Raw genomic sequence first — 57,671 nt, forward strand, 5'->3', positions numbered from 1 at the left:
CGATAGGTGTTTTATCTCTGAAGTGCTCAATGAAAGTATCGACTCACATATCGTTAGCACCGTTATCGATCTTGCTCACAACTTAGGTCGTACAGTGGTCGCTGAAGGTATAGAGATACAAGAGCAGGGAGATTATTTAGCCTGTTTAGGATGTGAATTAGCTCAGGGATACCTCTATTCTAAACCGTTAGATGAAGAGAAAGTATTCGCGATATTGAGCATGATAGAGGAGGGTAGGATTTGGCCTGTAGAGCAAACTCCCCAATTAGGAAAATTAGGGAGTTAAGTTGCGTTTCACAAATCACTGACAACAAGGGTAAATTCGGCTCACATGGCTTATGTTTGATCCCCTATCGTGCCTGTATTACTGGCTGGAACTTTTAATTCCGATGTTGCAGTGTCGGTTTCTGTTACCACAGATTTAACCTTTTCATTCTTAGGGAGAGGCTTAGCTTCAAGAGACTGGGCCACTGTTGGTGCGAGCGCTTTAGGTTTCTTTGGTAATAGACTCATCAATTTATTAGCAATATCGGTGTTGTTCTGGTAACCATTAAATAGTGTGGATGCGGGGCCTGAAGCAAAGACTTGAACATCAACGCCCGTATGACCAGCGGTTGTCCAGCCAGTATAGGATCTAAGGTCAATGATTTTTTTAATCGCCGTAGTCATAACATCCATACCTTGCATACGAGCCAGAGAAAGTTGAGTGACCTCTTGAGGACTAAGTTCGAAACCAAGTTGAGTGCTAACTTGTGACTGCCAATCCCCATTGGCAAGCGCGAATGAAGCTATGACATCTGGGCTTTTTGATACGCCGTTAATGATATCCGTCTTCCAAATATACTCCCCATTTGCACCTATGCTTAAGCCGCCAGTATTATGATCAGCTGTGACTACCATCAAGGTATCGTTATGTTGACGTACGAACTGCTCAACCACTTCGATCGCATTGGCAAACTCATCCATCTCTGCCATGGCGGTTGCAATGTCGTTATTGTGACCCGCCCAATCGATTAGACTTCCTTCGATGAGAAGCACAAATCCATCCTTATTCTGTGACAGTAACTCTAGGGCTTTAGCTGTCATCTTACTCAGCTTATGAGCATCTGGTTCGTTGATTGCCCAAGGAAGTTGGATATCGGCGAATAGACCAATCACCTTAGGTGCTGTAATGGTATCTAATTGGGAGAAATCTGAGATATGTTGGTAGCCTTTAACCTCAAACTTTTTGAGTAGCTTAGGGGGGAAGTAACGTTGACCACCACCTAACATCACGTCGGTATCAGTATCGAGTAAACTTGTTGCTATCTCATCATAATTACGGCGACTTTCATTATGAGTGAGAAAAGCGGCCGGAGTCGCGTGATTAATCTGAGAGGTGACAGCAATACCGGTGGCGAGCCCTAATTGTTTAGCTTTTTCCATAATGGTGGTGAGGGGCTGTTTTTGCGTATCGACGGATACCGCACCATTGTATGATTTAACTCCAGTGGCTAAGGCTGTTGCTGCGGCAGCTGAGTCAGTCACATAACCACTGACTTTAGCGGGATATGTACTGGCAGTACCCACTAATAACCTGTCGAATACGGTCTGCTCAACCTCTTCAGTGTCCGGGTTATTTTTATAATACCGATAGGCGCTGGTATAGGCAGGGCCCATACCATCACCAATCATAATGACGATATTCTTAGGAACACTAGGTGTCGTCCCCATCATGGTTAGACTGGGACTATCGCTATTAGCATGGGCTAAGCCAAATAGGCTGCCAGATAGAATAAGTAAACCGCTACAGAGGGAACGAGTTAGTGTCATTGAATATGCCTTTACGCTGATTTAATTCGAGATTCGATTGCATCCATTAGCATGCCAGTAATATCGACATCAAATGCGGCTTGTATCTCTTTGATACAAGTTGGGCTGGTGACATTAATCTCGGTGAGCTTGTCACCTATAACATCGAGTCCTACAAAAATCAGTCCACGTTTCTTAAGTTCAGGTCCGATAGCACGTGCTATTTTCCAATCACTTTCAGACAGTGGTTGAGCGACGCCGCGTCCGCCTGCTGCTAAGTTACCTCGCGTTTCTCCTTTTTGAGGAATACGGGCTAACGAATAAGGCACTGGCTCGCCATCGACCACTAAGATACGTTTGTCACCAGAGGTGATATCGGGAATAAAGGCCTGCACCATAGTGTATTGCTGACCATGGTTAGTTAAGGTCTCGATAATCACGCCTAAGTTAGGATCGTTTTCTTTAACCCTAAAGATGGAACTACCACCCATGCCATCTAATGGCTTAATGATGATGTCCCTTTTCTCCTGGTGGAAATGACGGATCCGCAGCTCATCTCGAGTAACGATGGTTTCAGGTGTGAATTCAGAGAACCAAGCGGTAAACAGTTTTTCGTTCGCGTCGCGCAGACTTTGAGGTTTGTTGACGATAAGTACGCCTTCCTCTTCCGCTCTTTCAAGCATATAAGTTGCGTAGATGAATTCAGTGTCAAAAGGAGGATCTTTGCGCATCAAAATAACGTTAAGATCCGCAAGAGGTGTGTCGATAGATTCACCTAAGTCAAACCAATTTGTTTCATCCTGCTGAACACTTAAGGTTCGCATTGTTGCCATTGCTTTGCCATTGACCATAGCCAGATCTTTCATCTCCATATAGAAGAGTTCATAACCGCGGCTTTGAGCGGCGAGTAACATGGCGAAGCTTGAGTCTTTCTTAATATTAATATCAGTGATGGGGTCCATCACTATGCCGAGTTTGATCATGAATTTGTTCCTTGTGCCATCAATATCAATGGTCTTAAATTGGGTTTATTAAATGTGAGGGATTAGGGATTATCCCATATCTCCAAATTTTAATTGCAGGGCGCTAATTGCGGTTAACGCTGCTGTTTCTGTTCTTAATACTCGGGGACCAAGCAGAACATCGGTAAAGTGATGTTGCTCCGTCATCAATATTTCGGTGTCAGAAAGTCCACCTTCAGGGCCAATTAACAGCCTGACTTTAGGTGATGTTAAAGATAGACCGCCTATGCCATGAGCAGCTCTAGGATGTAGGTTTAATTTAACTGAGCCTGTTTGTTGGGCGCTCCACGCTTCAAGCGTCATAGCGGGTCTTATTTCAGGTACCCGACTGCGGCCAGATTGCTCACAAGCCCCAATGACTATCTTTTGCCATTGTTGTATTTTCTTCTCCAATCGCTCACCGGTAAGCTTTACACCACAACGTTCAGAAAACAGTGGGGTAATCGTGTTAACCCCAAGCTCGACAGATTTCTGTATGGTGAAATCCATGCGATCTCCGCGGGAGATCACTTGTCCTAGATGAAGGTGAAGCGGTGATTCACTTTGGTTTAGAGTCGCAGATAAGACCTTGACGGAGACATTTTTCTTACTGGCTGAGATGATCTCTGACAGATACTCCTGACCATCGCCATTAAACAAGCTGATCTGTTCGCCAGTATTCATGCGTAGCACGCGACCGATATGTGATGCGGGCTCGTCATCAAGCTCTATTACATTGCCAACTGATAAGGGCGATGCCTGATATATTCTTGGGATTCTCATCTATTTCCTACTCCGCAAGCGATTGCGTAATTGCCTGTGCGTCACAAAGATTCTTTACAAAGGGATTATGATTCCCTTGAGTGCGGGCGATTTCTCTATCCCTGACACACTCAATAGTATCAACTGGATAAGTTTTATCCCATGCCTTAAATAGTTTTAATTGGCTTTTTGCTATTTTTAAACTGTATGCCTGCTGCATGTAGAGATACGTTCGGGCTATTTGACCTCGTGTATAGCTAGGAGGCTCAGCTTTTCTCGATTTGAAATCGATAACCATATTGCACTGACCATATTGCTCAGGTGTTGCGTTCCATTGGCTGAATCGATAGTTACTTCTATCGCCATTTACTTCGCCTATGGCGGGGACTAAATTGTGTAAATCAGATTCCATCTTTTTGAATAATTGATCTTTTTTGCCACAGTTTTTACGTCCCCCCTCTTGCCAGCATTGACGTTGATGGCCGAACTCCCAGGCCGGTACGATATGTTCCCATTCGATACGAGCAGCGCGCTTCTGCTGTTTTCTGACCAGATAACCACAATTTGAAAAGTCCGTTTGCCATTTCTTGCCGTTAATTTTGATATCACAACCACAATAGAAACTGGTGGCGGGTAGAGAGCGTGAATAGATCTCTTTTGCACGTTTCTTTGCTTGATAAAAGCTAGTTGGATGAGAACCTGAAGCATAAGCCGATGCTGAAAACAGCAGTGATAGCCCTAAACCTATCAATAAGGCAGAGCCGATTTTATTAAGCGGTGACAATCTAAATCCCTAAAGGAGCGACGGGTATAAGCATCGCTCCAAATGCTAATTGGCAAAGCTTATTGTTTGCCTTGTCAGGGATTTTACGGGATGAACAGAGGAAAGCAAAGTAAGGGTTAAAAACAGATGAATTAGAGGTTAAGGGTTAACTCTTTTTTGCAGCGTCGACATCGGTATTGAGTTTCGCCTCTGACGACCTTGTTATGGCGTCTGATGCTTAGACTCACGGGCCCACAATCACATTGATAAGAGAAGTGTTTTCCCGCTACTGACTGAGTATCCATACTATGAGTCGTGCTTGGTGATAACTTAAAGACCCGTATCATCAATGCTTGCCACTCCCTACCGTGGGGTTTGACTCTGCCGTACATCTGGTGTGCCAGCAGGTGGCAAATTTCATGGGGGATCACTTCATTAAAGAAGGTATCTTGGTTTTCAGCGAGCAAGGTGGCATTAAATCTGAGTAGATTCTGATGTAAGTGAGCAGTGCCAGCGCTTTTCCCTCTAAGTTTAAAATTGATCTCAGGTCGTATAAAGCTCTGTTGTAGCTGAGATTCGGCGATAAGATAGCACTGAAGTACTCGCTCAACTGCATGACTGTGTAGTTTAGAGTCAAACTGATATCTTAGGCTCTTAAATTTAGTCTTAGAGACAGAAGGCTTAGGTTTTTGTGTTTTATGGCTTGGGGGAAATAAGTTAAACATTGGGTTGTTTCACAATTAGTATGTTGCGCTGTATTAACACATCGAACATGTTCAGGCCACGGTAGTTTCATCATTACTAATTTGCTTATAAGTGTCCATGATTTATTTACCTAATAGAATATTTTAACTTACCAAAGGTTCTGCACAACAACTCAGAGTGTAGATGGTTGCCTTTATTCTTGATACGACAGCCATAGACGTAATGCAATTAAGATTTTTAGTAATTTGCTGACTATGAACATTGCAGTTGACTATAGGGGGGATGGTTTATATCAGCGAGTAGAGGTATATCTACTCTACTATTCGCTGAGTTTTAAAAAGTATCTAACATATTACATGTAGTGATATTTAATTTAGATTACCTTGCTTTCGTTCTAATTCGGCTGCATAGCTGAAGTAATAGTTACGATTTGGCGCATTGTACTCTTGGGCTGCTAACGCTCTTAAAGCAAAAATCTGTGCTTTAACCACTTGTGTTTTATCAAGATCATCTAAGTAACTTAGATGATCTGTCAATATGAGTGCCCATTGGTGATTTTTTATTTTCATAGCTTTATCTAGTTGTATCATTAACTTATCATGTCCTCCGGCAAGGAGTGCAAGTTGCTCTGCCATTACCTTATTAGATAAAGGATTTAGATGGGTTGGATTACCATCAAACCAACCTAACATGCCAGCATAGATAGCCCGTGAAGCGTGACTTACTGTTCCGTAAAACTCTGTCAGATAGGGCTTGTTCTGGAGATGTGTTGGTAATTTAATTGTCTGGGCAATGGTTACAGGATCCAGACCTTTATTCATTCCCGCTGTGGTTTGTTCATACACTGACGCAATCGCTTCACTGTAATCCAATAGTGCTTGAGTCGCAGCGACTTGTCCCAATATGGGGCTAGTATGTCCGCCGACAAGTACATTAGGTTCAAATGTAGCCATTGTTGCTACAGATTCTGACCAGATTCTTAGATCTCGATACGGCGTACCTCTAATGGCATAAAGATTAAGAAATGCCTGATAAAAATTATCGCCACTAAATAGAACCTGCTCATTGGGCAGCCAAATAAACATAGCGTCACTGGTTTCACCAGCCGCTGGGTAAATTTCAATATCAATGCCTGCTATTGTAGTTTTATAGTTCTGATGAATTTTTAAACTCGGCGGGATAAATCCCTTTCCTCTGTCGTGATCAATAGTAATAGCCTGAGCGACACCTCGGTTGCTTTGATATTCAGGCTCTAGCAACCTGCCAAATTGCCGAGTTTCTCTTTTTGCCATCACAACATCAAGCACCTTGTCCGTACCATGATGATTTCCCATATTGGCATGACCAATCACTTCCACTTGTTGTCCTTGGCTAAACGTCGAAGCTCCCCCCGTATGATCACCATGACTATGTGTATATATGATTGCTTTAACTGGCTTTGTAGAATGTTTACGGAAATCAATTAGCGCATTGTTTGCGCTAGTCGGTCCCATTAACGTATCTATGATAATCACGCCATCTTCACCAACAATCATCGATGAGGTAGCACCATGGTATCCCACTGCGGTGTAGATATTGGGGGCTACCTTAACTATCCGCTGCTCAAAGTGTTGCTCATGTTGTTTAAGCATGGCGGAAGCTACATCTACCGAGACCAAAGTTGATGCCGATAATGGAGCGCATAATGCTGCGCTAAGTGATAAAAAGTACAAAATATGTTTCATTAGAGTGCCATTAACATGGTTTAGATAGCGATATACTAAGACAATAAAATAGTATGTGGCAGGTTAAAGCTGCACTGAAAATGGTAAAACTTGTGCGCCCTTATCACGAAATTTCTTAGGTGTTATTCCTAGATATCGATTGAAAAACTTTATGAAATTGGTTGTTTCATCGAAACCTAAACGTTCAGATAACTGATTGATATTCAAAGGGCTAGTCACCAGTAGTCGCTTTGCTTCAAGCACTATCTGATTATCTATAGTTTTCTTTAAGGTATAACCACTCACTTTAAGACATACACTATTAAGCTTGCTGTAGCTCATAGCCATATATTGTGCATAGTCTTTGGCATGTCTTGTGGTACACATGTGACTTTGAATCAATTCAAGTAATTTTTGATATTTAATCTGCAGTCGTGGCTCACCGCCTGCCAGCTTATGAGCTTGACTGATACTAATTAATAGATTTGATAATATGAGTTGGTTACTAATGGCTGGTAAAGGTAGATTTTGCTGCAGGGCTATAAGTGCTATCGTATTATCTATCACAGTAGAAAGAGTTAAATCTGGTTGCCAAACAGGTCGTTGTTTACACAATTGTAGACAATTATCAGGTATCAGAGCCTTTATCTCTTGATAGTAATCATCAGTAAAAACTAACAATTCACCTTGAAGCTTACTCTTAGAGTCGTATGCATGGATTTGACCGGGTGCAATGTACACCATATCCCCAGGCTTATAGTCATAGCTTTCAAAGTCAATATAATGAGTTCCATAACATTTTGCTCGGTATAGACAATGAAAGCTCACTCGATGTAAGTCTGTTGGAGGTGGTGAATACTGCTGCCCCCGTCTCCACAGCACTTCTAAGCACAGATACTCTATATTATTGTGATGTTGTCTATAGATGACATTGGGGATATTAGGGGGAGTGGTCAAAATTACTTTAGCCTAGAAAAATTTTCAATTTATGGATATGAGCAAGTGTTACATATAAAACGCCTCCATATTCTGATAGCTACTGCAATTAAACTCGATATTTATCGATAAGATTGAATCTCACATCAAAATTTTTTACCGCAATAAAAATACTCAGCGTCTTAATGTTCAAGGTCCCGCTTCGAATCCTGGATAAGCTTCATATTGCTAAATAGCTTAATTACACAAGGAACCTCTGTCCTCCTCTTGGTCATAACACCCATTGTCAATTCTCTTCGCCCTGTAAGAGCGAAGAGAATGTTATTTACTTAGCTGCTTTGAACGAACGCAACCATCCGTATGTCAATGGTGCCAGACATAGCATAAAAAATGCATAGGCAATCATGCAGTAATGGGCCATATTTCCACCAAATAAACTCCAATCATCTTCACCACAGCCACCTGTTGGGGCGAATTCAAAAGGTAGCCACTCATCGAGAGGCAGGTTCAGTGGGAAGCGTGGTTCAGTTGAGCAGGCAGAACCTGCAGCATCACCAGCAGCTGCAAAGAAGTCCATAGAAGCATCAACCACCATATGTGCAGCATCATGGATCTTCATCAATTCAACTGACCACATCCAGCCCTGAATGATTGCGTACCACGCCAATAATAAGCCTAAGAACTTGAGTATGTGATTCTTTGGATCGATCAAGATGATCAGACCCGCGATCACGATACAGCACTGGCTGAAGCGAATGTAAACACATAGCTCACAGGGATCCATCGCCAAGAACAGTTGGAAGTAGAAGATGGCAGACAGAATAAGAAATAGTGCCGCTCCGGCCATGACGAGCCAAATGGGCCTTTGGTCTTGCATGTGCGTTAAGCTGTCGGCTGGGGTGGCCTTAAACTGCCCCCAGAACGCTTTCAATCGTTGCTGCAATGACATATAACCCCTTACTTAGCAGACAGTTCAGCGATAAGCTCTTTGAGCATATCCATAGAGCGAATTGATTTGGTGTTAATCAGATATTTACCGTTAACGGTAATCGCCGGCACCCCCTGGATCTTAGCGACTTCAACACCTTGGTCCCATTTGGTCATTAGTTGCTTTACTTTTGGGTCTTGAGCGTAAGTATCAAACTCAGCGCGGCTCATGCCTAATGTGTCTAAGGTAAACGCAATGGTCGAGTCAGCATCTTTAAATTTGACCTTTTTCACATGGTACTGATCGTAGTAATTGGCTTTTAGCTGCTTAAATATCTCATCACCTTTGATCTCTTTCGCGATGGCTAATGCAGTGGATTTTTCTACGCCAAAGGGTGGCTTGCTAGTGATGTGGTATTGATCCATTGTGCTACCAGCGGGCAGAAGATCTTTATTGGGGATCCCCGCTTTTTCATATTTGTAGCAGAAAGGGCAGTTAATCGAGTAGATCTTCACGACTTGGTTAGGCGCATTGAATTGAGCCACTTCTGGCAATACTTGATATTCCACTCCCTCCGTGATTGCAGCGCTGGCTGACAAAGAAAATAATAATGAAGTTGCAAGTATAGTTAGATATTTCATAATGATCTCGAAGTGATTTGTGGTTTTGTAAATACATACATAAATTATTTAATGTTTGTGCAGGAATAATGTTTAATGACTGCTAAAAGCAGTCATTAAAACAATTAAATTATCATTTCAACATATTAGTTGCATTAATTACTTGTGCTCTGTAGCCAGTAGCGAACAATTTATGACTATCAATATTAATGACGACTGCAGGCTTTGTTTCGCCATAGCGGTGCTCAGTTAGAATTGATTTTACTTTGCCTGTGGTTTCATCCATTCTTACATTGCCATAACCACCACCAATACCAAATAGACCTGCAGAAGCAAAGTAGCTTAAGATTGAATCTTTATCTGCCTGGTATTTAGTAATAGAGGTGACTGGTGAGTATCCTTTATAACCTAATTCTTCTTTACCATATTGCCAAATTTGCTCAACGGTCATATCTTTTTCATTTATTTTATATTCAACTGAACGAGAGTATTTATCAGTTGGAAATGCTGGTTGCTCTAAATGACGGCCATCTCCATTGTCAAATACTGTCCATGTATTCTTTTCATCGACTTTATAGAAAGTATGAGTTGTATACGAATATTCAAAGTTAGTATCTGTACATACACCGGTTTCATCACAATCAAGCTTTTTATTATTATCATCTACAGGTGTTAGTACTTTGCTTGCAAATTCACCAGTCCAACCTTTTTTCGGACCTAAAATCCACTTAACTTGTTTATCACGACCAATTTTAATCATAGCGGCTTGGTGACGAGATGAAATAACAATTGAATCATCAACAGGATCATAATCTACTGAGTTTACGTGAGCCCAATTTCGTCCTGGTCCCACTCCTGGAATGTCGCCATAAGGCGCATTGGCAAGATCATCGGCTGACGTCTGCTGGCCAGCTTTATCAATATCGATATTTAAACATACAGCGCCAGCATCAAGAGATAATAATGCAGCATCACGGTATGGATCTAAGATTTCATTAAGATCCCATGCGTCGACAAGTTGACCATTTTTATCGACTTCAAGAATTTGATCTCGTACTGTATTAACCGAGTCACCCTCATTATTTAGATATTCTTTAGCTGCAGCACGAATTAACACGTTACCATTTTCAATTTCAATGCCTTCATGAGAAGCATCTGAATACATACCGGGTAAAGAATGCTCTGAAAGCATACGACCCATTATTGACATATGTTTCCAGCCTTGTCCTTGAACCCAGATCATATTGCCATCTTTAGTGACGTTCATTCCCATCGCATAACCAGCATTTTCATAATGCTTAGAGTCATGGGTCGTGTACGGGTTCATGTACCAACGAACGTCGCCTGCAGTATCAATAATAAACAAACCAGGTACGCCGTCCCATGCAAAAGCGCCAGGTCCTACTGGGTTATTATGAGCAAGTAATCCTGTTTTTCCATCCATTTCGGTCCAGTTAACGAAATACAATCTATCTTCAAATTCTTTATCTACTTTTTCGACTGATACTTTTGGCATTTTACTCCATTGGCGTCCAGCAAATCCCATATCTACGTCAGGAGTGTGTAGTTTGTATTCCTGCGTTTTATGTTTACCATTTTCTTTATAACTAATAGTGAAAGTATTGTAGAAATCGGGGTAAAGACCAAATACAGGGACACCGCCTTCATCTAAAATTCGCTTATTCGAAACTTTATATGTTAGTTCTGCTCCACCTTTTTTGGGATGGATTCTAACTGAAACATCAGTAAGTTTTTGATTAGCATTTTTAAGAGTGACTAAGGCAGTAAGAGGTGCGTTTTCATGTGGATTATGAATTAGATAACCTAATGGAGCATCGGCTGCAGGAATATTCTTCATCCCTGTAGCTGGAGCCGCTACCGCGACAGATGAAATAGAAATTGTCGTACCCATAAGTGCGATTACTACAGCAGTTGCAATAGATAATTTTTTAAACATATTATGATCTCGTTTTATTTTAGAAGTTAAAGTTATAATTAAGATTTAGGCGAGTAATATCGCCAGAATATAGAGTGTAGAGTTCTGAATGTTTATTATCTCGGAAGCCATCATCAATACCATCGGCTCTAATCCAAACTTGATACCATTGCAGTGTCAATCCTTCAAATAATGGGTCGATAGCACCAAAATCTTGGGTGATTTTAAAATTATTTTCGTGACGCTTATAACCAATTACATGGTCAGCTTCAAAACCATGCATCACAGTGTATTCAGCTTTAATTCCACCCCATAATACATCATCGAGCGGGCGTTCAAATTTCATTAATGCTATTTGTTCTCCCTCAATTCCAGGCATTTCCCACTCAAACATAATTGAGTTAGTCGCAGATTGATAACTATTCGCGGCATTTTGATTATAAAGGTCACCATCAAAAACCTGTTGATAGGCTAAGGTTAACTTTACTTTTTCAATGTTTTTTCTGTAAATAAAATTAAAGAATGATGACTTGTGATCTTCAAATTCAAATTTATCACCATTCTCTTTTTCAGTGCGATATCTTAATTCGAAGTCTGAGTCTAATAAATGTGAGTAATAAGAGACTTTTGCAAATGTTCGTGACAAGAACTCATCACTTTTATTCGTTTCCAATGCATAACTTATATTATCGAACTTACCAATAATGCCAATAATGCCAATGTAATCGATTACATCACCCTGGTAGTTAAGAAGATCTTCAATATAGTCAGTACTATTTACTTTTGAAATGCCATTTATGTAGCTAAAATAAGCGCGATGATCTTGCCACTCTAAGGCTATATCGGCACCTCTTGAAGCATTAGGCGCAATCCGGTTAAATTGACCTTGGTAAGTAAATGTGTGACGTTGTTTTTTACCATATCCCCCTTTTAGAATAAGATCATTGCCAAAATCATATTTAAGTTTTAAATATGCAGTGTCGACATTTGAACGCTCTTTTGAACCATCGATAGCACGGTTACCCGCAGGACGGTAATTATCATCAAAGTCTTTTGATACGCCACCAACATCATAGACGGCATGAGCTCCAAAATCTAACCCGATAAATTCATTGATATAACCTGAACGATAAGATAATGCGAGAGCTTGAGTCCACTCTAAAACATCCCTACCAGAATAATTCTCATTTTCTTGATAGCTTTCATTCCAATAGTAGTTTTTATAGTTAAGTAATAAGTTGGAATCATCATCCAATGCTTGTCTTATACTATTGTCTGCGGCAAAAACATTACCTGAAATTAATATGATTATTAATACATATAATTTATTTCGTTTCATTGTGTTTAAATTCATTCTCATTGTGTTTTTAAGACAATATCTTATAGTTGTGTATAAAAAATATATTAAAATCAATGATTCCAAAACATGTGTTCAAGATAGAGTGAAGTATGTCACGTATTAGTGTTGAAATTTATCGAGGGTCAAATTTTTAGGGGGATGTCGTAAGCTAATAACTACCTCAATAGGAGAATAGTTCACGTTAAGTAAAAAGAAGTATTCGATTTGCGAAACAATGCTTTTCACATCATGGGAGGGTGGAACGCATTTTTTTAGTTTAAATTAAGCATATGAACACTTGTGATCTAATAACTTTTGACGGAAAAGTACTTCAAGGTTCATATTGAAATCTTATGCTGTGTCATTTTTTTTGTGGAAAAACATAAAAGGTTACATCACCACGGTCGTCGTGGTCGCGCTTCTGTGGCACATGTTGTCATTGATTCTACAGGCCTCAAAGTTTACGGAAAAGGTGAATGGAAAACCTGTAAGCATGGCAAAGAAAAGCGCCGTACTTGGGTAAGCTCCACCTCGCAGTTGATAGTAATATGCATGAAATTGTGTCAAATGAAGTTAACGTTGCCGATAATGAAGTGGTGCCCACACTGCTCAATCTGTTGAGAAGACGTATAACTCAGGTTTTAGCTGATGGAGCATACGATACCAAGGCATGCCACAAACTGCTTCAACGCAAAGGTTGCAAACAATTAGGAAACAAGCTGCTTAATTCGAAAAAACACTTGGGGTAGTAGCATCTTGAACTGGGATTTGATCAACAACGCCTCCCAGCATACTTAAACAATGCCAATACGGCGCACCGAGTCAACGAAGCAAGCTCAATAAAGCGGGCAGGAATAATGAATATCGTGCTCAGTTATTCTTTGGTTGAAAATCAGTCAAAGTATGTTCTTGTCCTGTGTTGAGTAAGGCATTGTTGAACTAATAAACTGAAGATTCAGGCTATGTGTCGCTTACTCTTGAGTTCTAAGTATTACAATTTCATACAGGTTTAATATTATAAATTTGATATTCAATACAAAATAAATACTTTATTAAGAATAGTATGTATAGATTACACTTTACTTAAAATATTAGATATGAATGTCAAGACTGAAAGCATTTTATGCTATTCACGTGAAGAAATAGATAATTGCGGGGTGGCTAATTTTTCAATTGGTAAAGTAGCAAAGCAGCTTTGTATACCAAAAGGTTCTATATACAAAAAGTTTAAAAGTAAACATGAAATATTTGCTGCTATTATAATCGAGGGACTTCGAATTAGAAATAACTCTAGTATTAGTATATTATGTGACGACAAATTAAGTTGTCATGAGAAAGTACTTTGTCATCACTTATTAGGTGTATATAAAACAGTTATAAACAAACATGATATTGGAACTATTTTCCTTGTTCCTAATGGGATGTTGTGGCATGGCATTTCAGCTCAAACATTAGCTGAAATGCAAAAAGAATTTTTAATATATTACAACTTCCTTGATAAACCTCACCTAATGGAGATTACCTCTGGTTTGAATGGTAATGACCTCTATAATATAAAACAAACGCTTTTTGAAAATGAACGTGGAATTTTATTAGGTTGTTTGAATATATTAATCCCTCATGGTTGTAATAGTTTTGAGCGCATAGACCAAAGATTACAAAGTGTTGTAGCCGACTGTTTTGGCATCAAAACTGATACTATTGACTTGGATAAAGCCAAAGGATGGGTTGAATCTTTTTTAAATTGCCCACCGCATTGGGCAAAAATGTATGAGTTCTAGTATGGTTAGATGCTTATCAATTTCCTCATAAAAAATCATTAAAGAGTTCTGTCTGGCTGGTTGTAAAACTTAAATTAGACAGAACTTTTGCTAGGATCTTTCCTTATAATCATTGATATCTACTTGGGTTGTCAAAAAAGAAAATTTGCCAAATTTATATACATCTCAATTTTTCTGCCTAATAGTTGTTGAGAGCCTTTGTATACTGTAAAAAGACCCATAAACTGGTTAATAATGCTGGATGAGTGACAAGTTTTTTTCTTATCAATAAAAAGGCTGTCATAACTTGATGGGGAAGTCGAGAATACATAATAGTATCAAATGGTAAGGTTTAAAAGGTAAAGGTTGTAGTCACTATTAACTGTGGCCACAACAATTAGTGGCCACAGTGGTTTTATTACACAAGCAATGTTATCGCTTAAACTTCAGCTTCAGTGAGCGAAGCCATCCAAAGGTCAGTGGCGCCAAGCAGAGCATAAATGTGGCATAAGCAATCATGCAGTAATGCGCCATATTCATGCCTAGCAGAGTCCAATCATCTTCACCACACCCACCCGTTGGAGCAAACTCAAATGGTAGCCACTCATCGAGAGGCAGGTTGAGTGGGAAGCGGGGTTCAGTTGAACACGCTGAGCCCGCAGCATCGCCTGCTGCCGCAAAGAAGTCCATCGTCTCATCGACTACCATGTGCGCCGCATCATGGATCTTCATCAATTCAACTGACCACATCCAGCCCTGAATGATTGCGTACCACGCCAATAATAAGCCTAAGAACTTGAGTATGTGATTCTTTGGATCGATCAAGATGATCAGACCCGCGATCACGATACAGCACTGGCTGAAGCGAATGTAAACACATAGCTCACAGGGATCCATCGCCAAGAAAAGTTGGAAGTAGAAGATGGCCGACAGAATAAGAAATAGTGCGCCTCCAACCATCACTAACCAGATTGGGCGATGGTCTTGCATATGCGTTAAGCTGTTGGCAGGGGTGGCTTTAAACTGCCCCCAGAACGCTTTCAATCGTTGCTTCAATAACATAATAACCTCTTACTTAGCAGACAGTTCAGCGATAAGCTCTTTGAGCATATCCATACTGGTAATCGATTTAGTATTGATTAAATACTTACCGTTAACGGTAATTGCAGGAATACCCTGAATTTTAGCTACTTCACTACCTTGATCCCATTTGGTTATAAGTTGTTTTACTTTTGGATCTTGAGCGTAAGTATCAAACTCAGCGCGGCTCATGGCTAATGTGTCTAAGGTAAACGCAATGGTTGAGTCAGCATCTTTAAATTTGACCTTTTTCACATGGTACTGATCGTAGTAATTGGCTTTTAGCTGCTTAAATATCTCATCACCTTTTATCTCTTTCGCGATGGCTAATGCAGTGGATTTTTCTACGCCAAAGGGTGGCTTGCTAGTGATGTGGTATTGATCCATTGTGCTACCAGCGGGCAGAAGATCTTTATTGGGAATCCCAGCTTTTTCATATTTGTAGCAGAAAGGGCAGTTAATCGAGTAGATCTTCACGACTTGATTAGGCGCATTAAACTGAGCTACTTCTGGTAATATTTGATATTCCACTCCCTCCGTGGCTGCATGAGCCCCAAATGATAGGAATAGAGTTGCTGCGATGGCGGTAAGTGTTTTTTTCATGTTATCTCCAAAGATATATTAAATTTATTAGATTTCGAGAACTTATATTATTAATCGTTATTGTTTTATTTTTCGGTGACATAAAAATGAAATATTTATCGGCATTAAATTTTAAGGAATTAATTTAATGCATGTTGAGTGATGGCTGGATTCATTATTATCTTATTTTTAAATGCTGCAGCTTGGTTGTGATGGTGCTCACGTTTTATTTGCAGTCTAATTTATAAATGTTATTAATATTAAGTTGTCTGTGGTTTGGTATTCAATTTTTAGTTTTTGAATTGTGTTTATGAAAAAATTCAATATCATCAGGTTTATCTTTCCTGTGTCGTGTAATTTGGGGGGGCTTAATGTATTGTTTTATAGGTGTTTTATTGTGACTTTTTCACTGTTTTTTTATGGTTTTTCATTTGCTGTAATTTTTTATGTTTATTTTTCATATGGTTAGTTGTTGCTTGTGTTTGTCTGTATTCGGGTGTGGTTATTGTAATTTATAAACTTTCAGGAGTGTAATGTTTATTGTTTGCTGTTATTTATATAATCGATATGCAGATTCGTATTTTTTTAAGTCACAGCTTTTTATTTGTTGCTTGTTATATTGTTGTAATGAAAAACGTTAGCGCTTTAATTATTGTGATTTCATTCTCAAATAAAATTGTTGTAGTTAATTATTGTTTTTAGGGTTGATTACAGTTTTATAAAATAATTATTATCTGGAGAAGTCATGAAACATAATATCTTAGCTGCCGCTGTTGTGGCCGCACTATTCCAACCCGCTATTTCTTTTGAATCAAATGCTGCTGGTTTTAAACCTGCTCCTGCTGCAGGCCAATTGGGTGCGGTTCTTGTTAATCCATATGGTAACTCGCCGTTAACTGCAGTATTAGATTTGGGGAGTAAGCGCCCAACCGATGTGACGGTAACTGTTCACGGTAAGGGTAAGAAAGGAGTCGATATTAGCTACCCAGTGGGTCAGCAAACGATCAATACCCATGATGGTATTCCTTTGTTTGGTTTGTATGCGGATCACAGCAACCAAGTCTCAGTAAAATTCAAGTTAGATGGCAAGACGATTAAAGAAGATTATAAAGTGCTGACAGGGCCTATCACTAATGAATATATGGATAACAGAAATATTACTGTTATGCAGGAAGTTCAGGTAAAGAAGGTCGCCAAAGGTTTTGAGAATCGTCTGTATATGGTCAACAGCCATACCTACAACCAGCAAGGCTCAGATTTACATTGGTCAGGCCAAAAAAGTAAAGATGCAGGTATATTCGAGTCGACGCCAGCTCTGGGATCTATGACGTTTGATAATGCACCTATGACTTACGTTATTGATACAAACGGTGATATTCGTTGGTGGCTAGATCAAGACGCTGTTTATGACGGTGTTGGTATCGATGCTAACAAGCGCGGCTATTTAATGGGACTGCATGATAATGGTGAAGGGCGTATTACCTTTGTTCAAGGGCAGCAATATGGCACCTTCGACTTGTTAGGTAATTTTGACTCTCGTCGCCTGCCGCGTGGTTATATCGATGCCTCGCATGAACACAATCTTATGCCAAATGGCCACTCTTTAGTTCGTGCGGCTAAAGCTAACTATAAAAACCCTCAGGGCGATATCGTTCATACGGTACGTGATCATATTCTACAAATTGACCAACAGGGTAACTTAGTCGATGTGTGGAACCTGAACGAAATTATGGACCCATACCGCGATGCATTGTTGGAAGCGTTAGATATGGGCGCGGTATGTCTAAACGTCGATATTGACCAGATGGGTCAAACAGCTGAGATGGAAATTGATGCCCCTTATGGTGATATTCCTGGTATTGCTGCAGGACGTAACTGGGCTCACATCAACTCTATCGAATACGATCCAAAGGATGACTCCATCATTCTATCTTTCCGTCACCAAGGTGTAGCGAAAGTGACCCGTGACAAAGAAGTAAAGTGGATCTTGGCGCCTTATGAAGGCTGGAACAAAGAACTTTCAAAGAAACTGCTTAAGCCAGTGGATAAGAATGGTAAGCCTATCAAGTGTACTGAAAAAGGTGTGTGTGATGGTGACTTCGACTTTACCTACACTCAGCACACTGCTTGGCTGAATAACACTACGGGCAACCTGACGGTATTAGATAACGGTGACGGCCGTGCTCATGAGCAGCCTGCACTGCCAACAATGAAATACACTCGCTTCGTTGAATACAAAATTGACGATGAGAATATGACTGTTCAGCAAACGTGGGAATACGGTAAGGATCGTGGCTATGACTGGTATAGCCCAATTACATCCAACGTAGAGTACATGGAAGATAAGAACACCATGTTCGGCTTCGGTGGTTCTATTCACCTATACACTCCTGGCGAGCGCACTGTCGGTAAAATCAATGAAATTGGTTACGACGATATGAAGGTCAAAGTAGAGATTGATGTGTTGTCAGACAAGGCAAACTCGCCTCACTACCGCGCAATTATTGTGAACCCTACTAGCCAATTTGGTTTGTAAAGAAGATAAATTTCGGGCTCGTTAGGGCCCGTTAATTTAGGAGGTTCGCAATGAAATTATCAAGATCTATCTTAGCTGGGCTCATCGGGATGGGCTGTATAGGTTCGGTTAGCGCCGAAGTTCACTTTCAGCAAAATAATGTGATTGTTGGCTATGAGTATTTACTCGATGCCGAAGACAAAAACCCTAATCTCTACGATCAGGCCTATTTTGTATTAGGGCATACAACCTTAGCTGATTGGGGAAGTGCGACGGGTTGGTTGAGGTTTGAAAATCCACTGGACAGCTCGGAAAATCAGAAAGGTGAGGATGCAGGGGCAACAACCAAAGCCTGGTTGAAGTTAGATTATAACCTTGGCGACTCACTATTTAACCTATGGGGCCAGTCATTTACCTGTGCCAATAAACCTTGGATGGAGCAAAACTTCTACTTAGGCGGCTCCTACGATGTCGCTATTGGAAAACTCAAAGGTACGGTTGGTGTCGGTATGCAGTATGCGTATGGTAGTTTTTCTCCGACAGGAAAATCCTTTAATGGGGCCTCAGGTACTGCTGCGACGATAATGCTTGGCTATCCTTTGACACCGCATTGGTTTGCTAAGGCTTATTACGAAGCTCAATTTAACCGGAGCGACGAACATAGGGAAGTATTTGGATTCGATTCATACGGCCACCAGACTGTGGTTGGATTGGATTATAGGTTTAATTCGCAACTCTTCGTTAGCACCTTGTATAAGCATCGACAAAGTTGGGGCGGGGCATTGAATGGCGGTGGAGAACTGTTATTTGAGGCGGGATACAACTTCTAGGGCTAGGGGATACTTAGTCATAAATACTGAGTCTAGTCGCAAATACTGAGTATCCCATACTCCATATCTCAACTTTTCTATATGTGTGAACGACTTATTAGATAGAGCATCGGATGCTATTTTACCTCTATTGTTGCGGTTAATATCTAGCCAAATATGGAAACGTCTTCAAGGAAGTACGATGACCACCAACGAGAGTGTTAAAGATCTTTCTGTTGCACATCTGCAACTAATCGTCTGTCTTATTAAACATGGAAATGCCAGTGTTGCATCAGATGAGCTAGGAATGAGCCAGTCAACCATCAGTTACCATCTGCGTCGTGTGCGAAGCATATTTTCTGATGAGATGTTTGTACGAACGGGAAAAGGACTTAAGCCCACTGAACGTTGTCTTCAAGTCGGTCATTTTGCCCAAGATTTGATTAACCGTGTAGAGGAGGAGTTGATCCACGGCAATGACTTTGAGGCAACCCATATTGAGCGGGAGCTGAGCTTAATTGCTGATGACACCGCTTGTGGTTGGTTTGGCGAGTTATTTGTTGACCTGCAGAAGTCGATGCCTAAGGTAAACCTGTGTGCTCGCCCTTGGTATCTAAATGCATTGAAAGATTTAGATAGTGGTGCGGTGCACTTTGGGTTGCACATAATGCAAAGCGGTATCAAAGGAGTTTATGATGTTGAGGTCAGCCCCTGCTATCGTCTATGCGTGGTACGTGATGGGCACCCTCTGGTGTCGCAAGGTGAAGTGACACTGGAAGATCTGGCTATGTATCCGGTTATTTTGAATGACTTGGCAGGATGGAACAATAACGGTCACTCGGTTATGGAAACCGTTCTTAAAAAGCATGGTCTTAAAGCGAATCTCGTCGGGCGTTTAGGCTATGTAAATAGCATCTTTAGTGCGTTACAGGGTAGCAACGCGATTACCTATACTTCAGCAGTGTCTCTACCTAAGGATCTATCTGGTCTGTGCTTACTCAAGGCACCGGCAGCACTTGATGCAGTCGAATGTAACTACCGGCTTTATATCAGTAAGACACGATATGGTTCTCAGGAAACCAATTACTTAATTGAGTTTCTTTATCAGTCTTTTAAAAGATTTGCGACTAATCAATATGAAAGAGCAGAAGTCGCGCCATTGATTAATAGAACTTGTGGCGAAAACAAATCTGCAAAAGCTCTTGTGTAGTCATTAGGTCAATGACCATTGCTTAAATACATCCATTGTAAACTGAGCGTCAAAATAGGAATCATAAGCCTTTAGATGCTGCAATGACCATCACTTTAACCTGTTCTAAAATTTGTGCTTCAGTGTCTGCATCATAACCAGTAACTCTAGGTGTATGGATATGACCTACCGGGATCTTGCTGTTTAGCTGCTGACCGAGTAAGACGGCCCGATAAGATATCTCATTTGAAAGATAGCCGCCGCCAGAGCCTTCAACTGATATTGAGCTTTGTAGTTCGGCTAATGAACTTGCCTCAAAAGCCCCTTTGGCTAAGGTGGTGACGCTATGGTTATCGTTAACTTTCCATTTGCCTTCGACTGCTTGCATTGCTTTGACGGGCAGCGAAAACTCGACAAATTCTGGGCCGTTTAAGCTCTTTTCTTCGAACATCGGCGCTAAGGGAGCTTGCTTGTTCGCCCCAGTCTGTACATTGAGGTTATCAGGTGCGGCAGCACTACGATTACGACCTGGGAAGCGCTCAAGATCAAAGTCGTCACGTCCCATACTGACGGTAAAAATTATATCGACACTATTTTCGCGATAGATAGGCGTGAGAAGTGACTCTATAAGCCCCTGATCAAAATCAGTAAAACGAACTGGGATCATTACCGTTTCTATTTGAGCTTTCTTGCCTGCGACGGTGAACTTATATCCATCCAGTGCTAGAGCGACTAAACCGGAAGGGTTACTTTGGTCAATATTTCGGTCTAGGAAAAAGGGATCGAAGCCACTGAGTAAAATTTTAATTTGAGCATCATCATCAAACTGAATATTACTCAAACCTCGAGATGATTTTTCAATTGCGTTGATGAGTATCTCTCGTTGCCATTGGACAATATTGAACGCGGGTTTAGTGGTTTTCAACTCTTTAAGCATGGCGAGCCGACTCCAATAGAGTGGCCTGTCATCTAAGGAACCTGATTGAACATCTCTGACGGCTTGCTGCCATAAACGTTCGCCTTGTCTGGCAGCGAGTTGAGTGACGGTAAACTCATCGGTATTTTGTCGATATTGCGATGCTAAACTGTTTACCAAGCCTTGGTAACGAGAGACTACGCTAGGCAGTGTTGTCGCTGCGTTTTCGAGCCTTAACTCTTCTACATCAAGTTCAACCTGTGCATAAGCGCTTGGTAAGAGGTTTAATAGGCCGATAAAGAGGAGTGCACTACTTACTCTGGTCATAGAAAGTCCATTGATGAGGGATTTAGTGATTAGTCTTAAGGAAAGTAATAAGGATTTCAATGCTGTTAACTTAATAACTTTTCTATTAACCAGTATGCAACACCAAAGCGTGTATGAAAAGCTGAGACTCAGGTATTTTGATCATGGCGGGGTAGATTTAAGCGATGATCTTTAACTCGATACAGGTGACTTTCTCTGTTTTATTTAGCGAGTAGCTTAACGTCAGTGATTGACGTGCTACACCATCATAGATTGCAGAGATTCATGGCTATTAAATCGCTTAGTGAAGAAATCTAAAAACACGCTGATATTTGTAGCAAGTTGTCGGCGGCTCGAGTAAACACCATATACCTTGAGAGGTTCGATTGGCCACTCTTGCAGTAAAGGGACTAATGAGCCATTGGCTAGTTCATTTTTACAGACAGAGTTAGATAACATGGCGATACCAAAGTCATCCTGAACGAGCTGCTTTACCATAATGGCACTGTTAACTCTTACTTTACGATTAAAATTCACCATGGTTTTTCTAGCCCCTTTGCCTAAAGGCCAAATGGGTGCTGAACGCGAAGTCCCTAGTAATATACCGCTATGGTCTATCAGGTCTTGTGGAGTAGCCGGCGTTCCGTTCGCTTTAAGGTAACCGGGACTTGCCACTAAAATGGGCTGACGCTCAAGTAATAGTCGAGCGACAAGATCTGAGGATTGCAACGGTCCGTACTTAATCGCAATATCATAGCCTTCTCCTACCAGACCCACTTCTCTGTCGGTAAACTGAACGTCTAACTCAACATTTGGGTAAAGACGCATAAAACTGCTGCACAGATTAGCAATCAGCTCTTGGCTAAATGACACGGGAATGGCGATCCGTAATGAACCTGATACATCGTTATGAGTATTTTCAACCGTTGCTTTAGCAGCTTCTATCTCATCTCTGATGCTAGTACAATGCTGATAAAAGAGTGCACCTACCTGAGTGAGACTCAAATTACGAGTATCTCGCTGCAGTAATCGTACGCCAAGTTGCTCCTCTAGTTGAGCAACCTTACGACTTATGGTTGATTTTGGCATGCCTATTTCACGGGCGGCTAGTGAGAAGCCTTTGGCTCTAACAACCGCTGCAAACAGCATCATACCGTTAAGATCTGGCATATTTTAGTCACTGTCTCAAATATGGAACAAAGCGTCTAGGCTAGTTTAATGGTATTTGACACCGTAACAAAGTTATATTTACGGGCTAAAAATTTTAGAGGCTAAGCAGAGGATCAATTGATGACCAGCAACAATAAGCCCACAAACATGACTCAAGCTCAATCAGCCGATCCGCTTTTTCTTAAAGCTGAACACTTGGCACAAGACTTTTCACTGTTTCCTGAACACAGTAAACAGAGTTTATCTGAAGAGATTAAAGGTCTCTTAGGTGACGATGCTATCCAGTCAAACCTTAAAGAACTGGAACAGCTAGATGTAGATGGTTATGTCACTCGAGTGATACAGCCGACGTTAGATAAGAGTCGACTCGGTGCTAGGCGCATCATTGCCGATCTTAAAGGTAAGTTAATTGCCGAAACCCATATTGGACCATTTTACAGTGCTGAAATTGAACTTAACTTCGGTACTCGTACTCGTCGTTTAGGCTTTATCGCCCAAGAACGTACGACAAGCAACGGTGCTTGGTCACCAGAGCATCATTTAGAAGCCTGTAAGGCTATTCGTAAGTTTGCTGAACTGGCAATGCCTATCATCTATCTTATCGATACTCCTGGCGCTGATGCTGGTGAAGTGGCTAACAGCCAAAACCAAGCTCATACCATCTCCAAAGCGATTGCTGAAAGTGTCAACGTTGATGTGCCTACTGTGGGTATCGTGATCGGTGCGGGCTATTCTGGCGGTGCAATCCCATTAGCCGCTGCTAACATTTTACTTTCAGTGCGAGACGGTATTTTTAATACTATCCAGCCACAAGGCTTACAGAGTATCGCGCGTAAGTACAACTTGTCTTGGCAGGAGTGTGCTAAATCAGTAGGCGTGTCTCCAGAAGAGTTATACACCTCAGGTTGCATCGACGGAATTATCGATTTCTCGCCATCGGATAAAGATGAGCGTCAACACAATCTTCGTCGCGCGATCATCAGCAGTGTTGAAGCTGTTGAGCAAGCTGCGGTGCAGTTTGTACGTGAGTCTGAGGACTTACGAGAGCACTATAACCGCAGTTTAAGCCGTTTCTTAATGCCTTCTAAAAATCTAGCGGCGCTTGAAGATCATGCTGAACTTGCTGTAGCAAATAACCCAACTATGCACCTTAACCTATTTGGTTGTGCTTACCGGTATCTGCGTTATCTGACACTGCGTAGTCGTATTCATTCTATCTCTCAAGAACAGTATGGTCGTTTGTCTAAGGTCAGTGTTCCTGAAGGTGATCTACTTGCCCGTATTGCGCAAGAGCAAGATCGTGTCTTCCAGTCTTGGTTATCAAACCCAGATAAACTGGTTTACGATGAAGAGTTAAATAAACTTTGGGGTAACTTCATCGCTAAGCGTGATGATGTATCGACTGAACGTAACATGCTGACTCGTTTGATTTTGGGTGAACCAAAAGAGAACTATAAGAAGGCGCGTAAGGCTCTGTTATTTAACATCGGCTGGTCTTTATATCACCGTTGGAAAGGCAATGCCGAGAATAACTTCAAAGGGCTGATTCAGTACCTTGAAACCTTGCCTTCTGAAGTCACTCAGGTCGATTGGCCTGAGCTTAATGAGTTGACAGTACTCGACGTGGTTATTCACGACGAGTTACGTGAAGACTTTATCTGGCAGTGCCATAATATCCTTATCTTCAACGCACTGTATGACAATGTTGTGGGCAACCTAGCGTCAATCGCGAAAGAAGCCATGATGTCGAAGAGCTTATCACGAGCGTCAGTGGATAACTTACTTCATGACTCAATCGATCGTGCATTATCGACTCAAGATACGGCCAATGATAAAGGTAAGTTCTACAAGTGGCTGAAGTTCTTTATGTCTCAGTCAAACCGCGCCGAACTATTAACCAAGACTGAGCAGTGGAAGAGTGTGGGTTTCCCTCAGCTAAACGATAGTTTGTTCGTTATTCTTACTTATTTCTTCGAGCGTTTACTGCCTGAGTATTTCGACAGCGAAAATGAGAATCACGAATACACTGGTGCGATTAATCCAGTGCGTATCGGTCGTCGTAAAGACTTCTGGAACCGTCTCACCATGGGTTATCAGGACCTGTTGATCCAGAAAGTGCTGCGTGATGAGAAGCGTAGCGGTAAGATGAGTTGGGAAAACATCATTAATAAATTCTTTACCGATTTCGACGAATTTAATGCTGATAAAATGTCAGCTAACTTACTGAACTTCCCAGGTTTTCGTCTTTCAATTGAAGATGCATTAGATAAAGGTATTCGTCCTTGTGGGCTAATCACAGGTGTCGCAGATTTTGAGCAAGATGGTCAGCAGATGAAGGTTGGTCTTGCCGTGTCTAACACTGCATTCCAAGCAGGCGCATTTGATATGGCCAGTGCTGAGAAGTTCTCTGCGCTACTGATTGAATGTGCTAAGCGTAAGCTGCCTGTGATCTGCTTTATTAGTTCTGGTGGTATGCAGACTAAAGAGGGAGCAGCTGCGCTGTTCTCTATGGCTGTGGTTAACGACCGCATCACACGTTTTATCCGTGATAACGAGTTGCCTGTATTGATGTTTGGTTATGGAGACTGTACTGGTGGTGCTCAGGCGAGTTTCGTGACTCATCCCCTTGTGCAGACTTATTACCTATCGGGTACCAATATGCCGTTTGCTGGTCAAATGGTTGTGCCAGCTTACTTGCCATCAACTGCGACATTGTCGAACTACTTGTCGAAAGTACCGGGTGCGATGGATGCTTTGGTTATCAATCCATTTAGTGACACGATTGATGAGCAGTTGTCGGGTATCGACCCACTGATGCCTAAACCTACCGCTAAGATTAAAGAGGTAATTGGTAAAGCATTATCAACATTGGTGCCAGAGATGTTGGTTGCCGATGAAGAGATTATCCAGAACGATCCTCGTCAGCTAATGAAGCCTATCAATAAAGTGTTAATCCATGCCCGTGGTTGTACTGCGGTTAAGCTTATTCGTAAGGCGCACGACAATAATATCAATGTCGTATTGGTTGCATCGGATCCGGACATGACTTCAGTCCCTGCTGATATGCTAAAAGAGGGTGATAAGTTAGTTTGTATTGGTGGTAACACGTCAGATGAAAGTTACCTCAATGCCTATTCAGTATTGAAAGTTGCCGAATATGAGAATGTCGATGCGCTTCATCCTGGTATAGGTTTCCTATCTGAGAGCCCACAGTTTGCTGCACTTTGTGTCAACAATGGCGTTAACTTCGTTGGTCCAAGCGTGCACAGCATGACGACCATGGGTAACAAGTCTAATGCGATTAAGACCTCTCAGGCCAATGGCGTACCGGTTGTTCCTGGTAGCCACGGTATCTTAAGTAATGCAGAGCAAGCAGTAAACGTAGCCAATGAAATTGGTTACCCTGTACTGCTTAAAGCCGTACAAGGTGGTGGTGGTAAAGGTATTCAGGTTGTTGAACGTTCATCTGATATGATCAGCTTGTTCCAACAGACCTCGACAGAAGCTGCCGCAGCCTTTGGTAATGGCGACCTTTACCTTGAAAAATATGTGACTTCATTGCGTCATATCGAAGTTCAGTTACTGCGTGACCAGTTTGGTAACACTAAAGTATTGGGTATTCGTGACTGTTCTGTTCAGCGTAATAATCAGAAGGTTGTAGAAGAGTCAGGTTCGACTATGCTGCCACCAGAGCTGAAAGAGAAAGTGCTTGAATACACTCGTGCATTAGGTAATGCAACTGATTATATGGGCGCTGGTACCGTTGAGTTTATCTACAACTTAGACACCAACGAAGTCTACTTTATGGAGATGAACACGCGTCTGCAGGTTGAACATCCAGTAACAGAAGCAACGTCAGGTATCGATATCGTGAGTGCTGGTTTTGATATTGCCGCAGGTCGTTCGATTGAAGCTTTAGAGCCTCAAGATAAAGGTTATGCGATTGAAGTGCGTGTGACTGCTGAGAAAGCAGCACTGGACAGCAATGGTATTCTTCAGTTGTTGCCACACCCTGGCTTGATCACTGAGTACAAGATGCCTGAACGTGATGATATCGAAATCATCTCTATTGCAGGTGAAGGCAAAGAAGTTTCACCTTACTACGATAGCCTCATCGCGCAGATCATCTGCCGTGGTGAGAGTCGTGAAGATGTGATCACTAAGCTACATGATTACTTAGTTAATAGTGCAGTGATTAAAGGTATCGCGACTAACATTCCTTTACTAACGCGTATCCTGAAAGATGGCACTTTCAACGAAGGTGTTTATGATACGAACTACCTTCCGCGCCTGATGGCTGAGCTTGATATTCCAGAGCTGATAGCAGAGATGGAAGCGGCGGCAGAAATGGTCGGTGTTGATACTGAATCACTTAGAGTTGGTGAGAGTAACGAGCTTAAAGTGATGGCACAAGGTGCAGGTATTTTCTATACCTCTCCAGCGCCAGGTCAAGCTGACTTTGTTCAAGAGGGTGATATCGTTACGGCAGACCAGACTTTAGCGCTTACAGAAGCGATGAAGATGTTCTCTCAGCTTAATTTAGCCGGTTATAACCGTAAAGATGCAGTACTCTATCCTGAAGATAAGAAATATCGTATCGAGCGAGTACTTAACAGTAACGGTCAGCAAGTTTCTCAAGGAGATCTACTGTTTGTGGTATCGCCAATCGAGGCTTAATCTAAACGAGTGCCTGATTTGACATGGCTGAGTGCCTGTTAATCTAGGTACAACATAAGTATTAACTCATTTTAATGCCTATCATGTTGATAGGCATTTTTTTGGCTGTGATTTACAGTTTCGAGAGTGTTTAAATCATGAAAAGTGTTTTAAATACAGTTAGTAATGCTTAGCTTGTAATTACCTTGGAATAAATAAACTTATATTAAAGAAAAAAATCTACATAGAATGGCGAGAAATAACTTCTTTAAGAAAAATGAAAATCGGTGTATTTTTTTACGTTAATTAGTCTATTTATGTAGAAAAAATATGAGTAATAAAATCATTGTTGGTAGTGAAGAGTGGTGCGCTTTACCTAATTTAGGCATTAAGGCCGTTAAGGCTCGTGTAGATTCTGGTGCTAAGACCTCTGCTATACACGCGATCAATATCTCAACCTCAAAGCGCGAAGATGGGACTTGGGTGAGTTATGAGGTTCATCCTCTGCAAGGCAGTCGTAAAGTCGCCTTGTTGTGTGAATCTAAACTTATCGATCGACGGGTGATTAAAAGTTCAAATGGCGAAACAGAGAAGCGTTATGTTGTGCGCGAACTTTTACAGTTGGGTGAGCAGTCTTGGGAAATTGAACTGACATTGACTAACCGCGCAAACATGGGCTATCGCATGTTGTTGGGGCGAGAAGCCATGGGTGATAGGATCTTAGTGGATCCATCAACAACGTGCTGCTTAGGCGAGATGACTGATGAGGATGTCAAAGCCTTTTATGGGCATGTAGATATTCCGAGTAGCGGTCTTAAGATAGGCTTACTTGCTAGCAATCCAAATCTATACAGTAATCAACGTATTATTGAGGCTGGCCAGCAACGGGGCCATGAAATGTACTTCTTCGATATTAAGCAGTGCTATATGAAGCTAGATGCGTCTCAGCCCGAAGTACATTACCGTGATGGCAGGGTGTTAAATGATCTTGATGCTGTGATCCCTCGTATTCGTCCAAGTATCACGTTTTACGGTTGTGCACTGACGCGTCACTTTGAAAGCCTGGGTGTTATGGCACTGAATAGCTCTGAAGCGATCACTCGCTCCAGAGATAAACTATTCTCCTTGCAGTTATTGCAGAAAAACAACTTAAATATTCCGACCAGTGGTTTTGCTAATTCCCCTGCGGACACAACAGATTTAATTGATATGGTCGGCGGTGCGCCACTGATTGTTAAATTACTCGAAGGTACCCAAGGTAAAGGCGTGGTACTTGCCGAAACCCGTAAAGCGGCTGAAAGTGTGATTAATGCTTTTAAATCTTTGAAAGCGAACTTGCTGGTGCAGGAGTTTATTAAGGAAGCGGACGGCAAAGATCTACGCTGTTTTGTTATCGATGGCAAGATAGTCGCTTCGATAGAGCGTACAGCAGCACCGGGCGAATTTAGAGCTAACATTCACCAAGGTGGAACTGCATCACTGGTTCAGATCTCTGCGGAAGAGCGAAAACTTGCTATTAAAGCGGCCAAAACCATGGGGCTTGAGGTTGCGGGTGTCGACATTATTCGTTCAAGTAAGGGGCCGCTATTATTAGAGATTAACTCATCACCCGGACTTGAAGGTATTGAAACTGCAACGGGTATCGATGTTGCGTCAGCGATGATTGATTCAATCGAGAAGAGAGTAGGCTGGAAAAAGTAAGCGAATTCTAATTCGACCATAATTCCTCTTTTAAAACAGCGATGAGATTCATATCTCATCGCTGTTTTTTTATTTCAGTTGGTTTTGTGACTGAGTTTGAGATGAGAACTATCACTAATATCAATCGGTATTCGTGCCTAACTATTTGAGTGTTACACATTGCTGATTTAGATATAAATGTCAGTGTTGGTATCTCTATCTTTCCACAACATGCTAATGATTTAGAAAGCCTGTTAAGTGTTTCCGATCTGGCTATGTATCAATCTAAACAAGCTGGGCGAAATTAGTTCAGTATCTTTCAGCCTGAGTTGTCTGTCAGTGATTTTAACTCGTAGATGAACATATAGGGGAAGGTGTCACTTAATCCCCCGTCCCATGTTCGCTAGGTAGACTAGTTTAATAGCTCATGTTCAGCAGGAAGTTGGCGAGTGATCCATAATACCAATTTATGCTTCATATTCGGACCATCTTCTTTGTCTTTTGCGAGAGGTTGAATAAGCTTATCAGTGACTAATAGTCGATAGATGCACTCTACCTTATCTTTAGGTGAAATCCCTTTATCAAAGTCAGCAAACCCTCTTTTCTTTGCATATCCAACACCAATTTCCATCGCGAGCTTTAATAATTGCACATCGTGTTTACCTTGCTTCATATCAGGTTCCTTAATTGGTATTTTAATCAAATTACCCTAAATAATTGATATAGCAATAGCTCAACTCTGATTGTTGAACTATATGGCGTTTTAATGAACCCCATGAAGGTTTTAAGTAAAATTTGTATGACTGCATTTTTGTGTATTGAGGTAAGCTTCAAATCTCTATTCTCTAATTCCTATGAGCCTCTAGGTTCAGTAAAACATTTTTCTTAACCCTGGCAGCTCTTCCTTAAATTTTACCTAGCTCTATGGGCTTATTTGGTTCCTTAAAATCGAGAAAAGCGCCGAAGTTAACTAGTTGATTTTTAAGGTGTTATATTGTTAGGTTTTAAAGCGACTCAATGTTAGCCTTCACACTTCTTCACTATTCCTATACCAAGGGTTTCAAATGAATAGAACAAAAGAGGTGCTTGAAGGGATCAATTTTACGCATCAAGATCTGAGTAATTCTCACTTTAATCAGTGTAAATTCTATAACTGTAATTTTACCCAAGCGGATTTAAGTGATTGTCACTTTGTGGACTGTTCATTTATAGAGCCTGGGGCTGTGAGTGGGGTGAATTTCGAATATGTTAATTTGCGGGATGCGAGCTTTAAAAACTGTCAACTCTCGTTGGCTAGTTTCAAAGGTGCTAACTGTTTTGGTGCTGAGTTTAGAAACTGTGATTTAAAAGGAGCGAACTTTTATAAGACAAGCTTTGTTAACCAAATCAGTAGACAAGTGTATTTCTGTTCCGTGTATATAACGGGATGTAATTTATCGTATGCTAACTTTGAGCTGCAATGTATTGAAAAATGTGATCTATTTGAAAACAAATGGACTGGGGCTAACTTGAATAGAGCTTCACTGCAAGGGTCGGATTTGAGCCGAGGGGTATTTTCTAGTGATTGTTGGGGTCAATTTAATATTAAGGAGTGCGATCTTTCTAACTCTGAATTGTATGGGCTAGATCCACGAAAAGTTAACTTGAGTGGCGTTAAGATCTGCCTTTGGCAGCAAGAGCTGCTATTAGAGCCTTTAGGCGTTATTGTTGGGCCAGATTAGATTATATTTTGAGTTGGCTATTAACGCTATGTATCCTAGAGTTGACTGATTTCAGATAGACCATTAGTGTTTACTGATGTAGATCTGTTCTTGTAAACTGGATAATCATGAGCCAAAACAGAACTGTTTTAAGAGCGAACTTGCTTGAAGGTGCTTTGGAGCAATCTTCTGGGAAAACAGTTCTGTTGATTGCTCCTGTCGGCTTTGGAAAAACAACACTTATATTGCAACATCAGCTGCAATACCAAAATGATAACCAAGCGCTAAATTATTATATTAGTGGCAAAGATAATCAGTGTCAGGAGCTGATTGAATCGATCTTAGTCGGAGCGAATCCATCCGTTACTGTCTACCTAGATGACTGGGATAAAGTCGAGTTAGCGCTGTGGCGAGAATTGCATCATTTGTTTACATCAAAGCAGTGTCGATTAGTGCTTGCTGGTCGAGATATGCACTCTCTTAATCAATTACCTGCTTCTTTATTGCAAACTTGTACTTTATTGGGACCTGAGGTTCTGGCTTTTTCCTATAGTGATATAGAATCTTTCAGCGCTTCAGGTAATTTAGTCACATCGTCTCAACTGTTTAGCATGACGTTGGGATGTCCATTTTTAGTGATGTTAGCACTCTCAGAACCCAATGTGACCAGCTCGATTGAGCGGCTCCAGCAAAAGTTAGGGCAGCATCCTATTTTACGTCAGTTACTGTTTCAGGAAGTGTTGGGCGACTTAAATGAACACGATAACGACAAAGTTCGCTTGCTGTGTATTAACCCACTGTTACCCAAGGGGCTATTTACCGAATTTGAGCAGCTAGCAATGAGTGAGCTGGTTGAACGATTATTTTCTGGCTTACATATAAAGTCTGAAACAGACTGGGCCTTGCTGCCAATTGTACGAGAGCAGATGCAAAACCTGTGGCTTGAGGAGGATGTTAGCGCTTTTCACCACGCTTATCTGACACTCGCAGAGCTGTATGCAGCACAAGGTGATGTGGTTAATGCGATACGCTTAATGATGGCCTGTGGAGAGGTGAAGTTAGCTGTATCTATGTTAAGGCAACAAGGTGGATTACTGCAGTGGGTTCGCCATGGCTTAGGAAATCTAGAGTTAATACTACAGCAGTTCACTTCTCAAGAGTGGCTCGTTTTTGATGAAGTCGCTTGGCTTGCTTGTATCGTGAGCTTAAAACGAGGCGACGTCGACAAAGCGAGAAAGTTAATAAATCGTCATTATCATCAAGATTCGTTTGATTGGTCTGTGGCTGATGCGTTTGTGTGTCTTTATGAAGGGCTAAACCTTAGTCAAAAGCAGCGAGACTTTTTCATTCGTTTGCAGATCGATAGTTCAGAAATATTAACTGACAATAATCACTCAACAGGTGATGGCCTTAGCTGTTTTGCTGGTGCACTTATTAACAATATTTTGCTTTTGATTGCTATCCAGCAAGGTGGAATAGAGGAGGCGGAGAACTATTTAAGCGCTGCGCGTTCTTATTACCAACAAGAGTTAGATGCGGATTACGGTGAAGCTTTTCTTGATATTCATCAATCTCATATCTCTATGTTGAGGATGGATGCTCAGGTAAGTTCAGTTTATTTGACCCGGGTATCGGCCCGAGTGCAAAGTGTATTCAGTCAAGACAAAAGCATTCGAGTGGCAATGTTGGCCGTTAAACGTGAGTTGGCTTTTTACCGAGGCTTAATGCCATCATTGGCTGTGATGGATAAGCTAGTGCGAGAAGTGAATCATAGCGAGGCTTGGTTTGATCTATATGCTGCGGTTTATACGTTAGCGGCTAAAACCGCATTGCACCACAATAAGCCTGAATCACTTGAGCGGTGGTTAAAGGCGGCCGGGGAACACAGTAAAAAGCATCGCTTAGCACATTTAGAAATCCTGTTGAATTACTTGGCACGCTTAGCTCAAGTCAGTAATCCAGTTGTGAGTGATAAGTTTGATGCATATATTTATCCATTGCCAAAAGATCCCATCACTTTGCCGTGGCGCTTGCTGCAACTACACCTTGAATTAGAGATGCAGTTATCGAGTTTGTCGAAGGCGTTATTAGAACAAGCTTTACTGTTTTCTGAGTCACAAACAAATTGTTTATTAGCCTGCCAGTGTCGTTTGATGTTGGCAGTCATTCGAGTTGATGATGCTCAGCTAGCTCATGAAATAGCCTTTGTTGAAGAGAGCGGTTATTTGCAATTAGTGTGGCAGTTACGAGCTTGGCTCCCCAAAGAACAGCTAACGGATATATTGGATAGGCATAATAGAACGCGTTTAATTCAGCAACCCAAAAAGCAGGAGGAAAGTACCTTACTCTCTAGTAAAGAAACGGCAGTAATGGCCTTGGTGTCGTGTAAAAGACGCAATAAAGAGATTGCCATTGAACTGGATATCTCAGAACAAACAGTAAAGTTTCATCTGAAAAGTGTCTACAGAAAGCTGGGGGTGAGTAGTCGAAAGCAAGCTGTGACCGCACTGGCTGCGAACTTGGTTGAGGAGTAAAAAGCTGGAAGCATAATAGCAATCGATATTAGCTTCCAGAAAGGGAGAAACATCCTTGTTTTCGGTAAAGCAAAAAGTTCTTGTTAGAATTTGTACTCGACAGATGCACCTATCTGGCGACCTGGGGTATAAGCTCGAATGATGCCGGTTACGGTACCCAATAGCCCATTAACGTACGAAGCATTGGTCGTGGCGTACTCGTCGGTGATGTTTTCTCCGTAAAGTGTAAAACGCCATTCTTGCCATTCAAGTGCAGCGGTCAGATTCACAAATTGCTTAGCACTAACTTCCAAAGACTCCTGTGTTGTTCCAAGGAAGAAGTTGCCCTGTGCTCGGTAATCTAAACGAGTATTGAACAACCAATCCCTACCTAACTCCTTTTCATAATTTAACCCCAGATTCAAAGTATATTTTGGGGTAGCAGGGGCCCTTTGTCCGGTATCTTTTACCTTAGAATTTGTATAACCCCATGCAGCATTAAATCTAAGATCATCGGTCAGCATGACAATTGTTTCTAGTTCTAAACCTCGAATTTCGGTTTGGTCTATGTTTGAGGTTTGTCTAAATGGCGCTGTTGGTATGATGAAAGAGATCTGCTGTTCTGAGTAGTCAATATAGAAAAGTGCGCCATTTATCTGAATACGGTTATTCCACCATGTTGATTTGCCACCAACTTCGAAGTTTTGCGTTGTTTCGGCTTTAGTGAGATTGCCTGAGTTATAAAATCCAGGTCTAAAACCATTGGCATAGGTCGCATATATCATGCTGTCATCATTGATATCATATGACAGTGATACCTTAGGTTGAAAAGAGTTATCAGACTGAGTTAGCGTGTTCTGCAACTGACCATTTGGATCGGGTAAAGGCACTACTTCTTGTTGTTTTGGGGTTTTAAAACGGGTTGATTGATAATTAACTTGATCATAGCGAGCGGCTAACGTCAGTTCTAGTTTATCGGTAATATCATAGTTAACCTGTGCAAATACGGCCTTGATCGTGTCCTCTTTGACATCAATTTGATCGAATATCGAATCGCCAACAACGCCGACTTCAGGTTCAAGTCGGATGCGCAGTTGATTGAGACCATTACGCTTTTGATAGTAAGCCCCAGCTAACCAACGGAGATCTGAATCATTGCTTGAGGTGAGTTTGACTTCATGGCTGGTGACATCAAAGTTATCAACAAGATCTTGTAAGAAGATGTTAGCAGAGCTCCAATCTAGATCCCCGATCAGATCTTGCTCCGCATCTTGGTAGGAGCTAATCCAAGTCAATGTCATATCATCGAAATCATAGTCCAGCTTAAGTGAAGCATCTTTAAAGGTTTGATTCTCTTTACCTATAAAGCTTCGTTCTGGGCCTGAACCTGAAAAGTCATCAAGATCTGCGTGTTGAGCTGTTGCGAACGCTTCCCCTTTGGCCAGCAGATCTTGCATCACTGCGCCCTGTTCATACTTGGCGTAGCCTAATCTAAGATCGGCGCTAAATTCATCACCAAGATATTGCCAGCGGGTTTTAATCCGTTTGGTATCATTAAAGTCGAGATCGTCACCATTGGATGAGTCAATCAATCCATCAGATTTACGGGCACCCACGGAGACTAAACCAAAGATATTTTCGCTTACGCCGCCGCTGATATAACCACTGACGGTCTTGTCATTGCCTTGTGCATATTGAGCTTTTATCTTGCCGGAAAGCTCCTCAGTAGGTGCTTTAGTGATCACATTGATCGCGCCCGCCATGGCACCTGCGCCATAAAGCGCACCTTGTGGGCCACGCAGTACTTCAATGCGCTCTATCTCTCCCATATCTTGGTTGATGAAATCAGCTGAGCCAACTTGAACGCCATCGACAACATAAGTCACTGGTGGCAGGCCTTGTTGGGTGCCAGTAATGCCCCTCATTGTGATAAATGATGCCCCTGCTCTAAAGGTTTTACGAAATATGACATTTGGTGTCAGATTGATGAAGTCGTTAACGTGTTCAATACGAGCTGATTCGATATCAGATTCACTAAAAGCGGTCACTGCATCGGGGATCTCTTGTAGAGATTCAGTGCGTTTACGCGCGGTGACTTGAATGACCTCAATACCTTGAGTATCGATCTGATTATCAGCGTCTTCCATCTCAGCCCAAAGCATACCAACAGGCATGATGCTCATACTAAGAAATAGGGGGTAATATATTGTTTTCATTTTATTATATCTCCATCTCACATATTATTTAGTCGTTGTTGGCAAGTAGTCTGTGTCTAATCCAAAACAACGTGGGCCAAAAATGGCGAGGGCTTCAGGCGTGCGCATAAGATCTGGAACTGAGGTTGCGATGACGCATACTCGTTGACCGAAGCGTATGGTTTCAGCGGTGATAGGTTCTGCATTGTCGCTATCAACTATCGCTATTATGTCGGGCACGGTGGCGAGAAACCTGTCTTGGGTTTTGGCGCTTAAAAACTCATTTTGAAAGCTCAAATTGACCTCTTTTTCTCCATCAAAGGACTGCACTACACAGTGGCCAAAAGAGAAACCATCCCTTGTCACACGCTCAACGTCCACTACCTTGCCAGTAAGCAGTAACTTAGCTGGTGAGTAGTAATCGGTTTGGTTGAGGGCTGAGAGTAAAGATTGCACTGCGTTGTCGCCATTACGTCCCAGTCGTATAGCTTGGCCTAATTCCAACGCCAGAGTCATGGTGCCGTGTACTGCCCATTTTTTAAGTTGTTTACCGTTAAGGGGATAGCAAGAAAGCATGGCGCTCAATCCCATTTCGCCGACGACGCTACGGGCAAACCTTTCCGCTTTGGCCGCGCTGTCGGTGTCGATGACGACTTGATTGTTATGTTCATCTGTCATGACAACCGGCGAAATAGCGCAGCCATATACATTGAACGTCACCATCTCTAAACCAGGAAAAGCTCGTCCCATACCATCGCAGTTTACTAAGGGGAGTCCAGTTCGCGCTGCTGCAACCAAAGGCAAGCAAGAGTTAACGCCACCAATCTCTATCGGCATTAAGGCATCAATGGGTTTACCTAGACGTGTTTCCATCGCCTTAATCAGCAGGTCTATATCTTCGCCAGAACAGGCTTTTTCAATCAGAACTGTCGGCGCACCAATCATGGCAACTGAGATAATGATGGCGTCATCATCGAGTTCTTGAGCTGAAATAATGCGAGGAGCCCCGTAGGTTTTAATCGCCTCTTCTGCGAGTAAACGACCAATATAGGGATCGCCTCCTCCTCCAGCGCCGAGTAATGCGGCACCACGGGCATAATCTTCCAAGTCATTTAGGCTTAAGTTCATCAGCATGCCCTCTGGCTGGTTAAAAATAGTTGGCCTGTGGCACGAATACGAATTCGAGTGGCTTGACCTTTGATATAGCTTAGTGGCATCTCCTGTATATCAAGTATTGACACTGTGTCAGGAATTGCCCCAGCAACTATGGTGGCTTTAATGGCCATCTGTTTGGCGAGCTCAAGGCTTTCATCACGTTTGAGATCGTCATAATCAAAAATCTGATCGATATCGCCACTGACCATGCCTATGCTGGCACCGATGGCATTAGCAACTTCGGCATACTGAGGACGGATAATTTCCGAGATACCGGCAGGTATTTTATGGACTAATATATGGCCGCCACCGACTAAGATCAGTGGCACTTTAGCTCGGCTGGTTTTTATCTCATCAATGCCTTGGGATATGAGCTGGTTTATGGCTTGATTGATGGGGTCAAGTTGGGCGGCTTTTAATGTTATCAGCTCAGGTTTAGCCTCTTTAATGAATGTGGGGTCGCGTTTTAATGTACAGTCGGTTGCGGTTAATACGTCACCTCCAAAGCTGATGGCTTTCTCTTTTAACAGATAGCCAACGGATTGCGGACCGACAGTTCCTTTTATGGGATCACAGATGCTGCCACCGCCTAGCCCGATGGCGATAATATCTGGCATTCGAAAGTTAGTACGTACTCCACCAATATCCACATGCATACTCGACTCCCGTGGAAATCCTTGCTGCAACATGCCTATATCGGTTGTGGTTCCGCCAATATCGGCGACGATAGCCTCTTGTTGTCCACTGAGAAATGCCGCGCCTCGCATAGAGTTTGTTGGCCCAGAAGCAAAGGTCATGACCGGAAACTGACGCACAGCATCAGCAGTCATCAAGGTGCCGTCGTTTTGAGTGATATAGAGCGGAGCCTTGATATTGAGTTTTGTCAGCGAGCTTTCAAACGCGTCAACAACACGCTCTGCTAATTTGGCTAAACTGGCATTCATGATAGTGGAGTTTTCACGTTCAATAATACCGACTCGACCAATTTCATGTGACATGCTCACTGAAATATCGGTGCAGTGTGTGAGTAAGTACTGTTTTGCTCTTAGTTCAAACTCTTGATTGATAGGAGAAAAAACAGAGCTAATCGCAACAGAGGTGAGGGAGTTAGCCAAGATACTGTCAATAACAGGATCCAGCGACGCCTCGCTGAAATCACTGTTCACGGCGCCATTGAAGTGATGGCCTCCTGAAAACATAAATACTTGCTGTTTAAAGCTATCGAGCATGGATTGAGGCCAGCCAGTCAAAGGGGGCAATGCTTTGGCTGTTGGCAGACCGAGTCGTATAATGGCGACATCATTGAGTTCACGGCGTTGCACAAATGCGTTGGTGAACGCCGTGGTGCCTATCATACAAAAATCAATCTCTTCGCTGCTAAGATCTGTCTGTTGCAGCACGTCTGTTACTGCATTCTCTATGCCTTGATAGATATTGTCGGTTGTTGTTTGCTTTGTGCTGGCAAGCACATGATGGCCACAAATTAATACAGCATCGGTATTTGTTCCGCCTACATCGACACCAAGACGTATGACATCATCGGTTTTTTGTTTATTGTTTGGTTTAGATTTTAGGTTGTTGCTCATTTGATGCTTCCTTGTGTTTTATTTAACATATCAGAAGGCTTGATTTAAAAATGAGCGAAAAGGAGTGGGTTTTAACTTAAAAAGGGTAGTTAACTTTTGTGGCGAAGGGTAATGGTTCAGATTTATAACTACAATCGATAGGATTATACATAGGTGAACAAGCTCATTTTATTATTTTCTAGCAGTGACTCAGGCAAATGAAAAACCACCTAAAAAGGTGGTTTTGTTGTTAAATAATGTCTTAATATTTCAGGTTTTCAATTGGCAATTCATTTATTTGAGAAGTAGTTCTCGACAAGTTGCTGCTTGTTCTCTGCCATTGGAGCATGGCATTGAGTACATGAATAGTATTGGTTGTTAAGGCTGCCCTTATCATCTTTGACATGTGAGATGTCGATAGGCGTTGCTTTACGCTTTTTGGCCTTATCCCAGCTGTGACAAGACATACAACCGTTTCTCTTCATGGTGATCTTGTAATCGGCCTTATGAGGGATCATAGGAGGCTGATGCACGAAATCACGCTCAATTGATGCTCCACGCTTCGGGTAGAGAGGCATTGCATCGGCTGCACGAATATCGCTTATCTCAGATTTACCGAGAGAGTTGACGTTCACAGACTCTGCTTGTGTATTAGCTTGCTGACCAGAGCAGGCACCCAGCGCTATGATAAGCGCGGCTGCAGTGAATAGTTTCTTCATTTTTTGTTCTCCGCTTTTAGGGCAATTCGATTTTGATACTGAAAAACGCGTTGGGCGCAGACATCGATACAACGGCCGCATTGAGTGCAATCACTGTCGGTTATCATCATCTGTTTTCCCTTTAGTGCAGGTTTAAGCACTTGTCTTTCTGGGCAAACAGTGAAGCAATCCATGCAGTTATCGCAATTTTTAGCATTCACGGCGGATACTTTTACTGGGCTCAACTTGCCGATTAAGGCAAACAATGCGCCAGTGGGACACAGGTGGCTACACCAGGCTCGTTCGCTGATAAACAGGTCGAGTAGGAAGATGGCCAGTAATGTCCATAACCCACTACCGACGCCAAACAGCATAGCGCGGTAAAACAGGGGAACAGGGTTGACCCATTCCCATACGGTTATGCCTGTTAGAAGAGGTAAGCCAAGCACCATAACCAGTAGGTAATAACGTAAGTTTTTTGGCATCTCGCTGGTGCGAGGCAAATTAAACTGACGTCTTAACCAGCTTGCGCAGTCGGTTATAACATTGACTGGACATACCCAGCTGCAAAATACCCGGCCACCAGCTATCACATAAAATAGCGTGATAATGAGGGCACCAAGTAACAAGCTAAGCTCAGGGACATGACCTGTCATTAAAACTTGCAAGCTTACAAGTGGATCTGACAGGGGGATCATCCCCAATAACTCACTGGATGAGAGGTTTCCTTTTAGAAACCACAGTCCAAACCAAGGACCAATGGCAAATAGGGTAAATACACTAAGCTGGCTAGTACGTCTTAGAAAAAGGAACTTGTGGGCCCGCCACCATCCCAATTCATCGATTGCAGCCTGAGCAAAACTATCTTTTTTTATCGATAGTCTTTTCATAGTGAGATCCCCTTGTTTAACATCTCAAGTGTGGTCTCTTCTGTGTTGATATAAGTATCGTGTGATGCTGTTTTCCCCAATGCAATATGAGCGGGTAATATCTTGATTGCAGCTTCCTCTAAAACACACACATGTTCACATTTTCCACAGCCAGTACAGCTGTCGCTGTTGATGGTTGGTAAAAACATGGCGTGATGGTCGCTGCGATCATTATGTTGTCGCTCTAAGGTGATGGCATCATCTATCAAGGGACAAACTCGATAGCAAACATCACACCTTAATCCTTTAAAGTTGAGACAGTTTTTCTCATCAATTAATACTGCTATTCCCATCTTGGCTTCATCAATATTGTCCAAGCTATGATCTAAGGCTCCCGAGGGGCAGACTTTGATACAAGGGATGTCATCGCACATCTCACAAGGGATGTTACGGGCGGTAAAATAGGGTGTCCCCGTTGCAGCACCTTCAAACCAGCGCGCCAGTTTCAGAGTGTCATAGGGGCAAGCCTCGACACATAAACCGCAACGAACACAAGCCGAGAGAAAACTGTTCTCCTCTAAGGCACTGGGTGGGCGAATAGCCAGAGGGTCAAGTCGTCGCGATTGATTCGCGGTTGCCGTTAACCCCATGCCCACTAAACCGACAACGCAACCCGCTTTGGCCGAAGTGGCTAAAAACTGGCGACGATTAACGCCTTTTGTTGTCGATTTAGTGGTATTCGCCCTACTCATGACCGTTTTCGTATCCTTTTTTGTGTCTTGGCTCAAGCAGCGCTTAGCTCAAGAAAGAGTTAATAAATTATGCTTTCATCACTTTGACTGGGCACTTCTTGAAATCTGTCTCTTTTGAGAGCGGATCAGTTGCGTCCAGTAGCAGCTTGTTAACCAGCTGACGCGCGTCGAAGAATGGCATAAACGCCACGCCTCTTGGCGGCTTATTACGGCCCTTAGTTTCAACACGGGTTTTCACTTCACCACGGGGGGAGGCGACAATCACTTCATCTCCACGCTTAAGGCCACGGGCCTTGGCATCTTCAGGATGAAGGAATATTTGTGCATCAGGGTAAGCACGGTAAAGCTCAGGTACACGGGCTGTCATTGAACCTGTGTGCCAATGTTCAAGTACGCGACCGGTTGATAACCATAGGTCGAACTCCTCATTTGGCTCCTCTGCCGCAGGCTCATAAGGTAGGGCAAATATCACAGCCTTACCGTCGGGCTTGCCATAGAAATTGAACTCTTCCCCCGCCTTCAGGTAGGGATCGCCTTTAGAGAAACGACGTAGAGTTTCTTTACCATCAACCACAGGCCAGCGTAGACCACGTGTTTCATGGTAGGTGTCGAAATCTGCGAGATCATGGGCATGACCACGACCAAACTGGGCGTACTCTTCAAATAGGCCTTTTTGCACGTAGAAACCAAAGGCATCAGCTTCATCGTTAAGCTCGGCTTTACACTCAGAGCTTGGGAATTTATCCACTACCCCGTTAGCAAAAAGCACATCATAAAGCGTCTTTTCTGCGTACTCAGGTTTCTTAGCTATTAACTCAGCAGGCCAAACTTCAGAGACCTTAAAGCGCTTAGAGAACTCAACTAACTGCCATAGATCAGACATCGCGCCTTTAGGGGCTTTTACCTGCTGGTGCCACATGTGAGTACGACGCTCGGCATTACCGTAAGCCCCTTCTTTCTCAACCCACATTGCAGTAGGCAGAATAAGATCGGCAGCCATAGCTGACACTGTAGGGTATGGATCTGAGACAACGATGAAGTTCTCTGGATTACGGAATCCCGGTAAAATCTCTTCATTGATGTTAGGGCCTGCCTGAACATTGTTGGTACACATGGTCCAGTAACAGTTCAGCTTGCCATCTTTAAGCATACGGCTCTGCTGTACGGCGTGGTAACCCGGCTTTGGCGGAATGCTGCCTTCAGGTAGTTGCCATAATTTTTCAGTGATAGCTCTGTGTTTAGGATTATTAACAACCATGTCGGCAGGTAGGCGGTGAGAGAAAGTGCCCACTTCACGCGCAGTACCACAAGCTGAGGGTTGACCCGTTAACGAGAACGGACTGTTACCTGGAGTCGCAATCTTGCCCGTCAATAAATGAATATTGTAGAGCATGTTGTTGGCCCAAACACCACGAGTGTGCTGGTTGATGCCCATGGTCCACAGACTCATCACCTTGATAGATGGGTCGGCATAAGCCTTGGCCATCAGTTCTAACTTCTCAGGCTCTACACCACTCATTTCTGCAGCATATTCGAGGGTGTAAGTGCTGACAAATTTGGCGTATTCATCGAAGCTTATCGGCGTTGATTTACCATTGCCTGGATTGGCTGCTTTTTGCTCTAAAGGATGCTCAGGACGCAAACCGTAACCAATATCTGTGGCGCCTAAAACAAACTTAGTGTGCTTGCTTACAAAGTCTTTGTTAACGGCATCATTTTCAATGATGTAGTTGGCAATATAGTTAAGAATAACCAGATCCGATTGAGGACGAAACACCATAGGGTTGTCGGCCAGATCGAAGCTACGGTTTTCAAAAGTAGAGAGTACGTGTACCCGACTTGTTGGGCTGCTTAAGCGGCGATCAGACAGGCGAGCCCATAGGATTGGGTGCATCTCTGCCATGTTGGCGCCCCACAATACAAAGTGGTCAGCTACTTCTAAGTCGTCGTAACAGCCCATCGGCTCATCAATGCCGAAGGTTCGCATAAAGCCTGCTACAGCAGAAGCCATACAGTGACGGGCATTAGGATCTAAGTTATTGGTGAGGAAACCTGCTTTGTGCAGTTTAGACGCGGCGTAGCCTTCCCAAATTGTCCACTGGCCTGAACCAAACATACCAACAGCGGTTGGCCCTTTGGTGTTAAGTGTGTGCTTCCACTTTTCAGCCATGATATCAAATGCGCTATCCCAACTAATTGGAGTAAATTCGCCTTCTTTATCGTACTTACCATCTGTCATACGTAAAAGTGGCGTGGTGAGACGATCCTTTCCGTACATGATTTTTGATAAGAAGTAGCCCTTAATACAATTTAGGCCTTTGTTGACTGGGCTTTCTGGGTCGCCTTTAGTGGCAACAACTTTGCCATTATTGGTACCGACCAAAACGCTACACCCTACGCCACAAAAACGGCATGGTGCTTTGTCCCATTTGATGTTGTCTTTCTGCTCAGCGGCTTCAACTATTCTCACTGGCAGAGTGACGCCTACTGCGGTTGCAGCGGCAACTGCAGCGTTGGCTTTCAGAAACTCGCGACGGCTAATGCTCATGGTGTTCCTCACTCTTTTGTTTTCTCGCTTTAAATTTATTGGTGTTCTTTGTTATTTTTATTTCTAGTATTCAAACTGGGTTAATCTTCTTCTATCGGCTCCACTTGGTGATAGATCAGGCTGCTATTTAGCACCCCTTCTAAAGCATTAATTGCTTCGACGTTATCTAAGATAGATCTTTGTGTTTCCCCCTCTAAGGTGATCACAAATTTTCCTTCATCGGTCACGGCGTGAATATCAGCGCCTTCGAGTAAACGTATTTTGGCTTCAACCAATGAGACTGCTTTGGGAGCCGCATGTACGACTAAACTGGTGACATGGTATTCCTGACTCATTTCGACTCTGCCTATATAAAGAAATGGTAGGTGGCGATTGGGGAAGAGCTTTAAGAGTGCCACCTACCAAGTTACAGCTGAGTCTAGACCTTACATTCACTGTGGGTATACCTAAGAAGAGGTATTAATGACATTAGTAGATCAAGATCAATGTTTTGTGCGTGATGGGCTTCACGTTTTGATCTTTATTATTTTTAGGCAATGAACAGTTTGATTAGTTGATAAAAAGCTTATTTAGCGATTGATTTTTGAACTATTATACCAATCAGTATAAAGATTTGATCGCTCAGCGAGAGTTTAGCGGTCCTGAGGCAAGGCAACGAGTGAAGAGCATAGTTATTCTACGGTTAAGCTCGTTAACACAGTATCAGAACCGCTAAAACTCGCCTGTAAGGAGTGTTTTTGGCTGCCTATTTCTGCGTTGAATGCACTCACAAGGGAACAACCATTATGTCATCCATTCGCCTTGAATTAGTTTGCCAAAAAACACTCTGAGTAGATCAACTTCTTATACTGATTGGTATTAGTAGGCAAGTCATTGGTCATATTGAAGATGATAGTTATTATCATTTAGAGGTGGTGGAACTAATTGGTGGTGATTCAAGTTAGGTATCATTTCAGAACCTAGGACCTAGAACTTTGATTTAGTATCCTGTTAATTCCATATATCCTTCGCCTTTGTGACTGCCGGATATCAATACGGGTCCTTCCCAATAGCGAATGCTTAATGGCATTTTTGCATTCGGATTTAGGGCTTCCATCTCAAGGTTTATGTTCTCTGAGGGGATGCTGATCTGCCATGAGGTTGGGTAACGAGTCGAGTCAATCTTGTGCCAGCTAGATGCCTTTATGGTGATGTCTTTAGAGGCGATGTTACGTCCACAGCCATCAGCAAACATGCGTCTACCGTTGTAAAAATGGGTGTCAGTGTCTGTTTGACCTCGAAGTTGGAACAACATCAAGGTTGAGCCATCATCTAGCCTAAGTGCAAACCAGTCCCAACCAGCTTGGGTCTTATTTAAAAATTGTGAACTCCACTCTCTATCGAGCCAAGCCTTGCCTGTCACTTGATGTAACTTACCTTGCAATGTGACCTGACCTGCGACGTCAATAAAGGGCTGACTATAGTAATGGGAAGCCACTGACCCATCAGCGCTTTTCTCGCTATAACCTTGCTCTCCCTGTCGTTGATAGGGAGCGTTCGAACCTAGTGCTAGCTGATAACTAAATTGGTCGCTAGCCACTGCCAAAGTTGCTGGAAACAACGTATCACCGGTGCCAGTCCATTGCCAGTTATCTATTTTGATGGTGAGTGGGTCGGTTGATACATCTGCCAGTTGAGGATGCTGCCTGGACCACCTCTCCTCGGCGAAATGTTTATCCGTAGTGGTGACTGCTGCATGGGTCATATAGAGCTGCTTACTCACCCACTTGCTGTCGGAAGCCTTTGCTGTTGCAAGGGGACCGAGTGGTATTTCAGTGCTATTTTCAGGGGAGAGTGCAATACGAAATTGGGTCCACTGCAGGCCGAGTTTCTCGCCTTGTGCGGTTTCCAAATTAGCGGTTAGATACCACCACTCCTGCCGAAAGTCAGGATGGGCCAAATGATCCTGAGGAAAGATGATGGCTCTGTCTCTATCGACTTGAGTGTAAGTCGCGTTACCCTCTGTTTGGTCGCTGTTTTGAGAGGGACCCATCAATTTACCCATAGAGAGAGATTGGTTCGAGGTTTGCGGCTCTGAACAGGCAGTGAGCATTGAAAGTAGAATTAAGCCTATTGCTCTTATTTTATTAGCTCTTTTTTTAGTCGATAGCGCCATCACAACACCTCCCTTTGCAAACTCGAGATAAGCGGGGTTCGGGTTTGACGATACAGGGGCATAGCGACAGCCAGTAAACTTGCAGTGAGCGCTAAAGCAACTACTTGGCCATAAGCAAGCCAATCCCACTCCATGGCAATGGACCAGCCAAAGGCTTGCAAGGTGATCTTATGGATTAACAGGTAACCTAATATTGCTCCGGTAGGTAGAGCAATTAAGCAGGTCAATAGTACAATAATGGCCATCTGAGTGAACACCATTTGAGTCAATTGAACTCTATTCACCCCCAATGTGTAAAGGCGCGCCATAGGGGCCATTCTAGCCTGAGTTAACATGAAACAGGCGCTGAAGAGACCGATCGCTGCGACCAATAAGGTCAAGGTGTTAAGCACTTGCGTGATAGAGAATGTTCTCTTAAACATCATGATGGCTTGCTGTTTTATCTTCTCCTGACTGTAGATCATGGCATCGGGGATTGAAAACTTATCCTGCAGAGCCTGCTTTAGTTTATCCGTGGAGCCGTTATAGCCCACTGCTAGACTCAAAGGGATGTTGGGAAAGCCTTGGGATTGCCAGAGCGTGGGCGAGATAATGATCTCGCCATAGGGGTTACCGTAATCATAAAACACCCCACCAACGGTAAATTGCATATCGGGGATCGCAGCTAGCATTAGACTGTCACCTAACTCAATATTAAGTTTTATCGCCAAAGGTTCACTTATCATCACCTGTTTCCCCGCCATTAATTCAGGCCACAGATCATTGACGGAGGATTTTAGCACCGAGGTCTCTTTGAGGGACACTTCATCACGGGTCACCAGCTTAATTGGTAGCTGTTGGTGCTGGCTCTTAAGATTCCACTGTTTGTAGATGGCATCGACATCACTGCGCTCGGCTAAGAAGGCCTCAATCTCCAGCATCTGCTCTGAGGCTGGTTTGATATAGAGCTCGGCATGTAACCGTGATTCAAGCCACTGCTTAAGCGTACTTTCGAAACTGCCGACTAAGGTATTCATTGAGATATTAGCTGTGAGAGCCAGTAACATAGCCATCATGGCCAGTGAAAGGGGAGCGATAAGCTCCTTAGTTTCGGCAATCTGATAATGCAGTAAACCTTTGAATCCAATCTGATGTTGCAGTTTACTCAACAGTTTAAGCAGTCGTTCAACCATCATGGACAGAGACCAGGGAAGAGCCAGAGGAATGGCGATGATCACCAAGCCCATCAATGCCATGCTGTAGCGATAATCTTGACTTAATGGCAGCAGTACGCAAGCGATAGTCGCTAAAGTTAATGCTGCAACTAACTGATGTTTTTGAGTCTTGACTGTACTGTTTATTTGACTGAAATGATTGGAATTACCCGATAGCGGTTGTCGAATGAGCTGCAATAACAGTGAACCACAAGCCGCTATGGCGGCAAATAGGGTAAGACCAAAGGCCTGAAACAACCAAGACCACTGCCAGTTCCCCGGTAAAATTTTAGCGCCATAGAGCTGTTCTAAAGTGACTGACACCATAGGTTGCAGCCAGTGACTTAACTGCAAGCCTAAGATAAATCCGATCACAGAACCTAAGATGACTAACATCAGCAGCTCGGTAAATAGCGCTGACATCAAAGCGGCTTTATCGACACCTAGTTGCTGAAGTTGGGTCAGTAATCTTTGGCGTTTCAGTAAACTGTAACGTACGCCGTTATAGGCGATAAACAAACCCACCACGAAGGCCAGCAGGCTCATGGCGGTTAGATTAAGATGGAAGCTCTCGGTCAAGGCCGTGAGACTATCGCCATTATCATTTTCAATCAGGCTACCACGTTGGCTGAGCAAGCCCTCGAGTTGTGGCTTTTGCGTCGAGATATCATTGAAGAGGGCAATGTAGCTTAGCTGTCCTCTCTGTTTGAGTATCTTTTGTGCCAAAGATATATCCATCAGGATGCTGGATCCCAGCTTGCTGTTGTCATCAAGGGAGACTATTTTAAGCTCAACACCTGAGAGTGAAAACGTAGCCTCTTTACCGAACTGCTCAGCCATCGACTGACTCATCATAACGATAGGGGCGCCGGATAATATCTCCCCCAGAGGAATAGAGGTCGAGAGCAGCGCTGATTGTTTGCTATTGTCGTTTGAACTGGTATCACTGCTGACTGTCAGTGACGTCAGCGCTGCGATTAGATCGCTCCCCTGTATTCGCCAGCGTCTGCCATCTGGGCTGGTGGCCACGCCTTCAATCACAGGCAAACTGCGATTAAATCCGGCTGCACGGAGATCAAAATAGACTGACTCATCCAAGTGTTTCTTGCCAAGACTGGGGATGATGTTCCACTTGGCTTGCAGGCTTAAGAGTTCGGTGGCCGAGCTGTAGCTTTGAATCGCATTCTCATTAGTCGCTCGTACCCCAGTTAGCAGCATGACGGCTAATATGATGCCGATACTGATGGCCCCTGCCTGTAGTGGTGCTTGACGGTAATGTGCTAGAAATAGCTGTAAGCTGAGCCAAAAACTGGTCATAGACAAGTGGCCTCGGGTTTGGTGCTGTTACTGGCCTTATTCATGGATTTTGCCATTATTTAGATGCCATCTTCGCTGCATAAAGTCAGCGCACTCTAAACTGTGGGTTACCATCAGGATCGACGTTTGATGTTCTCCTGCCAGTTCACACAAGAGTCCCATCACTTCCAAACTGGCTGTTTGATCTAAGTTACCTGTAGGTTCATCGGCTAAAATCAGTGGTGGTTTATGGGCTAAGGCTCGGGCGATAGCGACTCGCTGTTGCTGTCCGCCGGAGAGGCTCTCCATATGGCGATTCAACAGCTGACTTAGTCCTAATGCATCGGCTAAATGTTCGCACCAAGGATTCCAATCTTGGCCATTGAGCCTAAGAGGAAAGGCAATGTTGTCTTTGACGTTGAGCGGCGTGAGCAGGTTAAACTGCTGAAATACAACGCCAAGGGATTTTTGTCTGAATCGACTCCAATCCTTGTCTTGCCAATGAGTCGTATCCTGACCAAGTAGCGTGAGTGTGCCGCTACTTTTGTGATGGTTAGAATTTGAGTTTGAAGCTGAGCCAAAGTCAGCTGGCTCAAATCCTGCTATAAGATTAAGTAGGGTACTTTTACCACTTCCACTGGCTCCCGTTAACGCTATGGTTTGTCCCTTTGGTACAATAAGATCAAGGGTGTCCAGCACTGTGTGACGTTGGCCACCATCGATAAAAGTCTTGGTGATCCCAGTTAGCTGAACTAAGTGTTCGGTTGTGGTCATTCCAGCTTCATTCCTTGTTCAATTTGGCTTCTAGTTTGAATAGTCACCTGCCAGTACTGGTAAAAAGTTGAGAGGGACAAGCTTGTCTGGAGCAGCGAGACTTGAAACATCATAATCTGGAATACCACACACTGCGATGACAAGTGAGCTTACACTCAGAGATATGAGCAATTAAGTATTGCTTTACTGATACCCATTGCGTGTATTGTACCTTCTCAGTAGATAAACAGCGTGAAATTCAAGATATTGAAGAGATAAATCATACTGATTAATAGGGGGAGAATAAAGAGGGAGCTAATACCAATTAGTATCAGTATGTGATTGCTCTACGAGAATGTGTGCTTTTGATGCAAGGTTATTAATTGCTTCGGTGCTCTAGCATCCTCAGTAACAGCTCCTGTGTTACAACTCGCTTTTAGACTGTCATGACAGAAGGTATAAAATCGGAGCAGATAGACTAGATTAAAGCTCTAGATAAAGGGGTTAGCGAAGTGTCTGGCCGGCGGTTATTGTCGCCAGAATACAGCGTAGATGTTGTGCTTGGTTGGTATATGTAGTCTTAGAGTTATCAGTCATGGTTGCAATTTTTTGTAACAAAGTCGGTACCAACATTGGAGGAATCGCCTTGGAAAAATACCAACCTTGGATCAAATTTATGTTCTCATTGGTTAACCAGTTCAAATCATTCTGGGTTTCCACCCCTTCGACTAACAGTGGGATACCTAATAAATCAGCAGTTCCTTTGATCAATCTGAGTAAAGCGGCGATATGTGGGTTAATTGATACTCCATGAACAAATTGCCTATCGACCTTAAGCAGATTACAGTCGATATCTTTAATCGTGGCGATATTGGACATTCCAGTGCCAAAGTCATCAATGGCTATTTTGAACCCAGCCTCTTTGAGGTGTGAGATATGTGTTGAAAATAATTTTTCATCTAGGGAGAAACCACCTTCGGTGATCTCCAGTTCAACATCAGTGCAATCGAGTCCGTGTTCATCAAGTGCCTTTTGTAGATCACCTAGCAAGGAAGCTGTGTGTAGTGTGGTTCTAGACAGATTGGTCGATACCTTAGGAATAGTTAATCCATTCGCCTTCCAACTCGCGATATCTCGACATACTTTACGGAAAATCACTAGATCCAATGCTGGGATCATTCCCATTGATTCGACTATGTCTAATACTTGCCAAACAGGCGTATTTGAATAACGAGAGTTGTTCCAACGCATCAAGGCTTCGAAGCCGATTAAAGAGCCGTTTTCCATATTAATTTGAGGCTGGTAAAAAGCAGTGAGATGGTTATCTACTTCGTCTTGGTGCATACAGGCTCTTATATCAATAGACAGCTGATTGTTACAACCCTTTTCTTGATAGTGGATGTTGGAAATGCCTAAGCTTTTCTTTTCAACTGAAGCTAATTCCGCCATGCCAATAAGTGCAGCTGCACTGGCTTCATTTGCTTGAGTACAGGCAATGCCAGCATTAACGGTAACAGTTGTGGTGATACCTGATAGGGTTATCGGTGCAACTAATAACCCCAATAAGTTCTCGATACTTTGTTGATCTTGTTCTCCCATTAAAGAAAAGGCAAAATTACCATGGCCAAAGTGAGACACCAATTGATCACTCTGGGCCCAACTATTAAATCTGCGCCCAATAGTGGCAATTAGCTCATTTCGAAACTCAGGACCATAGATTTTACAGATATGTCGTAATCTTTGGATATGAATTGTTCCGACGGAAAATTGCTCACTTTTATTATTCATCAAGCCCTGTAATTGTCGTTGAAAGCACTGTTTATTCGAGAGTTGGGTGATTTCACATTTATATTGTGTCTCCAGTGCTTGAGCTAGGTATGCGCTCAAACATTTTATGACCAAAGCCATCTTGTCAGTTATTTCTATCGGTTTGGTATCCATTACCCATAAGGTACCGATAGCAAAACCATGTTCACCATGAAATGGTGCTGCGGCATAAAAGCGAATCTTAGGGTCATTAACAACCAAGGGGTTATTCATGAAACGTTTATCTATGGCAGCATTTTCTACCACAAACAAAGGTAGAGTGGACTCTATTGCTTCTGTACAAAATGTGCCTTCTCTAGCTAGGTAATTGGCGTCAATACCGTAATGAACTTTGATCCATACTTTATCGCTGTCAATAACACTGACGCCACTGAAGGGAACATCACAAAGCTGCGCCAACAAAGTTACCAGAGATTTTAATGACGATTCACTCTCCTCTATGACCGATAGATAGTGACTCAACTCTTTTATTCTGAGTTGGTCTGATTGGCGACGTCCAACATGAAAGATACTAGATTCAGTCATTAATGGTTAACCTTTTTAATGCTTTGCTGTGAGTACTCAAAAAGTTAAGCGATGAGATAGGTACTAAAGTATAGACGGGGATATTAATCTAGTCGGATGTTTTAATTGCTCACGCTTGCTCTGGCCCGTTATTCAAGTTGGTTTACTGTGGTTATCCAGTTGTTTATCGTGACTTTTTGGTCTATGGTGGGTGATTGCTTTGATTTGAGTTGTTAGCTTTAGACTAGAGGAAAACAATTTACTATTAGCCAATATTTGGCGTTATCGTTGAAGGCTCACGTTGGTATTTAGTTGTAGATTCAATCTGATTAGTGTTATCCAGTCATTGTTTTTGTGTATGTTGAACTCTAATGTTAAGAGCTGGAATAAAAAATCTAGGTAAATGAATATTTATTCTTGACTCAAAGGCTAATCGGGATTATTTTCTCGCGCGATGTTTTAACCTGATGGAATAAATTGCTTTTTCGATCGGGGGGATTCTAGAATAAAGCAGCGATAAGTTTAGAAGGGGCATGGCGCTCATTCTAAGTCTTGTGATTAATTTGCCATTTTGGCTCTATTAAAAGGACCTTAGCGCATGTCTGAACCGACAGCATTAAGTCTTATTCCACCTGTGGTGGTCCTGGTGTTAGCAATCGTGCTACGCCGCCCAATCCTTTCGTTAATTATTGGTGCTTTAGTGGGACTCGTTATGCTCGATCCCGCCAACTTACTCACTAACTTTACCGATATATCCCTTTCAGTGATGAGTGACGAGACTATTGGCTGGCTTATTCTAGTCTGTGGTGGCTTCGGTGCCTTGATCGCTTTATTGGTGAAAACTGGTGGGTCGATGGCATTTGGCCGTCATGCATTGAAGTTGGCTAAAGGCCCTAAGTCTTCACTGTTTATGACCTTTGTTTTAGGTGTTGTGATCTTTATCGATGATTACTTGAATGCCTTGACGGTTGGTTCAACCATGAAACGTGTGACCGATAAGTTTAAGGTCTCACGAGAGATGTTGGCTTATGTGGTGGATTCTACTGCAGCACCTATCTGTGTACTTGTACCGCTATCGACTTGGGCTGTGTTTTTCGGCGGACTGTTGGTTGATAACGGCGTTGCTGCTGAAGGGCAGGGCATTGCTGTCTACATGCAGGCTATTCCATATATGCTGTATGCCTGGTTAGCCGTTGCTATGGTGTTATTAGTGATCTTAGGGATAGTGCCAGCCTTTGGTCCTATGAAGAAAGCGCAACTAGCGGCTTCTCAAGGTGAACCCGCTTTAAAACAGATGGATCGGGATGAAGTACAAACTTCTGACGAATACGCTGTTAAAGCGATTGAAGATGAATTTAAACACGCCGATGATCAAGGCAAACTGCATAACTTTTTTGTACCTATTATCCTGCTCGTCGGGTTTACCGTCTATTTCGATATTGATGTATTAAAAGGGTTAGTCGCAACCTTGGCAATAACCTTGCCTTACTACGGTCTGCAAAAGTTGATGCCTCTGTCTGAGATGATGGAGCAGATGATCGATGGTTTTAAAAACATGCTTCCCGCTATTGGGACGGTGATCGCGGCATTTATCTTTAAAGATGTCTGCGATAAGCTGATGCTACCTCAGTATGTTATCGATAGTCTTAGCCCCTTTATGACACCAGAACTTCTGCCTGCTGTCGTGTTCCTAAGTATGTCAATATTGGCTTTTGCAACGGGGTCAAGTTGGGGGATTTTTGCCGTTTCAATTCCTATTGTAATGCCATTGGCACAGTCAGTAGATGCTAATATTCCCTTGGTCATTGGCGCTCTATTGTCAGCTTCCTCTTTTGGTAGTCAGGCGTGTTTCTATTCAGACTCCACGGTATTGGCGGCTCAAGGTTCAGACTGTAATTTGATCAGTCATGCTGTGACACAGCTCCCCTATGCCTTAATCGCAGCTGGCGTGGCTTTTGTCGGTTTTCTTTTCTTGGCATAAAGGTGTTTAGTGGGAACTTAGATTAAGACTTTTTTGATAAAGCAGAGCGCAGGCTCTGCTTTTTTTATGAAGATTATAGTGCTTGGTGATTACCGTCTTATAATCTCAATAAGCTAAATTAGAGGGGTTTAATGAAATCTATGTTAAGTTATGGTTAAATTCGTGTCTTAACAGTGTTTCAAAGGTACTTCTTTGGTGGTTGCTAAAAACAGATCAAATGTGTCAGATATTTTTATCAATTACTCGAATAAACTAAAGCGAGTCATTGGTCAAATTGTTAGACCTGACGATATCGATGATATTGTGCAAGACACTTTTGTTCGCAGTTATGAAGCAGAGCTAAAGCAAGAAATTAAGTATGTTCGTAGCTATATGCTTAAAACAGCAAAACATTTGGCATTGAATCATGTTGCTAAGTCGGCCTATAAATTCAATCACTCTATTGAAGAATTTGTTGAAACACCTATTGAACTTATCTCTACATCATTTGAATCTGAATTTGAAAGCAAAGAGCGTTTTTTGTTTTTTTGCCGCGCTACGGATCAGCTTTCTGGTTCTGTTCGAAAGTGTTTTATCTTGAAAAAGGTGTATGGTTTAAGTCAAAGTGAAATTGCAAAATTTCTTAATATTAGCGAAAGCACAGTCGAAAAGCATGTCGCGAAGGGCTTATTTAACAGCGTACAATATATGGAAAAAATGAGTGCTCATAGTACTCAATGTGATTCATCTGGTCGTGTTGCCGCTTCATTAGATAGATCATCAAGCAATCAAAATGATCAGTCTAATGTAAAAGAGTTTATCAGCAGATGAGTACAATCAAGCAGTTTTACAGTAAGGAATACCTCCAAGAGCAAGCCTCTTTGTGGATTAGTCGTATCGATAGAGGCTTGTCTGATACTGAAATAGAGTCATTGTCAAAATGGGTAGGCGAAAATAAGGCTAATCAAGATGCTTTGTTTGATATGGCCTCATATTGGGATGATTTAAGCGTCCTAAATGAGTTGAGTGTACTTTTTCCTCTTGAACAATCTAATGCTAAATCAAAATGGCGATTCCTTGCAATTGCTGCAAGTTTTCTGTTGCTCAGCTTTATTGGTGGGAACTGGATTTTTGATAGTCCGTTGTCCCAATTTATTCAGGGAGAATCCCAAGACTATGTACAGACGTTAACAACCCCTATAGGTCAGCAAACCACCTTTTCGATGCCAGATGGTACTCGAGTTTTATTAAATACAAACAGTGTTGTCGAAGTAAAATATTCATCAAACTATCGTCAACTTACCCTTGTGAGAGGGGAGGCTAAATTTGATGTGGCTAAAGATAAGTTGAGGCCATTTAGCGTTACTGTTGGTAAACAATCAGTTACTGCATTAGGCACTATTTTCAATGTACAGAAAAATAGTGAATTTGAGATGGAGTTAGTGGTTACTCACGGCAGAGTGTTGGTCACTTCAGCAGACAAGAGTATTGAACAAATCACCCAATCGTTGAAGAGTGCGTCGAAAGCAAGCTTACCAGGCCTATTAGTATCAACAGGTGAGAAGGTGGTGATTGCTGAAAACAGTAATCTAGCCATCGAAACTTTGCCGTTAGACCAAATGCAACGAGACCTGGCTTGGCAGCAAGGCATGCTTATTTTTGAGGGGGAGCCCTTGTCGCAAGCATTAGATGATGTGAGCCGTTACACATCAGCCAAGTTTGATATTGTCGATCCTGAGTTATCGCAGTTGAAAGTGGCTGGGTATTTTAAAGCGGGCGATGTGGATGGGTTATTGGCTTCGTTAAACAGTAACTTTAGCATTGTTTTTGTTAAAGATAGTGACAACGTTATCCATTTAACGGCTGCTACTGACGCAAAGGTTAAAAAAAATTTAAAAGTACCATAGAGGATTTTTCTTTCTGAACTGTTTATTAATACTGCGTAGATGGCAAACATTGGTTTGTCCGAAGCAAATTACGATAATACAAACATGCTGCCTGATGCTGAGCTGTACGGTGTTATTTTTTACTCCGTATGCGTTAGCCGATAATTTGATTCGCTTTGATATTGATAAACAACGAGCTGATAAAGCCATTATTGAGTTTGCTAAACGGTCTAATCAAACGATAGTTTTTCCGTTTGATTTAACTAAAAAGCATGAATCAAATAATTTAAAAGGTTATTACTCAGTTACTTCCGGTTTAAAAAAATTACTAAATGGTACTGGATTAATCGCTGTTGTTAATCTCTCTGGTCTATTGAGCATTCAAGCTGATGAACAGGATAGGATAAATACAATAATGAAAAAAACAACAATTGCAGCGCTAATTCCTCTGGTGATAGGGACAACAACTCCGGTTGCACAAGCTGAAGATGCAGCACAACTTGAGGATGAAATTGAATCAATCTCGGTGATCGGCAGTCGTGTTCCCGGTCGAAGCTCAAATGAGTTGCCTGTTCCTGTCGATATTCTGACAGCTGAGGACTTGGCTAATACGGGTCAAACTGAAGTCGGACGCATGCTACAAGCTATCGCCCCTTCATTTAACTTTTCAAGTTCAGCAATCAGTGACGGTACGGATGCATTACGCCCGGCAACACTGCGTGGTCTAGGCCCTGATCAAACCTTAGTATTGATTAACGGCAAGCGACGTCACCAAGCGAGCCTTATCCACATCAATACATCCGTTGGTAGAGGCACTGCGGGTACCGACATGAATGCGATCCCAGTGGCTGCAATTAAGCGTATTGAAGTATTGCGTGATGGCGCTGCTGCTCAATATGGATCAGATGCTATCGCAGGTGTGATTAACATTGTGTTAAAAGATGCCGATGATGGCGGTAAGATCGGTGTTTCCTATGGAGAGTATTCAGAAGGTGATGGTGAAACCACCAATATTGATATCACCAAGGGATTTGCATTAGGGGATGATGGATTTTTAGATGCAACGTTTAATTTTAGGGATCGTGGGTCGACTAATAGAGCCGGACTTCATGGTTCTTGCCAGTTCTCTGGGTGCACCGATGCAGGAAATGGCGCAAAATTAGCGGGTGATCCTCGTGAGCTCACAGCGAGTAGAAATACGTTTCGAATTGGTGATGCAAAATCTGAGCAGATTGGTGTTGTGGTTAATACGGGGTTTGAGCTTGATGAAGGTGAACTGTATGGCTTTATCACCTACTCACATCGTGACAACGAGTCAGCCGCTTTCTTCCGCCACAACAATAACAATGGTGGTAACGCTCCTTTACAAGATGGTGATGCGACGATACCTGCGGGCTTCCTGCCTAAAATCAACTCCAAGATCAGTGATGTATCATATAACTTTGGTTACAACACCGAGTTTGATAATGATGCAACGTTAGATCTGTCATACACCTATGGTCGTAATAAAATTGACTATACAACCAGTGACACGATTAACTCATCTTACGCAAACTCACTACTTTATACCTCTACCATGACGGCTGATGAAATTAGATCTTCCGTGCCTCGTGAAGGTTTTGCTTATGGATTAGAGCTTTCATTGCAAACCATCAATTTGGATTATACCCAACAGTTTGATCTGTTTGGTCTGGCCATGGGAGCAGAAATAAGGACTGATGAATACCGTGTAAATCCTGGGGAAGAGTATTCTTATCGAGATTATGACACCGAGTCAGGTGTGAGTTTGTATGCCACGGATCGCAGTGCTGGTACTCAAGGTTTTGGGGGCATTGGTCCAGTTTCTGCAGTTGATGAGTCCCGTGATGTTATCTCATTTTATGCTGAGTTAGAGGCTGATATTACTGATGATTTGCTGGTGAGTGGTGCGGCACGTTATGACAATTATGATGGCTTCGGTGACAGTACTAACTTTAAGATAGCGGCAAACTGGTCAATCACTGATGATATTTCACTTCGAAGTGCTGCGAGTACGGGTTTTAGAGCTCCATCCATGCAGCAACTGTATTTCAACAATATTAGTACGCAGTTTATTACTAACCCTGCCGATCCTACAGGTGATCAAATTGCCGTGCAGATTGGTACTTTTAGAAACGACAGTGAGCTAGCAAAATCGATCGGTATTCCTGAACTAAAAGAAGAGGAGTCGACTAACTTCAGTGTTGGAGCTGTGTTCGACTTTGATTCTGGCATTAATTTAACGGTGGATTATTACGCTATTGATATCGATGATCGCATTGTTATCAGTAATAAATTGGGTTATGGCCTTAACAATCAGTTAGATAATGCACTTACTGCAGCCGGTGCTGGAGCGGGTCAGTTCTTCTTAAACGGTGCAGACACTGAGACAAGAGGTGTGGATATCATTGCTACTTGGAATACAGAAGTATTAAGCGGTGATCTGAAATTAACTTTTGCGGCTAATTTTACTAAAACAGAAGTGACAGATATTTTTACTCCACCTAACAGTGCGTTGGATGGGATCCCACCGGAAGACATTTTTTCTGAGCAGGATATCTCAATTATTGAAGATTGGCAGCCAGAGGATCGCATTAACCTTAATGGATTATACACAGTGGGTGATTTTAGCGTGAACTTAGCGTTTAATCGTTATGGTGAATACACGGTGACCGATGGTGATAGCCAAACCTATGGGGCAGAAATCTTAACCGATCTGAGAATTAATTATCATCTGACCGATAACTTATCATTCAATGTTGGCGGTAATAACATTTTTGATGTTTACCCTGATGAAAATGAGATTGGTAACTCAAGAACTGGCGTTATTGTTGATGGTGATGGCAATGAAATCGTCAACAGTCCTGGGGTGTTTACCTACTCACGCCGCTCTGCACCTTTTGGCTTTAATGGTGCTTATTTCTATGCCGGAGCTGA

General features: G+C 42.5%; 42 protein-coding genes and 2 pseudogenes (2 of these 44 cut by a window edge). 16 read left to right on the top strand and 28 right to left on the bottom strand.

Features of this window, described 5'->3' with window-relative positions:
* Positions 1–286, top strand: partial view of a putative bifunctional diguanylate cyclase/phosphodiesterase gene (locus HWQ47_RS03770; RefSeq protein ID WP_269969859.1) — the 3' end only. Its footprint begins 2,126 nt before the window's first position; the window shows 286 of its 2,412 coding nt (coding positions 2,127–2,412); its start codon lies beyond the left edge, outside the window; its stop codon occupies positions 284–286.
* A gap of 50 nt (positions 287–336) precedes the next feature.
* Here HWQ47_RS03770 and HWQ47_RS03775 read toward each other — a convergent pair whose 3' ends face one another.
* The 11 genes from HWQ47_RS03775 to HWQ47_RS03825 form a co-directional block, all read right to left on the bottom strand.
* The gene (locus HWQ47_RS03775) at positions 337–1,716 is read right to left on the bottom strand and encodes an alkaline phosphatase (protein WP_269971654.1); all 1,380 of its coding nucleotides are present in this window, start codon (positions 1,714–1,716) and stop codon (positions 337–339) included.
* A gap of 107 nt (positions 1,717–1,823) precedes the next feature.
* Positions 1,824–2,774: a glutathione synthase gene (gshB, locus tag HWQ47_RS03780; RefSeq protein WP_269969860.1), complete on the bottom strand. Its 951-nt coding sequence runs from the start codon at positions 2,772–2,774 to the stop codon at positions 1,824–1,826.
* 69 nt (positions 2,775–2,843) lie between these two features.
* Entirely contained in the window at positions 2,844–3,575 is a 732-nt protein-coding gene (gene rsmE, locus HWQ47_RS03785) for a 16S rRNA (uracil(1498)-N(3))-methyltransferase (protein WP_269969861.1), read from the bottom strand.
* Positions 3,576–3,582: 7 nt separating this feature from the next.
* Complete coding sequence (locus HWQ47_RS03790) at positions 3,583–4,320, bottom strand: endonuclease (protein WP_269971655.1); 738 nt, start codon at positions 4,318–4,320, stop codon at positions 3,583–3,585.
* A gap of 149 nt (positions 4,321–4,469) precedes the next feature.
* Complete coding sequence (locus HWQ47_RS03795; RefSeq protein ID WP_269969862.1) at positions 4,470–5,042, bottom strand: SprT family zinc-dependent metalloprotease; 573 nt, start codon at positions 5,040–5,042, stop codon at positions 4,470–4,472.
* A 348-nt stretch (positions 5,043–5,390) separates the two neighbouring features.
* Complete coding sequence (locus tag HWQ47_RS03800) at positions 5,391–6,746, bottom strand: alkyl/aryl-sulfatase (protein ID WP_269969863.1); 1,356 nt, start codon at positions 6,744–6,746, stop codon at positions 5,391–5,393.
* Positions 6,747–6,809: 63 nt separating this feature from the next.
* The gene (locus tag HWQ47_RS03805) at positions 6,810–7,682 is read right to left on the bottom strand and encodes a helix-turn-helix transcriptional regulator (RefSeq protein ID WP_269969864.1); all 873 of its coding nucleotides are present in this window, start codon (positions 7,680–7,682) and stop codon (positions 6,810–6,812) included.
* A gap of 304 nt (positions 7,683–7,986) precedes the next feature.
* The gene (locus HWQ47_RS03810; RefSeq protein WP_269969865.1) at positions 7,987–8,610 is read right to left on the bottom strand and encodes a disulfide bond formation protein B; all 624 of its coding nucleotides are present in this window, start codon (positions 8,608–8,610) and stop codon (positions 7,987–7,989) included.
* An 8-nt stretch (positions 8,611–8,618) separates the two neighbouring features.
* Positions 8,619–9,230: a thiol:disulfide interchange protein DsbA/DsbL gene (locus tag HWQ47_RS03815; protein WP_269969866.1), complete on the bottom strand. Its 612-nt coding sequence runs from the start codon at positions 9,228–9,230 to the stop codon at positions 8,619–8,621.
* Positions 9,231–9,342: 112 nt separating this feature from the next.
* Positions 9,343–11,166 carry an aryl-sulfate sulfotransferase gene (locus HWQ47_RS03820; RefSeq protein WP_269969867.1) on the bottom strand — a complete coding sequence of 608 codons (1,824 nt, stop codon included), beginning with the start codon at positions 11,164–11,166 and terminating at the stop codon, positions 9,343–9,345.
* Positions 11,167–11,185: 19 nt separating this feature from the next.
* A complete protein-coding gene (locus HWQ47_RS03825; RefSeq protein ID WP_269969868.1) occupies positions 11,186–12,484 on the bottom strand; it encodes an OprD family outer membrane porin in 1,299 nt (432 codons plus the stop codon).
* 414 nt (positions 12,485–12,898) lie between these two features.
* Here HWQ47_RS03825 and HWQ47_RS03830 point away from each other — a divergent pair.
* A pseudogene (locus HWQ47_RS03830) lies at positions 12,899–13,188 on the top strand (transposase); the annotation flags it as partial.
* Between the two features lie 393 nt (positions 13,189–13,581).
* A complete protein-coding gene (locus HWQ47_RS03835) occupies positions 13,582–14,265 on the top strand; it encodes a TetR/AcrR family transcriptional regulator (RefSeq protein WP_269969869.1) in 684 nt (227 codons plus the stop codon).
* Positions 14,266–14,676: 411 nt separating this feature from the next.
* On the opposite strand, the gene HWQ47_RS03840 is transcribed toward HWQ47_RS03835, so the two are convergent.
* Both HWQ47_RS03840 and HWQ47_RS03845 read right to left on the bottom strand, forming a co-directional pair.
* Positions 14,677–15,306: a disulfide bond formation protein B gene (locus HWQ47_RS03840; protein WP_269969870.1), complete on the bottom strand. Its 630-nt coding sequence runs from the start codon at positions 15,304–15,306 to the stop codon at positions 14,677–14,679.
* Between the two features lie 9 nt (positions 15,307–15,315).
* Positions 15,316–15,927, bottom strand: a complete 612-nt coding sequence (locus HWQ47_RS03845) for a thiol:disulfide interchange protein DsbA/DsbL (RefSeq protein WP_269969871.1) — start codon at positions 15,925–15,927, stop codon at positions 15,316–15,318.
* Positions 15,928–16,651: 724 nt separating this feature from the next.
* Here HWQ47_RS03845 and HWQ47_RS03850 point away from each other — a divergent pair.
* From HWQ47_RS03850 to HWQ47_RS03860, 3 genes are all read left to right on the top strand, one after another.
* Positions 16,652–18,442 (top strand): aryl-sulfate sulfotransferase, encoded by a 1,791-nt coding sequence (locus HWQ47_RS03850; protein WP_269969872.1) that lies wholly within the window; start codon positions 16,652–16,654, stop codon positions 18,440–18,442.
* Between the two features lie 50 nt (positions 18,443–18,492).
* Positions 18,493–19,251, top strand: coding sequence for an outer membrane protein OmpK (locus HWQ47_RS03855; protein WP_269969873.1), 759 nt, complete (start codon positions 18,493–18,495; stop codon positions 19,249–19,251).
* A gap of 181 nt (positions 19,252–19,432) precedes the next feature.
* Positions 19,433–20,440, top strand: a complete 1,008-nt coding sequence (locus HWQ47_RS03860; protein WP_269969874.1) for a LysR family transcriptional regulator — start codon at positions 19,433–19,435, stop codon at positions 20,438–20,440.
* A gap of 61 nt (positions 20,441–20,501) precedes the next feature.
* Here HWQ47_RS03860 and HWQ47_RS03865 read toward each other — a convergent pair whose 3' ends face one another.
* Positions 20,502–21,662 (bottom strand): hypothetical protein, encoded by a 1,161-nt coding sequence (locus HWQ47_RS03865; RefSeq protein ID WP_269969875.1) that lies wholly within the window; start codon positions 21,660–21,662, stop codon positions 20,502–20,504.
* 237 nt (positions 21,663–21,899) lie between these two features.
* Complete coding sequence (locus tag HWQ47_RS03870; RefSeq protein WP_269969876.1) at positions 21,900–22,811, bottom strand: LysR family transcriptional regulator; 912 nt, start codon at positions 22,809–22,811, stop codon at positions 21,900–21,902.
* Between the two features lie 120 nt (positions 22,812–22,931).
* Here HWQ47_RS03870 and HWQ47_RS03875 point away from each other — a divergent pair, with 120 nt between their 5' ends.
* From HWQ47_RS03875 to HWQ47_RS28040, 4 genes and pseudogenes are all read left to right on the top strand, one after another.
* Complete coding sequence (locus HWQ47_RS03875; RefSeq protein WP_269969877.1) at positions 22,932–27,488, top strand: ATP-binding protein; 4,557 nt, start codon at positions 22,932–22,934, stop codon at positions 27,486–27,488.
* Between the two features lie 309 nt (positions 27,489–27,797).
* Positions 27,798–28,196, top strand: a pseudogene (locus HWQ47_RS03880) (ATP-dependent zinc protease family protein); the annotation flags it as partial.
* Between the two features lie 27 nt (positions 28,197–28,223).
* Entirely contained in the window at positions 28,224–29,168 is a 945-nt protein-coding gene (gene rimK, locus HWQ47_RS03885; protein WP_269971656.1) for a 30S ribosomal protein S6--L-glutamate ligase, read from the top strand.
* Positions 29,169–29,317: 149 nt separating this feature from the next.
* Complete coding sequence (locus HWQ47_RS28040) at positions 29,318–29,455, top strand: diguanylate cyclase domain-containing protein (protein ID WP_442802102.1); 138 nt, start codon at positions 29,318–29,320, stop codon at positions 29,453–29,455.
* A 104-nt stretch (positions 29,456–29,559) separates the two neighbouring features.
* Here the strand turns inward: HWQ47_RS28040 and HWQ47_RS03890 are convergent, their stop codons facing one another.
* On the bottom strand, positions 29,560–29,820 hold the full coding sequence (locus HWQ47_RS03890) for a DUF5062 family protein (RefSeq protein ID WP_269969878.1): 261 nt from the start codon (positions 29,818–29,820) through the stop codon (positions 29,560–29,562).
* A gap of 391 nt (positions 29,821–30,211) precedes the next feature.
* On the opposite strand from HWQ47_RS03890, the gene HWQ47_RS03895 reads away from it, so the two are divergent.
* Both HWQ47_RS03895 and HWQ47_RS03900 read left to right on the top strand, forming a co-directional pair.
* Positions 30,212–30,868 carry a Qnr family pentapeptide repeat protein gene (locus HWQ47_RS03895; RefSeq protein ID WP_269969879.1) on the top strand — a complete coding sequence of 219 codons (657 nt, stop codon included), beginning with the start codon at positions 30,212–30,214 and terminating at the stop codon, positions 30,866–30,868.
* A 107-nt stretch (positions 30,869–30,975) separates the two neighbouring features.
* A complete protein-coding gene (locus tag HWQ47_RS03900; protein WP_269969880.1) occupies positions 30,976–33,381 on the top strand; it encodes a helix-turn-helix transcriptional regulator in 2,406 nt (801 codons plus the stop codon).
* 83 nt (positions 33,382–33,464) lie between these two features.
* Here the strand turns inward: HWQ47_RS03900 and HWQ47_RS03905 are convergent, their stop codons facing one another.
* From HWQ47_RS03905 to HWQ47_RS03960, 12 genes are all read right to left on the bottom strand, one after another.
* Positions 33,465–35,576 (bottom strand): TonB-dependent receptor, encoded by a 2,112-nt coding sequence (locus HWQ47_RS03905; protein ID WP_269969881.1) that lies wholly within the window; start codon positions 35,574–35,576, stop codon positions 33,465–33,467.
* A gap of 24 nt (positions 35,577–35,600) precedes the next feature.
* Positions 35,601–36,683 carry a DUF917 domain-containing protein gene (locus tag HWQ47_RS03910; protein ID WP_269969882.1) on the bottom strand — a complete coding sequence of 361 codons (1,083 nt, stop codon included), beginning with the start codon at positions 36,681–36,683 and terminating at the stop codon, positions 35,601–35,603.
* Entirely contained in the window at positions 36,683–38,296 is a 1,614-nt protein-coding gene (locus HWQ47_RS03915) for a hydantoinase/oxoprolinase family protein (RefSeq protein ID WP_269969883.1), read from the bottom strand. The genes HWQ47_RS03910 and HWQ47_RS03915 overlap by 1 nt, the downstream gene beginning before the upstream one ends.
* Positions 38,297–38,565: 269 nt before the next feature.
* On the bottom strand, positions 38,566–38,994 hold the full coding sequence (locus tag HWQ47_RS03920; protein ID WP_269969884.1) for a nitrate reductase cytochrome c-type subunit: 429 nt from the start codon (positions 38,992–38,994) through the stop codon (positions 38,566–38,568).
* Positions 38,991–39,863 carry a quinol dehydrogenase ferredoxin subunit NapH gene (gene napH / locus HWQ47_RS03925; RefSeq protein ID WP_269969885.1) on the bottom strand — a complete coding sequence of 291 codons (873 nt, stop codon included), beginning with the start codon at positions 39,861–39,863 and terminating at the stop codon, positions 38,991–38,993. Before napH ends, HWQ47_RS03920 begins: the two co-directional genes overlap by 4 nt.
* The gene (gene napG / locus HWQ47_RS03930) at positions 39,860–40,594 is read right to left on the bottom strand and encodes a ferredoxin-type protein NapG (RefSeq protein WP_269969886.1); all 735 of its coding nucleotides are present in this window, start codon (positions 40,592–40,594) and stop codon (positions 39,860–39,862) included. Before napG ends, napH begins: the two co-directional genes overlap by 4 nt.
* A 67-nt stretch (positions 40,595–40,661) precedes the next feature.
* Complete coding sequence (gene napA / locus HWQ47_RS03935; protein ID WP_269969887.1) at positions 40,662–43,142, bottom strand: nitrate reductase catalytic subunit NapA; 2,481 nt, start codon at positions 43,140–43,142, stop codon at positions 40,662–40,664.
* A gap of 80 nt (positions 43,143–43,222) precedes the next feature.
* Entirely contained in the window at positions 43,223–43,477 is a 255-nt protein-coding gene (locus HWQ47_RS03940; protein ID WP_269969888.1) for a chaperone NapD, read from the bottom strand.
* A gap of 644 nt (positions 43,478–44,121) precedes the next feature.
* Complete coding sequence (locus HWQ47_RS03945) at positions 44,122–45,297, bottom strand: lipocalin-like domain-containing protein (protein WP_269969889.1); 1,176 nt, start codon at positions 45,295–45,297, stop codon at positions 44,122–44,124.
* On the bottom strand, positions 45,297–47,807 hold the full coding sequence (locus tag HWQ47_RS03950) for an ABC transporter permease (protein ID WP_269969890.1): 2,511 nt from the start codon (positions 47,805–47,807) through the stop codon (positions 45,297–45,299). The genes HWQ47_RS03945 and HWQ47_RS03950 overlap by 1 nt, the downstream gene beginning before the upstream one ends.
* Positions 47,808–47,843: 36 nt before the next feature.
* Positions 47,844–48,560 (bottom strand): ABC transporter ATP-binding protein, encoded by a 717-nt coding sequence (locus HWQ47_RS03955; protein WP_269969891.1) that lies wholly within the window; start codon positions 48,558–48,560, stop codon positions 47,844–47,846.
* 483 nt (positions 48,561–49,043) lie between these two features.
* Entirely contained in the window at positions 49,044–50,891 is a 1,848-nt protein-coding gene (locus HWQ47_RS03960; RefSeq protein WP_269969892.1) for a sensor domain-containing diguanylate cyclase, read from the bottom strand.
* Between the two features lie 577 nt (positions 50,892–51,468).
* Between HWQ47_RS03960 and HWQ47_RS03965 the strand changes: the two genes are divergently transcribed.
* The 4 genes from HWQ47_RS03965 to HWQ47_RS03980 all read left to right on the top strand — a co-directional run.
* Positions 51,469–52,851 carry a Na+/H+ antiporter NhaC family protein gene (locus HWQ47_RS03965; RefSeq protein ID WP_269969893.1) on the top strand — a complete coding sequence of 461 codons (1,383 nt, stop codon included), beginning with the start codon at positions 51,469–51,471 and terminating at the stop codon, positions 52,849–52,851.
* A gap of 195 nt (positions 52,852–53,046) precedes the next feature.
* A complete protein-coding gene (locus HWQ47_RS03970; RefSeq protein WP_269969894.1) occupies positions 53,047–53,661 on the top strand; it encodes an RNA polymerase sigma factor in 615 nt (204 codons plus the stop codon).
* On the top strand, positions 53,658–54,737 hold the full coding sequence (locus HWQ47_RS03975) for a FecR family protein (protein ID WP_269969895.1): 1,080 nt from the start codon (positions 53,658–53,660) through the stop codon (positions 54,735–54,737). The genes HWQ47_RS03970 and HWQ47_RS03975 overlap by 4 nt, the downstream gene beginning before the upstream one ends.
* A 94-nt stretch (positions 54,738–54,831) precedes the next feature.
* A protein-coding gene (locus tag HWQ47_RS03980) for a TonB-dependent receptor plug domain-containing protein (RefSeq protein ID WP_269969896.1) crosses the window boundary here: on the top strand, positions 54,832–57,671 show its 5' portion. It continues 13 nt past the right edge of the window; only the first 2,840 of its 2,853 coding nucleotides appear in the window; its start codon is at positions 54,832–54,834; its stop codon lies beyond the right edge, outside the window.

Origin of the sequence: Shewanella sp. MTB7 (genome assembly GCF_027571385.1) — a bacterium.
Lineage (GTDB): Bacteria > Pseudomonadota > Gammaproteobacteria > Enterobacterales > Shewanellaceae > Shewanella.

Coding starts and splice junctions, on each gene's coding strand:
- HWQ47_RS03825 (WP_269969868.1), bottom strand. CDS start 12,484: ATGAAACGAAATAAATTATATGTATTAATAATCATATTAATTTCAGGT.
- HWQ47_RS03800 (WP_269969863.1), bottom strand. CDS start 6,746: ATGAAACATATTTTGTACTTTTTATCACTTAGCGCAGCATTATGCGCT.
- HWQ47_RS03795 (WP_269969862.1), bottom strand. CDS start 5,042: ATGTTTAACTTATTTCCCCCAAGCCATAAAACACAAAAACCTAAGCCT.
- HWQ47_RS03900 (WP_269969880.1), top strand. CDS start 30,976: ATGAGCCAAAACAGAACTGTTTTAAGAGCGAACTTGCTTGAAGGTGCT.
- napG (WP_269969886.1), bottom strand. CDS start 40,594: ATGAGTAGGGCGAATACCACTAAATCGACAACAAAAGGCGTTAATCGT.
- HWQ47_RS03955 (WP_269969891.1), bottom strand. CDS start 48,560: ATGACCACAACCGAACACTTAGTTCAGCTAACTGGGATCACCAAGACT.
- HWQ47_RS03920 (WP_269969884.1), bottom strand. CDS start 38,994: ATGAAGAAACTATTCACTGCAGCCGCGCTTATCATAGCGCTGGGTGCC.
- HWQ47_RS03910 (WP_269969882.1), bottom strand. CDS start 36,683: ATGAACTTAAGCCTAAATGACTTGGAAGATTATGCCCGTGGTGCCGCA.
- HWQ47_RS03875 (WP_269969877.1), top strand. CDS start 22,932: ATGACCAGCAACAATAAGCCCACAAACATGACTCAAGCTCAATCAGCC.
- rsmE (WP_269969861.1), bottom strand. CDS start 3,575: ATGAGAATCCCAAGAATATATCAGGCATCGCCCTTATCAGTTGGCAAT.
- HWQ47_RS03915 (WP_269969883.1), bottom strand. CDS start 38,296: ATGAGCAACAACCTAAAATCTAAACCAAACAATAAACAAAAAACCGAT.
- rimK (WP_269971656.1), top strand. CDS start 28,224: ATGACTGATGAGGATGTCAAAGCCTTTTATGGGCATGTAGATATTCCG.
- HWQ47_RS03810 (WP_269969865.1), bottom strand. CDS start 8,610: ATGTCATTGCAGCAACGATTGAAAGCGTTCTGGGGGCAGTTTAAGGCC.
- HWQ47_RS03945 (WP_269969889.1), bottom strand. CDS start 45,297: ATGGCGCTATCGACTAAAAAAAGAGCTAATAAAATAAGAGCAATAGGC.
- HWQ47_RS03820 (WP_269969867.1), bottom strand. CDS start 11,166: ATGTTTAAAAAATTATCTATTGCAACTGCTGTAGTAATCGCACTTATG.
- HWQ47_RS03960 (WP_269969892.1), bottom strand. CDS start 50,891: ATGACTGAATCTAGTATCTTTCATGTTGGACGTCGCCAATCAGACCAA.
- HWQ47_RS03850 (WP_269969872.1), top strand. CDS start 16,652: ATGAAACATAATATCTTAGCTGCCGCTGTTGTGGCCGCACTATTCCAA.
- HWQ47_RS03815 (WP_269969866.1), bottom strand. CDS start 9,230: ATGAAATATCTAACTATACTTGCAACTTCATTATTATTTTCTTTGTCA.
- HWQ47_RS03840 (WP_269969870.1), bottom strand. CDS start 15,306: ATGTTATTGAAGCAACGATTGAAAGCGTTCTGGGGGCAGTTTAAAGCC.
- HWQ47_RS03895 (WP_269969879.1), top strand. CDS start 30,212: ATGAATAGAACAAAAGAGGTGCTTGAAGGGATCAATTTTACGCATCAA.
- HWQ47_RS03975 (WP_269969895.1), top strand. CDS start 53,658: ATGAGTACAATCAAGCAGTTTTACAGTAAGGAATACCTCCAAGAGCAA.
- HWQ47_RS03865 (WP_269969875.1), bottom strand. CDS start 21,662: ATGACCAGAGTAAGTAGTGCACTCCTCTTTATCGGCCTATTAAACCTC.
- HWQ47_RS03905 (WP_269969881.1), bottom strand. CDS start 35,576: ATGAAAACAATATATTACCCCCTATTTCTTAGTATGAGCATCATGCCT.
- HWQ47_RS03855 (WP_269969873.1), top strand. CDS start 18,493: ATGAAATTATCAAGATCTATCTTAGCTGGGCTCATCGGGATGGGCTGT.
- HWQ47_RS03860 (WP_269969874.1), top strand. CDS start 19,433: ATGACCACCAACGAGAGTGTTAAAGATCTTTCTGTTGCACATCTGCAA.
- HWQ47_RS03775 (WP_269971654.1), bottom strand. CDS start 1,716: ATGATGGGGACGACACCTAGTGTTCCTAAGAATATCGTCATTATGATT.
- HWQ47_RS03950 (WP_269969890.1), bottom strand. CDS start 47,807: ATGACCAGTTTTTGGCTCAGCTTACAGCTATTTCTAGCACATTACCGT.
- HWQ47_RS03940 (WP_269969888.1), bottom strand. CDS start 43,477: ATGAGTCAGGAATACCATGTCACCAGTTTAGTCGTACATGCGGCTCCC.
- HWQ47_RS03870 (WP_269969876.1), bottom strand. CDS start 22,811: ATGCCAGATCTTAACGGTATGATGCTGTTTGCAGCGGTTGTTAGAGCC.
- napH (WP_269969885.1), bottom strand. CDS start 39,863: ATGAAAAGACTATCGATAAAAAAAGATAGTTTTGCTCAGGCTGCAATC.
- HWQ47_RS03845 (WP_269969871.1), bottom strand. CDS start 15,927: ATGAAAAAAACACTTACCGCCATCGCAGCAACTCTATTCCTATCATTT.
- napA (WP_269969887.1), bottom strand. CDS start 43,142: ATGAGCATTAGCCGTCGCGAGTTTCTGAAAGCCAACGCTGCAGTTGCC.
- gshB (WP_269969860.1), bottom strand. CDS start 2,774: ATGATCAAACTCGGCATAGTGATGGACCCCATCACTGATATTAATATT.
- HWQ47_RS03890 (WP_269969878.1), bottom strand. CDS start 29,820: ATGAAGCAAGGTAAACACGATGTGCAATTATTAAAGCTCGCGATGGAA.
- HWQ47_RS03965 (WP_269969893.1), top strand. CDS start 51,469: ATGTCTGAACCGACAGCATTAAGTCTTATTCCACCTGTGGTGGTCCTG.
- HWQ47_RS03835 (WP_269969869.1), top strand. CDS start 13,582: ATGAATGTCAAGACTGAAAGCATTTTATGCTATTCACGTGAAGAAATA.